Below are 56,467 nucleotides of genomic sequence, written 5' to 3'. Positions count from 1 at the left end.
GATGCCAAGCCGGAAGATCGCCGTGACCTTGTCGGCGCGAATCATCTGCTGGGCCAGCATCAGGTAGCTCAGGTTCGCATCACGAATTTCAGCCATCATGTCGTTCGCAGTCATTTTCATCTCTCCGTTGGTCGCTTCCGGCCCGCAATGTGTTGCCGATGAGATAGATTCTGACCGTGAGGAAACTTTTCAGCTATCGGAGCATGTCTGTATTTTTCGTCCGCCAAAGGCGATAGGACTCGTAGGAGTTTGTCTGACAAACTCGCTCGAATCAGGGGTGCTCCCCTATGACAAGGGGACGAAGGAAATTGTTTTGAACATGACACTTTCGACTTAGCAAATACTTTTATCGAAAGCATCTTGTGTTGGTTTACGTCAACCAAAACCGGAACTTTAGGGTCGTTCGAAAATATTTTTCACGTCTTCTGGGTCGCTCTGAATCCTTATCGGCACCGTTTCAACCGACTTTAGCGTTTCCGAAAACTTTTTTTCGACGCTTTTCCCCGTATCTGGATGGGTTATCGGACGCCGTCGCGGGAACTTTAGGGTTTTCCCAAAATATTTTCGAAAATTTTTCGTTGTCCCCCTGCTCGCGTTGCAACCGGCCGAGCAAATTGTCCGATCGACATCGAACGTCGGCGATGGCGTGTGCGCCGGATTGCTTGCTACACTGCGGCGGTCGGCCTTGCGCATCTGTCCGGGGCCGGCGCCGACTTCCCTGCAACCCAACCGATCCCGCACCGCACGATGGACATTGCCCCGACCGCCGACCGCCCTTCCCTGCCGACCACCCGCGCCGATTGCCTGGCGCTCGACGCCGCCGACCCGCTGGCGCCGCTGCGCGCGCGCTTCGACCTGCCCGAGGGCGTGATCTACCTGGACGGCAATTCGCTCGGCGCGCGTCCGCGCAGCGCCCTGGCGCGCGCCCAGGACGTGGTGGCGCGCGAATGGGGCCGCGACCTGATCCGCAGCTGGAACGACGCCGGCTGGTTCGAGCTGCCCAAGCGCCTGGGCGATCGCCTGGCGCCGCTGATCGGCGCGCATGCCGGCGAAGTCGTGGTCACCGACACCACCTCGCTCAACCTGTTCAAGGCGCTGGCGGCAGCGCTGGCAATCCAGGAGGAACGCGCACCGGCGCGCAAGACCATCGTCACCGAGCGCGCCAACTTCCCGACCGACATCTACATGGCCGACGGCCTGGCGCGCTGGCTCGACCGCGGCTACGGCGTGCGCCTGGTCGACACCCCGGAGGAGCTGGAAGCGGCGGTGGACGCCGATTGTGCCGTGCTGATGCTCACCCACGTGAACTACCGCGACGGGCGCCAGCACGACATGGCCGCCCTCACCGCCCACGCCCACGCCAACGGCGCCTTGACGGTATGGGACCTGGCCCACTCGGCCGGCGCGGTGCCGATCGACCTGCACGGCGCCGGGGCCGACTTCGCGGTCGGCTGCACCTATAAATACCTGAATGGCGGACCGGGCGCGCCGGCCTTTATCTGGGTGCCGCAGCGCCACCAGGCCGCGTTCAGCCACCCGCTTACCGGCTGGTGGAGCCACGCGGCGCCGTTCGCGATGGCGCATGGCTTCGCCGCAGCCGACGGCATCGGGCGCGCGCTGTGCGGCACCCAGCCGGTGGTGTCGCTGGCGCTGGTCGAGTGCGGCCTGGACGTGTTCGACGCCACCGACATGACTGCGCTGCGCGAAAAATCGCTGGCGCTGACCGACCTGTTCATCGGCCTGGTCGAACGCCGCTGCGCCGGGCACCGGTTGACACTGGTCACGCCGCGCGAGCATGCACGGCGCGGCAGCCACGTCAGCTTCACCCATCCGCACGGCTACGCGGTGATGGCGGCGCTGATCGGGCGCGGCGTGATCGGCGACTACCGCGAGCCGGACATCATGCGCTTCGGCTTCACCCCGCTGTACACCGGCTTCACCGACGTCTGGGACGCGGTCGAGACCCTGCGCGATATCCTCGACGGCGAAGGCTACGATATCCACGCCGCGCGCGCGGCGGTGACCTAGGGAGACGCCATGGACCCCATGGACGAAGGCGAGCAGCCGCCGGCGCCGTCGCCGGAAAACGCGCAATGGCACGGCGCACGCATGGACTTCAGCCAGGCCATGCGCTACGGCGACTACCTGGGCCTGGAGCAGATCCTGTCGGCCCAGCACCCGCTGTCGCCGGACCACAACGAGATGCTGTTCATCGTCCAGCACCAGACGGGCGAACTGTGGATCAAGCTGATGCTGCACGAACTGCAGGCGGTGCGCACGCTGGTGGCCGGCGGCGACCTGCCGCCCGCCTTCAAGATGTTGGCGCGGGTGGCGCGCATCATGGACCAGCTGGTGCACGCCTGGGACGTGCTGGCCACCATGACCCCGCCCGAGTACAGCGCCATCCGGCCCTACCTGGCCGCGTCCTCCGGCTTCCAGTCGTTCCAGTACCGGGAACTCGAATTCATCCTCGGGAACAAGAACCCGGCCATGCTGGCGGTGCACCGGGATGCGCCCGGGCAGCACGCGCGCCTGGAACGCGAACTGCACGCGCCCTCGATCTACGACGAGGCGGTGCGGCTGCTGGCGCGTTCCGGACTGGCAGTGTCGCCCGAACGGCTGGCGCGCGACCCCGGCCTGCCCACGGCGCACGACGATTCGGTGATGGCGGCCTGGCTCGCCGTCTACCGCGACCCCGGGCATCACTGGGCGCTGTACGAGCTGGCCGAGAAGCTGGTCGACCTGGAGACCGCGTTCCGCTTCTGGCGCTTCCGCCACGTGTCGACGGTGGAGCGCATCATCGGCTTCAAGGCCGGCACCGGCGGCACCGCCGGCGTCAGCTACCTGCGCAAGATGCTGGACGTGGTGCTGTTTCCGGAACTGTTCGCGCTGCGCACGAAGCTGTAGACGCGCCGCGCCGCCACCCGGCGTGCAATAATGGCAAGCGTCATATCAACATTGCTGTGGAGGCTCCATGAAGTGCGACATCCTGATCCTGGCCGGCCTGTGGAACTCCGGTCCGCAGCACTGGCAATCGCACTGGGAGCGCAAGTACCCGGCCTGGACCCGCGCCGCGCACCGCGACTGGAACAACCCCGAGCGCGACGAATGGGTGGCCGAGCTGGACGCGGCGATTGCCGCCTGCCAGGGCAAGCCGATCCTGGTCGCGCACAGCCTGGGCTGCATGCTGGTGAACCAGTGGGCGCAGTCCGGCTCGCGCCTGGAAGTGGCCGGCGCCTTCCTGGTGGCGCCGAGCGACACCGACGCCGACTCCTACCCGGTCGGCAGCAACGGTTTTTCTCCGGTGCCGATGGAGGCGCTGCCCTTCCCCTCGCTGGTGGTGGCCAGCAGCGACGACCCGTACGTGACGCCCGAGCGCGCGCGCGCCTTTGCCGCCGCCTGGGGCAGCCGCCTGGTCGAGATCGGCAACGCCGGCCACGTGAATGCCGACAGCGGCTACGGCGCGTGGCCCGAGGGCGAGCGCCTGCTGGAAGACTTCTGCCGCGACCTGAACCCGTGATGCCCGGGACATCACGTGCCGGGCGTCGCGTGCCGGACATGTGATCCCCGTCCTGCCTGATCACATGCCGCCGACGAGGTGCCTTCGAGATGAACAGCCGCCCCAGCATGCGCCCGCCGGCCGGACTGGACCAGCCTTTCTCCCTGTATCTCGACCTGGTGCGCACGCTCGCGGCGCTGGCCGTGGTGGCGGCGCACTTCGGCTATTTCGGCATCTTCAGCGCGCGCCAGGTCGCCGCCATCCCCGATTTCGGGCGCGAGGCGGTAATCGCCTTCTTCGTGCTGTCCGGCTTCGTGATCGCCTACAGCGCCGAGCACAAGAACCATACGCTGGGCGAATACGCCGCCGCCCGCTGCGCGCGCCTGTATTCGGTGGCGCTGCCGGTGCTGCTGTTCGCGTTCTTGCTGGCGGCGCTCGCGGCCGGCCCCCTGCACGGCCGCGTCGACGACGCCTACCAGCTGCAGCGCCCCTGGCTGTACGTCCCCTTCCACCTGCTGTTCCTGGGCGACGTCTGGCGCTTCGCCGAGCGTCCGCCCTGGCTGCTGCCCTACTGGTCGCTGGATTACGAAGCCTGGTACTACGTGCTGTTCGGCGTGGCCTGCTACCTGCGCGGCCGGCGCCGCCTGCTGGCGCTGGCGTGCGTGCTGGCCCTGATCGGCCCGCGCCTGTGGCTGCTGCTGCCGGTGTGGCTGAGCGGGGTCGCGCTGTACCGCTGGCAGCGGCGCCCGCACGCCATCGGGCGCGGCGCGGCGCGCGCCGGCTGGCTGCTCAGCGTGCTGCTGATGGCGCTGTGGGGCTGGCTGGACCCCGAACCGGCCTTGCGCCAGGTGGCCAACGGCGCCTGGCCGTTCACGGCGATCCGGCTGGGCAGCGCCGACCGCGTGCTGGCCGACTATGCCGTCATGCTGATCGTGCTGGCCAACTTCGCCTGCGCGCGCCATGCCGGCTTCGGTCTGCTGGAACGGCTGCGCAGCCCGGTGCGGCGGATGTCGGCGCACACCTTTACCCTGTACCTGTCGCACGGCGTGGTGATCGGCGCCTGGCAGACCCTGGTACCGATCGAGCGCGGCCAGCCGGGCACCATCCTGGCGCTGGCCGCAGCGATCGCGCTGGTGACGGTGGCGCTGCAGCCGCTCACGGTGGCGCTGCAGCGGGCGCTGCATGCGGGGGTGATGGCGTTTGCCGGGGTCCTGGGGCGGGTGCCGCGGGTGGTGCAGTGAGCATCGGCCAGCCGATCAGTGCAGATGGCTTGATGGCAGCATAAATCACGTCGTCCCCGCGCAGGGTAAAGAATGCCACTGGCATTCTTTACCCCATGCTGAGCCAAAGATAGACACGGTGTATGGGTCCCCGCCTGCGCGGGGACGACGGTCTCCAAGTAGACTGTATCAATTTCGGCCGCAGTGTGCGAGCGCCGCAACCACGATAAAAAAATGGCCAGCGCACCAACGCGCCGGCCATTATCAAGATCTGCCGAATAGCGGGTTTACTTGCCCGCAGTCGCCAGCAGCATCTCGTTCAAACGCTTCACGAACGCCGCCGGATCGCTCAGGCTGCCGCCTTCGGCCAGCATGGCCTGGTCGAACAGGATGTGCGACCAGTCGGCGAAGCGCGGGCTGGCAGCATCTTCGTACTTCAGGCGCGTCACCAGCGGGTGCTGCGGGTTGATCTCGAGGATCGGCTTGCTGTCCGGCGCGTTCTGGCCGGCCTGCTTCAGCATGCGCACCAGGTTGGCCGACAGTTCGTGCTCGTCCGCCACCAGGCAGGCCGGCGAGTCGGTCAGGCGGAAGGTCACGCGCACGTCCTTGGCCTTGTCCGCCAGCGCGCCCTTCATCTTCTCGACCAGCTCTTTGTACTGGCCTTCGGTTTCCTCGTGCTCCTTCTTCTCGGCCTCGTCTTCCAGCTTGCCCAGGTCCAGGCCGCCCTTGGCCACCGACACCAGTTCCTTGCCGTCGAAGTCGTTCAGGAAGGACAGCATCCACTCGTCCACGCGGTCGGTCAGCAGCAGCACTTCCACGCCCTTCTTGCGGAAGATTTCCAGGTGCGGGCTGTTCTTGGCGGCGGTGTAGCTGTCGGCGGTGACGTAATAGATCTTGTCCTGGCCTTCCTTCATGCGGCCGACGTAGTCCTCGAACGAGGTCGACTGGTCGGCATTCTCGTTGTGGGTCGAGGCGAAGCGCAGCAGCTTGGCGATGCGGTCCTTGTTGGTCGCATCCTCGCCGATGCCTTCCTTGAGCACCTGGCCGAATTCCTTCCAGAAGGTGACGTACTTCTCCTTGCCTTCCTGCTCGTCCGAGTTCGCCATCTCTTCCAGCATGCCCAGCACGCGCTTGGTCGAACCTTCGCGGATCACGCGCACGTCGCGCGATTCCTGCAGGATCTCGCGCGAGACGTTCAGCGGCAGGTCGGCGGAATCGATCACGCCCTTCACAAAGCGCAGGTAGACCGGCATCAGCTGCTCGGCATCGTCCATGATGAACACGCGCTTGACGTACAGCTTGATGCCGCCGCGCTTGTTGCGGTCCCACAGGTCGAACGGCGCGTGCGCCGGCACGTACAGCAGCTGGGTGTACTCGCTGCGGCCTTCCACGCGGTTGTGGGTATGGGCCAGCGGTTCCTGGAAGTCGTGCGAAACGTGTTTATAGAACTCGTCGTACTGTTCCTTGGTGATGTCCGACTTGGAACGGGCCCACAGCGCGCTGGCCTGGTTCACGGTTTCCAGCTCGTCGGTCACGACGTTTTCCTTCTTCTCCTCGTCCCACTCTTCCTTCTGCATGGCGATCGGCAGCGAGATGTGGTCGGAGTACTTGCGGATGATCGACTTCAGCTTCCAGGCCGACAGCAGCTCGTCCTCGCCTTCGCGCAGGTGCAGGGTGATGTCGGTGCCGCGGCCGGGCTTGTCGACCTGCTCGATGGTGTAGTCGCCCTCGCCGGTCGATTCCCAGCGCACGCCATCCGACGCATCGGCGCCGGCGCGGCGGGTCACGACGGTGACGCGGTCGGCCACGATGAAGGCCGAGTAGAAGCCCACGCCGAACTGGCCGATCAGCGCGGCGTCGGCCTGCTGGTCGCCCGAGAGCTTGCCGAAGAATTCCTTGGTGCCCGACTTGGCGATGGTGCCCAGGTGCGAGATGACTTCGTCGCGGCTCATGCCGATGCCGTTGTCGGAAATGGTGACGGTCTTGGCGTCCTTGTCGAACGCCACCTTGATCTTCAGTTCGTGGTCGTTGCCGTACAGGGCGTCGTTGTTGATGGCTTCGAAGCGCAGCTTGTCGGCGGCGTCGGACGCGTTCGAGATCAGTTCGCGCAGGAAGATTTCCTTGTTGGAATACAAGGAGTGGATCATCAGTTGCAGCAGCTGTTTGACTTCAGCTTGAAAGCCAAGGGTTTCTTTTTCGGCGACAGCCATGTTGGTCCTCGTGGTGATCGTTGGTTGAACAGACCGGGCCAACATAAGGATGGCGCGCGGGATTTCAAGAGATTTTTTTGACAAGCAATATTGCAGCGCGAACAAACGCGCGCGGATGCGATGACGAAACGACATCCTTGCCGCGTCGGCGACGTTGTACCCGCGCTCGTCATGCACGGCGGGTCGGGGCGCCGATTTCGCTCGACTCGGGGCGCCGGCCGGCTTACCGTAAGGCCGGGCGAAAAATATTTTCGCCCGGCGCCGCGCCGTATGTCGAAAAGCGCGGGCGCCGTTCGTCGTCATGATGGCAGCACCACGATCAACCACCGACAGGAGATCCATCATGCAGGAAAACGCAAGGCCCATCCCCGAGGGTTACCACAGCGTCACGCCGCACCTGGTATGCGCCGACGCGGCCGCGGCGCTCGATTTCTACAAGCAGGCGTTCGGCGCGGTCGAGCTCGGCCGCATGGCGGGGCCGGACGGCAAGCTGATGCACGCCGAGCTGCGCATCGGCGACTCGCGCATCATGCTGGCCGACGAGTTTCCCGAGTACGGCAGCGTCGGGCCGCTGGCATTGAAGGGATCGCCGGTCGTCCTCCACCTGTACGTGGAGGACGTCGACGCGTCCTGGCAACAGGCCGCGGCCGCCGGCGCCAGGCCGATCATGCCGCCCGCCGACATGTTCTGGGGCGACCGCTACGGCCAGTTGCAAGACCCGTTCGGCCACCGCTGGGCGCTCGCCACCCACCGGCGCGACCTCACGCCCGAACAGATGCAGGAAGAAATGCAGGCCATGTTCGCAACGATGCAAGACTGCACGCAAGGAGAACGGCAATGAAATTCATGGTCATCGTCAAGGCCAACGCGGCCTCGGAAGCCGGCGTCATGCCCAGCGAAAAGCTGATCGCCGCCATGCAGGACTTCAACGAAGAGATGGTCAAGGCCGGCATCCTGCTGGCCGGGGAAGGCTTGCACCCGAGCAGCAAGGGCGCGCGCATCCGCATCCAGGGCGAGCGCCGCACCGTCATCGACGGCCCCTTCGCCGAAACCAAGGAACTGGTCGCGGGCTTCTGGCTGCTCGACGTCGGCTCGCGCGAAGAAGTCATCGAATGGATGAAGAAATGCCCCAGCCCGCACGAAGACGGCGAGGGCGAACTCGAGATCCGCCAGTTGTATGGCCCGGAAGACTTCGGGCCCGAGCTCACGCCCGAACTGCGCGCGCAGATGGCGCGCATGGAAGCGCAGGTCGCGGCGCGCTAGGAGGACGCCGGCCATGCAATTCATGATCATCCGCAAGGCGGACGCCGCCACCGAAGCCGGCCTGCCGCCCTCGCCCGCACTGGCCGCGGACAGGGCGCGCTTCCACGCGGCCCTGCGCGCGGCCGGCGCGCTGGGGCCGGCGCTGGACCTGCACCCGAGCGCCGCCGGGGTGCGCCTGCGGATGGGGCCGGACGGCGAAACCATCGATGCCAGCCCCTTCCCCGAGGTTGCGGAACTGGTGGCCGGCTTCACCATCGTCCGGGCGCCGTCGAAGGAAGCCGCCATGCGCCTGCTGGAACGCTGGCCGGCGCGCGATTGCGAAGGCAGCGGCGAGGTCGTGCTGGAACTGCGCGAGACCGGCTGTCCCGGCGGCTGCGCCGAGGTGCCGGCCGCCGCCGGCGCCGGCGGCAAGCGCTATGTCATCCTGCTGCGCGCCACCGCGGACACCGAGCGCGACGCCATCCCGGCGCAGGCGCGGCTCGACGCGCTGAACGCCTTCAACGCCGCCCAGGTAACGCTGGGCGTGCTGCTGGCCGGCGACGGCCTGAAATCGAGCGCGCGCGGCGCCCGCCTGCAGCGCAAGGGCGGCCGCACCACGCTGGTCGACGGGCCCTTCGCCGAAGCCAAGGAACTCATCGCCGGCTTCTGGATGATCGGCGCCGCCTCGCTGCGGGACGCCGTCGACTGGGCGCGCAGCCTGCCCTACCCGACCGGGCCGGACGTCGAGGTCGAGATCCGCGAGGTGGCAGCGCCGGACGGCCCGGCGCTGGAGCCTTGAATGGCGCACGCCGACGTCGGCCGCGTGGTGGAGGCGGTGTGGCGCATGGAGTCGGCGCGCATCGTCGGCGCGCTGGCGCGCATGCTGCGCGAGCTCGGCCAGGCCGAGGAACTGGCGCAGGACGCCATGCTGGAAGCGCTGGAACGCTGGCCGCGCGACGGCATCCCGGACCGTCCCGGCGCGTGGCTGATGCAGGTGGCCAAGCGCCGCGCGCTGGACCAGCTGCGGCGCCTGGCCCTGCACGCCGGCAAGCAGGACGCCATCGCCTGGGAAGCCGACGCGCTGCTGCACGACCGCTCCTTGCAGCGCCGGCCGGACGAGCTGGCCGAACTGGCGCAGGAGCGTGCAAGCGCCATCGACGACGACGTGCTGCGCCTGATGTTCGTGGCCTGCCACCCGGTGCTGTCGCCGGAGGCGCGCGCGGCGCTGACGCTGAAGGTGGTGGGCGGCCTGTCGAGCGCCGAGATCGCGCACGCCTTCCTGGTACCGGAAGCCACCATGGCGCAGCGCATCGTGCGCGCCAAGCGCACCCTGTCCGAGGCCAGGGTGCCGTTCGCCGTGCCGCAGGGCGAGGAGCGCCGGCCGCGCCTGGCCTCGGTGCTGCAGGTGCTGTACCTGATCTACAACGAGGGATACACGGCCAGCGCCGGCGCCGACTGGCTGCGCCCGGCGCTGTGCCGCGAAGCGCTGCGCCTGGGGCGCGTGCTGGCCGAATTGATGCCGCAGGAAGGCGAAGTGCACGGCCTGGTGGCGCTGATGGAAATCCAGTCCTCGCGCGAACGCGCCCGCTCCGGGCCGGGCGGCGAACCGGTACTGCTGCTGGAACAGGACCGCGCGCGCTGGGACCGCCTGCTGATCCGGCGCGGCCTGGCGGCGCTGGCGCGCGCCGGCCGGCACGGCAGCCTGGGACCGTATGCCTTGCAGGCCGCCATCGCCGCTTGCCATGCGGTGGCGCCCGCGCCCGACGCCACCGACTGGGTGCGCATCGCCGCGCTGTACGACGCGCTGGCGCAATTGCTGCCGTCGCCGGTCGTCGAACTCAACCGCGCGGTGGCGCTGGGCATGGCCTACGGGCCGGCGGAGGGGCTGGCGCTGGCGGACCGGTTGCTCGATGAACCGGCGCTGCGCAACTACCACCTGCTGCCGAGCGTGCGCGGCGACCTGCTGGTGAAACTGGGACGCCATGGCGAAGCGCGCGCCGAGTTCGAACGGGCGGCGGCGCTGACGCGCAACCGGCGCGAAGCCACGCTGCTGCTGGCGCGCGCCGCGGCCTGCGCCGGCGCCTGACGGCAAGGCGCGGCGCTGCCCGCTGCCCCGCCCCGCGCAGCCGTCATGCCGGCCGGCGCGCCATCTCGCGTTCCAGGAAGCGCCACAGGGCATCGTCTTCCATGGCGGCGACGTTGACCCGCATCCTGGTGGACGGCAGCTGGCTCGGCGAGAACAGGCTGCCCGGCGCCAGCAGCAAGCCTTGCGCCATGGCGCGCGCCGCCAGCACGTTGGTGTCGCGGCCGGTGTCGACCCAGGCGAACATGCCGGCCGGCGGCAACGGGTCGGGCCTGAAGCCGAGCGCTTCGATGCGGCGCATGGCCGCCGGCCGCACCGCATCCAGGCGCGTGCGGATGCGCTCCAGGTGCTTGCGGTACAGGCCTTCGCTCAGGATCTTGTAGACCACCCGTTCGCCCAGGTCGCTGGTGGTGAGGGTGGCCAGCATCTTGCGGTCGGCCAGGCGCTGCGCCAGCTCGGCCGGCGCCGCGATGAAGCCGACGCGCAGGTTGGCGGCCAGCGACTTCGAGAAGCCGGACAGGTAGATCACGCGGCGCAGCTGGTCGAGCGCGGCCAGGCGCGTGGCCGTCTGGCCGCCGGCGCCGGGATGCAGGTCGCAATAGATGTCGTCTTCCACCACGGTCACGTCGTGCCGCTCGGCGATGCGCAGCACCTGGAACGCCTTGGCGGCGGAGAGCGTGGTCGAGGTCGGGTTGTGCAGCACCGAATTGATGACGTACAGGCGCGGCTTGTGCAGCGCCGCCAGCTCGGCCAGTTGCGCCAGGTCGGGGCCGTCCGGCAGGCGCCGGATGCCGACCACCTTCAGGCCCATCGCCGCGAACGAGCCGAACATCAGGAACCAGGCCGGGTCGTCGACGAACACGGTGTCGCCGGGACGGCAGCACTCGCGCGCCACCAGGTCCAGCGCCTGCGTCACGCCGAGCGTGGTGACGATCTGGTCGGGCGCGGCCTCGATCTCGAGCGCGGCCAGCTTGCGCTGCAATTGCTGGCGCAGCGGGCCGTAGCCGTGCGGCGCGCCATAGTTCAGCAGCAGGCTGGCGTGCTGGCGGCCCACCGCGCGCAGGGCGTTGGCGACAGCGGCGCCGTCGAGCCAGTCGGCCGGCAGCACGCCGGCCGCGCTGGAGGGCCGGCCCGGCGACTGGCGGAACATGTTGCGGATCAGCCAGACCACGTCCAGCGCCGGCGGCTCGGCGCCGTCGACGCCGTGCGCCGGCGCCTGCGCAGCACGCACATCGGTATTCAGGACGGAGCGCTCGCGCACGAAGAAGCCGGCGCCGCGGCGCGACTCCAGGTAACCCTGGGCCGCCAGCTTGTCGTAGCTGGCCACCACCGTGAACGGCGACACGCCGTGGCTGGCGGCGAAGCGGCGGATCGAGGGCATGCGCGCGCCGGCGCGCAGCTGCCGGTCGTCGATGCGGGCGGCGATGGCGCGCACGATCTGGTCCGGCAGCGATTCGCCCGAGTCGCGCGACAACAGGCCGAGGAGCGGCGGTGTATCGGTCATTTCGCCATCACAGTGTATGAAGCAAGGAGGAAAGTGTATCGGGACTGTACCGCCCGACAGGTCTAGCATACGTGTCATCGATCATCGCCGCAACCCTCCGAGGAGCCGCCCCATGCCCGCTGCCGCACCTGCCGTCCTGCCTGCTTCACCCACTCCCACCCGCACGCGCGACGAAACCCGCGGCATGCTGCTCGGCCTGGCCGGCGTCGCCGTCTTCAGCCTGACGCTGCCGTTCACGCGCATGGCGCTGGCCGGCCTCGATCCGCTGTTCGTGACGCTGGGACGGGCGCTCGGCGCGGCGCTGCTGGCGGCGTGCTGGCTGCGCATCCAGCGTGCGCCGCGCCCGGCGCGCGCCGACCTGCCGGCGCTGGCGATCGTGGCGGGCGGGTGTGTGATCGGCTTTCCGTTGCTGACCTCATTGGCGCTGCGCACGCTGCCGGCCGCGCACGGGGCGGTGCTGTGCGGCGTCCTGCCGCTGGCCACCGCCCTGTATGCGGCGCTGCGCGGCTTCGAGCGGCCGTCGGCCGGATTCTGGCTGGCGGCGCTGCTCGGCGCCGGGCTGGTCGCCGGCTTTGCCTTGTTCCAGGGCGGCGGCGGCCTGCAGCGCGCTGACCTGCTGATGTTCGGCGCGGTGGCCGTGGCCGCCGCCGGCTATGCCGAAGGCGGACGCCTGGCGCGCTCCCTGGGCGGCCCGCAGGTGATCTGCTGGGCGCTGGTGCTGGCCGCCATGCCGGCCGCGGCGGCGCTGCTGCTGCTTGGCGGCGTCCAGCCGGCGCAACTGGCGCGCGCCGGGCTTCGCGCCTGGCTCGGCTTCGGCTACGTGACCGTGTTCTCGATGTTCGTCGGCTTCTTTTTCTGGTACCGCGGCCTGGCGCTGGGGGGCGTGGCGCGGGTCGGCCAGGTGCAGTTGCTGCAGCCTTTCCTCAGCATGGCCGGCGCCGCCCTGCTGCTGGGCGAACCTTTGACCTTGCTCAATTGCGGCTTCGCGCTGGCGGTGGTCGCCACCGTGGCGCTCGGCCGGCGTGCACGGGTCGAGCGCGCGCCGCCGCGATGAGCGCCGCGATGAGCGCCGCGGCAGCGCCAGCGGCAGTGGGCAGCGCGACTGGCAAGTCGTACAATGATGGCTCTTTTCAAGCACCGGGAAATCCCATGTCCGTCCAAGACAAACTCAATGAACTGAACATCACCCTGGCCGCGCCGGCCACCCCGGCCGCCGCCTACGTCATGTACGTGCAGACCGGCAACCTCGTGTTCCTGTCCGGCCACATCGCCAAGAACGCCGACGGCTCGGTGAACACCGGCATCGTCGGCAAGGACAAGACCACCGCCGAGGCCCAGGCCGCGGCGCGCGCGGTCGCGATCGACCTGATCGGCACGCTGCAGGAAGCCTGCGGCGGCAATCTGGACCGTGTAAAACGCATCGTCAAGGTGCTCAGCCTGGTCGCCTCGACGCCGGACTACAATGAACAGCACCTGGTCACCAACGGCTGCTCGGAACTGCTGGGCGAGGTGTTCGGCGACGCCGGCAAGCACGCGCGTTCGGCGTTCGGCGTGGCTTCCCTGCCGCGCGGCGCCTGCGTCGAGATCGAAATGATCGTCGAACTCGCATAAGCCAGCCGTCCGGCAACGTATGCAAGGCCCGCCCACAAGGCAGGCTTGTTGAGAGAAGCAGCCCATCCGGCGTGCTTTATAATGGCCAGCTACCCCATGGCCGACCACCCGCGGTCTTTCCTGTGAGATCAGTATGAAAATCGACAACCCGAACCCCATCGAGTGGACTTTCTCGGAGCGCGCCCAGCAGCTGCAAAGCTCGGCCATCCGCGAGATCCTGAAAATCACCCAGCGTCCGGAAATCACTTCCTTCGCCGGCGGCCTGCCCTCGCCCGCCACCTTTCCGGTGGAGCGCATGAAGGCGGCCTACGACAAGGTGCTGTCCGAAACCGGCAAGCAGGCGCTGCAGTACGGTCCGACCGATGGCTACGCGCCGCTGCGCGAATGGGTGGCGAACTACCTGTCCACCGAGGATTGCCGCATCCAGCCGGAACAGATCCTGATGGTGTCCGGTTCGCAGCAGGCGCTCGACCTGCTGGGCAAGGTGCTGATCGACGAAGGCAGCCGCGTGCTGGTCGAGACCCCGAGCTACCTGGGCGCGCTGCAGGCGTTCTCGGTGTACCGTCCGGAATTCAAGTCGGTCGAGACCGACGAGCACGGCCTGGTGCCGTCCTCGCTGGAAGGCGTGGCCGAGGGCGCGCGCCTGCTGTACTCGCTGCCCAACTTCCAGAACCCGACCGGCCGCTCGCTGTCGCTCGAGCGCCGCCGCGAACTGGTGGAAACCTGCGCGCGCCTGCGCCTGCCGCTGATCGAGGACGATCCGTACGGCGCGCTGTCGTACAAGGGCGAGCCGATGCCGCGCATGCTGAACATGAATCCGGACGGCGTGATCTACATGGGGTCGTTCTCCAAGGTGCTGACCCCGGGCATCCGCCTGGGCTACGTGTGCGCCCCGCTGCCGCTGGTGCGCCGCCTGGAACTGGCCAAGCAGGCCGCCGACCTGCACACCGCGCAATTGACGCAGATGGTGGTGCACGAAGTGGTCAAGGACGGCTTCCTCGACCAGCACATCCCGACCATCCGCACCCTGTACGCCAGCCAGTGCCAGGCGATGCTGGACGCGATGGACGAGCATTTCCCGAAGAGCGTCAGCTGGACCCGTCCGGAAGGCGGCATGTTCATCTGGGTCACGCTGCCGGAGAACATCGACTCGCGCAAGCTGCTCGACCAGGCCATCGCCGCGCGCGTCGCCTTCGTGCCGGGTGCGCCGTTCTACGCCAACGACGAAGTCGCCAACACGCTGCGCCTGTCGTTCGTGACGGTGCCGCCGGAACGCATCCGCGAAGGCATCGCGGTACTGGGCGCCCTGATCCGCGCACAGGTGTAAACCGACGGCGTGGATGGCCCCGCGCCGTCCGCGCCGGCACATCGCGGCGCGACTGTCGGTTTGATCAACCAACCGCAAGTTGCGCCAACGTGACGTAAATTTCTATCAAACAAGCAACATCTTTCCCGCTGGTGGCTTGTACGATGTATGATTTCAAACGATCATTTATCGTGCCTCAAGGCAAAGTATGTCCACTCCAGCTACCGCGCTGCTTGCCGAAGTGCGCAAGCCAGCCATCCTGATCGTCGACGATGCCGCGGAACACCTCGGCGTATTGCGTTCCATCCTGCTGCAGCAAGGCTACCAGACCTTTGTCGCGACCTCAGGTGAACGCGCGCTCGAGATCGCCCAGCGCATCCAGCCCGACCTGGTGCTGCTCGACGTCGTGATGGCCGGCATGGACGGGCTGGAGACCTGCCGCCGCATGAAGGCGCACCCGGCCACGGCGCGCATTCCGGTGATCTTCATGAGCGCGCGCGGCGAAACCGAGGACGTGGTCACCGGCTTCGACCTCGGCGCCGCCGACTACATCCGCAAGCCGCTGCGCATGGAAGAAGTGTGCGCGCGCGTGCGCGCCCAGCTGCGCCTGCGCAGCAACAGCGAAACCCAAAAGGCGCAGGCCGACCGGCTGCGCATGATCGTCAACAGCATGGACCAGGGCCTCTTGATCGTCGAGCGCTCCGGCCGCATCCAGTACGCCAACCCGGCCTGCGACCGCTACCTGGGCTTCGCGCCGGACGCGCTGGTGGGGCGCAGCCTGTGCGACCTGCTGGACGGCTGCACGCTGCGCGGCGGCGAGTGCATGGGCGTGCTCGAGCTGGGCGGGAACGGTACCCGCGAAGTGATGATCCGCCACCGCGACGGCGAGCTGCACGCGATGGACCTGACCATGACGCCGATGCACGCCGACGACGGCCTGTTCGTCGCCCTGCTGCACGACATCACCCACCACAAGCGTTCCGAGGACGCGCTGCAGCGCGCCGCCCTGCTCGACCCGCTGACCAAGATCGCCAACCGGCGCCGCTTCGACGCCTTCCTGGAACAGGAATGGCAGCGCGCGCTGCGCACCGGCCAGCCGCTGTCGCTGATCGTGCTCGACGTCGACCATTTCAAGCTGTACAACGACGCCCTCGGCCACGCCGCCGGCGACGCCTGCCTGCGCACCGTGGCGCAGACGCTGCAGGGCCACGCGGCGCGCCCGACCGACCTGGCGGCGCGCTACGGCGGCGAGGAATTCGTGCTGCTGTTCCCCGAGACCCCGGCCGACGGCGCCGCGCGCCTGGCCGAACTGGTGCGCGCCGCGGTGGAAGACCTGCAGCTGCCGAACCCGCACTCGCCGACCGCGCCCTGGCTGACCGTGTCGGTCGGCGTGGCCACCATCGTGCCGGGGCCGCTGGACGGGAGCGCGCAGCTGTTCGAGTGCGCCGACCGCGCCATGTACGCCGCCAAGGCGGGCGGGCGCAACCGGGTCGAGATCCAGGGAGCGGCGCCCGATGTTGCTCAGGGGTCAGAGCCCGGTTTTGCTTGCCTGGGCTCTGCCCCCGGTGCGCAGTCGAACAGCAGCCACGCCGCGGAAATCTGCCATTGCACGTAAGGTGGACGTGGCCGGCGAGGCGGGATTTCCGTCTACCCCACCGGCTTGCCACTGAGCACCGGGGTCAGAGCCCTTCGAAAAGCAACACCGGGCTCTGACCCCTCATCAAAACCGGGCTCTGACCCCTCTGCGCACATCATCCAGCGCCGGCACGATCGCCAGCGCCGTCAGCAGCAGCGCCAGCGGCAGCGTCGCCAGCCAGCCGGCGTGCTTGAAGCCGAGCGCGCCGCCGACGCCGCCGGCGAAGAAGCTCAGCAGCAGGCCGCACAGCAGCGCCAGGCGCTCGCGGTTGGCCAGCACCTTCGGCCGCAGTGCGCCGCCGTCGGCGTTCCAGTACAGCAGCTTGCCCAGCTCGATGCCGATGTCGGTGACGATGCCGGTCATGTGGGTGGTGCGGATCTCGGCGTGCGACAGCTTGGTCATCAGCGCGTTCTGCAGGCCCATCATGAAGCATAGCAGCATCACCGTGGCCGGCACGAACAGGCCCTGCACCTTGGACAGGCGCGCGCCCAGCATGCCGAACACCAGCATCAGCAGCGCCTCCAGCAGCAGCGGCAGCGCGTACTCGCTGGCCAGGCTGCGCCGGCGCGCGTAGTGCACCATCACCGCGGTGCAGGCCGCGCCCAGCAGGAAGGACAGCATGGCGCCGACCGCGTCCAGCACCAGCTCGCCGGCGCCGAGCGCCAGGTTGTCGGCCGCCGACGACACGATGCCGGTCATGTGCGAGGTGTACTGGTGCACCGCCAGGAAGCCGCCGGCGTTGGCGGCGCCGGCGACGAAGGCGAGCGCCAGGCCGAGGTGGCGGTTGGCGCGCCGGCTGCGATCGTGGCCGGTCAGGGCGCGGGCATACTGCATCGGCACGGCGGACTCCAGGCTGGATGGGCGATTGAATGAGTTAAATTCTTCTCGTCAATACTAATCCAGCAACGGCGCCGCCGGCAATCGCGGTGAAGCAGCATCCTTCCGGCATGGCTATAATTGACATTCTTTCGCCCACCAATCCGCCTCACTCTTTCCGGACCGCCGTGAATCCCTACCTCGACCGCCTGCACCCCTACCCGTTCGAAAAGCTGCGCCAGTTGTTCGCCGGCGTGACGCCGAATGCCGCCCACGCGCCCATCAGCCTGGGCATCGGCGAGCCCAAGCATCCGACGCCCGCCTTCATCCAGAAGGCGCTGACGCACGGCCTGGGCGGCCTGGCCGTGTACCCGAGCACGCACGGCGGCGAGCCGCTGCGCGCCGCGATCGCGGCCTGGATCGAGCGCCGCTACGGCGTGCCGCCGCTGGATGCGGCCACCATGGTGCTGCCGGTGAACGGCTCGCGCGAGGCGCTGTTCGGCATCGCCCACTGCGCGATCGACCCGACGAAATCGGACGCGCTGGTGATGTGCCCGAACCCGTTCTACCAGATCTACGAGGGCGCGGCCTACCTGGCCGGCGCCACGCCGTATTTCGTGAACTCGGAACCGGGCCGCAACTTCGGCTGCGACTACGGCAGCGTACCGGACGACGTGTGGGCGCGCGTGCAGCTGCTGTACGTGTGCTCGCCAGGCAACCCCGCCGGCGCCGTGCTGTCGCTGGAGGACTGGCGCGAGCTGTTCGCGCTGGCCGACCGCCACGGCTTCGTCATCGCGTCCGACGAGTGCTATTCCGAGATCTATACCGGCGCCACGCCGCCGCTGGGGGCGCTGGAAGCGGCGCACCAGCTCGGCCGCAGCGGCGGCGCGCGCCCGTACGCCAACCTGATCGTGTTCTCCAGCCTGTCCAAGCGCTCCAACGTGCCGGGCATGCGCTCCGGCTTCGTGGCCGGCGATCCGCAACTGCTGAAGGCCTTCCTGCTGTACCGGACTTACTCCGGCGGCGCCATGTCGCCGCCCGTGCAGGCGGCCTCGATCGCGGCCTGGAACGACGAGGCGCACGTGCAGGAAAACCGCGCGCTGTACAAGGAAAAGTTCAGCCTGATCACGCCCTTGCTCAAGGAAGTCATGGACGTCGAACTGCCCGATGCCGGTTTCTACCTGTGGGCCGACGTGCGCCGCAGCGGCCTGTCGGACACCGAGTTCGCCAAGCGCCTGTACGCCGCCTATAATGTCACGGTGTTGCCCGGCAGCTACCTTGCACGCGACGCCCACGGCAGCAACCCGGGCACCGGCCGCATCCGCATGGCGCTGGTCGCCGGCGTCGACGAGGGACTGGAAGCGGCCAACCGCATCGTCCGGTTCTGCAAGGACCTCAAGGCAGAGTCCAGCACCTCGTAAGCCGCATCACCGATACCGATTCAACCACACCACCATCCTGAAACGCAGACACATCATGACCCAACAGCTCCAGACCATCATCGACACCGCCTGGGAACAGCGCGCCGAGATCAGCCCGACCAGCGCCAACGCCGAAGTGCGCGACGCGGTGTCCCACGTCATCGCCGGCCTCGACGACGGCAGCCTGCGCGTCGCCCAGAAGGAGAACGGCGGCTGGAACGTCAACCAATGGATCAAGAAGGCGGTGCTGCTGTCGTTCCGCCTCGAGAACAACGTGCCGGTCGAAGGCGGCGGCATGCAGTTCTACGACAAGGTCCCGACCAAGTTCGCCGGCTACAGCGCCGACGACTTCGCCAAGGGCGGCTTTCGCGTGGTGCCGCCGGCGGTGGCGCGCCGCGGCTCGTTCATCGGCAAGAACGTGGTCTTGATGCCGTCCTACGTCAACATCGGCGCCTACGTCGACGAAGGCACCATGGTCGACACCTGGGCCACCGTCGGCTCCTGCGCCCAGATCGGCAAGAACGTGCACCTGTCCGGCGGCGTCGGCATCGGCGGCGTGCTGGAACCGATGCAGGCCAATCCGACCATCATCGAAGACAACTGCTTCATCGGCGCCCGCTCGGAAATCGTCGAAGGCGTGATCGTCGAAGAGAACTCGGTGATCTCGATGGGCGTGTACATCGGCCAGTCGACCAAGATCTTCAACCGCGAAACCGGCGAAGTCAGCTACGGCCGCGTGCCGGCGGGTTCGGTGGTGGTATCGGGCAGCCTGCCGTCGGCCGACGGCAGCTACAGCCTGTACTGCGCCGTGATCGTCAAGCAGGTGGATGCCAAGACGCGCGCCAAGACCGGCATCAACGAACTGTTGCGCGGGATTTGATTTCGTAATCCAGTAATTTCCGGCCAGCGGTATTTCAACCCGCGGCCATAAAACCGTCGTCCCCGCGCAGGCGGGGACCCATACTGAGCATCCGCAAGTCGATGGCGCGGATAAACCACTTCAGCTTGGGTCCCCACCTGCGCGGGGACGACGTTTTGGGGCTGTTGGTTTTAATGAACTTTTAGGGTATTTCTCTACATCAGCGCCTATTCTGGACCGCCGCAATCCTCTCCAGCACGTTAGAATCCCATCACAGAAATATTACTGCACAGCAAGGGAGAACCGCCATGGCCATGGAACGCCTGTTCCAACTGATGAAGGAAAAGAACGCGTCCGACATGTTCTTCGCGGTCAACTCCCCGGTTCACATCAAGATCAATGGCAACCTGATCCCGATCAACCAGAACAAGCTGGAACCCGAAAACATCGAGTCCCTGCTGTCGCAAGTCGCCTCACCCGAGCAGATGGCCGCGCTGGCGCGCGAGAACGAGCTGAACATGGGCATCTCGGTGCCGAATCTCGGCCGCTTCCGCCTGTCGGCGTTCCGCCAGCGCGGCACCATCTCGGCCGTGTTCCGCTTCGTGCCGGCCAGCATTCCGCCGCTGGGCGAGCTGGGCCTGCCGGCGGTGCTGTCCGAACTCATCATGGAAAAGCGCGGCCTGCTGCTGGTGGTGGGCGCCACCGGGTCCGGCAAGTCGACCACCATCGCGTCGATGCTGGACCACCGCAACGAGCGCCGGTCCGGCCACATCCTGACGCTGGAAGACCCGATCGAGTACCTGTTCAAGAACAGGAAGTCGATCGTCAACCAGCGCGAGATCGGCAGCGACGCCGCCAGCTTCGAGATCGCGCTGCGCAATTCGCTGCGCCAGGCGCCCGACTGCATCCTGATCGGCGAGATCCGCGACAAGGACACCATGGCCGCCGCCCTCGCCTACGCCCAGTCCGGCCACCTGGTGCTGGCCACACTGCACGCCAACAACAGCTACAACGCGCTGAACCGCATCATCAGCTTCTACCCGCTCGAGAACCGCCCGGCCCTGCTGCAGGACCTGGCATCCAGCGTCAAGGCGATCGTCTCGCAGCGCCTGGTGCGGGCCAAGGCCGGCGGCCGCCGCCACGCCGCCGCCGAGGTGATGGTCAATACGCGCTACGTCGCCGACCTGATCGAAAAGGGAGAAATCGGCCAGATCAGGGAAGCGATGGACAAGAGCCTGTCGCCCGGCTCGCAGTCGTTCGAGAAGGCGCTGCTGGAACTGGTGAACGCCGACCTGATCACGCGCGACGAGGCGCTGGCCAACGCCGACTCGGCCACCAACCTGCTGTGGCTGATCAATAACGGGCCGGACAGCGAGCTGGCCAAGGCCGAGGAAGCCCCCAAGCCGGCAGAGGCGCCGGCCGGGCCGTCGTTCACCGAGTTCACGCTCGACGGCTGAACCACGTTCGACCACCGAGCGCCAGCGCCGGCGCCGGCCCGGCCGCCATCAGCCGCGGCGGCAGGCGTTGCCGGCGGGCCGCGGCGCATCGATGCCGCTGATGGCGACGTCGGCATCCGGCCACTCGCGCTCGAACACCAGGTGCATGCGTCCGCCCTTTTCCACGAAATCGTTTTCGCCCAGCGGGATGAGTTCGACGCGCCCGGTCCTGCCCATCTCGGCGAAATAGCGGCTCGCCTGCCGGCTGACGCGCAGCTGGTCGCCGTTGGACAGCGCATACGCGCCCAGGATGGGGCGCGTATCCTCGGGCGCAATATAGCGGCGGCGCTCGCACACCGGCGCCGGCGTCACCGGCACGATGGTGGTGGCACGCGCGCCGGCGTCCATTCTTGCTTCCGCGCCGGCCGCCTGCGTCCGCGCCAGCGGCGGCGCGCAAGCCAGGACGGCGACGGCAAGCGCCGCAGCGGCGCGGCAGGTACGGGGATGTGCGCAAGCCTGCGCATGAGTGAGATGTCGCATGGTGCCTCCAGGATGCCGGTTTTCACTGCGTCAGACCCGATGGCGCCCGCTTGGTTCGCAGGCCGATGCGTACGGCGCCGTCGTCTCCCCGACCGCCGGCCCGCCGGGCGCCGATGCCGCCGCCGAAGCCGGCCTGTGCTATCCTTCGCGCCTTCCGGGCATCCCGAACATCCGCCGCCGGCGGCGAGCGGGATGCCGTTTGCACCGCAATTCCGCCGGCGCCGGCCGGCACAGCGATCCTGTCCATGAAAACGACCCTCTACGGTATTCCCAACTGTAGGGCGTAGTCCACAAGCATTGACGAGTTGCTTGTAAGCCATTGATAATTATTGGGTTTTCACTACTCCCGCGCACCACAATCCGGCGCATGTACGTGCTTTCAGCTCAAGCGTGTTACTGCCATGTGATTGCCACACGTGACGCATTCAATGGCCGACTATCTCATCAGACGCAACGGACGGTACAGCTACCGCCGCCGGTATCCTAACGAAGTGGCAGCAGTACTCAAGCGAGCGGAATTCGTCAAAGCACTTGGAACCGCAGACCCGAAGGAAGCGGCAAGGCTGGCGCGAGCGGTAAGTGTTCAATTTGACAACGAGTGCGAGAAGGCTCTCCGCGAACTCATGGAGACGCCCGCCACGGCTTCCGAGGTCGATTCTGCTGCCAATACCCGCCCATCAGATGCAGAGGTCGCCAAGGACGTTTTGGGCCGTTTGCCGGGCATCATTCGCCAGATGACAGAATTGGTCATTGCAGAGCAAGCACGAAACAAGGCTGGCTGGATGGATCAGATCGACTGGCGGCGTCGAGCATTAAAAGAGCACATTGCGGGACGTATGCCTACGGAAATCAACATGCACCCACTTGAGGCACGTGTGGCGCTTAAAGCGATGGAGGCTGCGGTACGAGGTGAACCGCTCAATTTTGCAGCAACGGACGAGCCTCGACCAACGGAAGAGAGCCGAGATACGTCCTCCCAACGAAATAATGGCACCTCGGATACGCTCGACCAAAAGAAACTGGACGCAGCGCTGGCAGAGTACGCCGCTGACAAATCACATCGCCGTAAAGAACTGGCCCGCCGAATAGCCCTACGTGCGCTGTCATTACCTTGCAAGCAAAGTAGCGCCGTTGCGGCGATAAGCGACTGGTGTAAGCGGGAGCTGGAAAGCGGCAAGCGGCCAAGTTCTGTTTGGACCGAAGCATCTTCGGTTATCGCTCTACTTAAGTGCGTGCCCGGCTGGCATGAATTCAGCGTTCCAAAGGTTGGCGAGCTGAAGCAACTCAAGGGCGCAGGCAAAGCCCGCAGAGACGCGAAGGCTCCTATGCCGGTGTCCGTTCTTCACAAGGTCTTACATGGTCTGCCGGCGTACCTGCCGCGGTAATCCCCCCACAAAAAGAGCGCGATCAGAAGTAGAATTTTCTACTTAAGACACAGAAAGCTCTACATGAAGACGTCCCGCTTTACCGACAGCCAGATTATCGCCATCCTCAAGCAAGCCGAAGCCGGCAGTCCTGTACCGGAGCTGTGCCGCGAGCACGGCATCAGCAACGCCACGTTCTACAAGTGGCGCTCCAAGTTCGGCGGCATGGACGCCTCGTTGATGGCGCGGATGAAGGAGCTGGAGGAGGAAAACCGGCGGCTCAAGAAGATGTATGTCGAGGAGCGTCTCAAGGCCGAGATCGTCGCGGAGGCGCTCACAAAAAAATGGTAGCGCCATCTCAGCGGCGAGAGATGGCGCAATGGGCCGTAACAGAACGGTCAGCCACGGTCAAACTGGCGTGCCAGGCGTTTGGCATCAGCCAGACCTGCTACCGGTACAAAGCCAAGCTGGATGCAGAAAATGGCCTCATTGCCGACTGGCTGGTGCGGCTGACCAACAACCAGCGTAACTGGGGCTTCGGGTTGTGCTTCCTGTACCTGCGCAACGTGAAAGGCTTCAAATGGAACCACAAGCGCGTCTACAGGATTTACCGTGAACTTGAATTGAACCTGCGGATCAAGCCGCGCCATCGCCTGGTGCGCGAGAAGCCGCTGCCGCTGGCAGTGCCGAGCGCGATCAACCAAAGCTGGTCGATGGACTTCATGCACGACCAGCTCGCCGATGGGCGCAGCATCCGTCTGTTCAATGTGATCGACGACTTCAACCGCGAAGGCCTAGGAATCGAGGTCGACTTCTCGCTGCCGTCTGAACGCGTGATACGTTCACTAGACCGGATCATCGAATGGCGCGGCAGGCCGGAGGCAATCCGATGCGACAATGGCCCTGAATACATCAGCGCCGTGACCTTGGCATGGGCCGCAAAGCGCGGCATCCGTATCGATTTCATTCAACCTGGCCAACCGCAACAGAACGCCTACGTCGAGCGCTACAACAGGACGGTTCGCTATGACTGGCTTGCCCACCACCTGTTCGAAACGCTCGACGAAATCCAGGAGTTTGCCACCAACTGGCTGTGGACCTACAATCACGACCGGCCCAACATGGCGCTCGGCGGTATTACGCCAAAACAGAAACTTGCCCTTGCCGCTTAACCTCTACTTTTAGCGTGCTCTAAAAATGGGGGGATTACCCCGCGAGACGGCGGGTATTGGCATGCTGCATTCCTGCTTTGTGCACTGTACGGCTTACGCCCGAGAGAAATTCTCCAGGCTGGGCCCGAGTCCTTGCAGTCGCAAACCGACGTATTCGGAAATGAACAGCTTGTATTCCGCGTTGGGCTCAACGGCGCGAAGAATGCATCGAGCGAACGTGACTTACCTGTTCCTGCTGAATTGAAGCCGCTCTTCGACCTAGCCGTAAGTCGAGGCTCGTGTAATTCGGAGACTGCCCGCACTCGGGTTGAACGGCTGAATAGATTCGTAAGCGCAGCACAAGGCTCAACGGAGACAAAGCACACGCTGTACAGCGTGCGGCATCTATTCGCCGACATAGCACGCGCATGTGGATACTCAGACTCTGACTTTGGGCCGCTCATGGGGCACAAATCAATGTCTGGAATCACTGCGGTGTACGGTGGTGCGGGATCACTGGACAACGAGCGCAGTATCTTCGACTCAGTGCAACAAAACTGTTTCCTGCCGGGTTCTCGCCCTTCCTGCCTGCCAGACTACTAGCACAGACGGATGAACCTAAAATTTGATTAGCTCACGCGAAGCCCTCTCTTACCGATAACGTCTGGTAGTGCCCCCGTAGGTACCACGTTGCGCCATCAAAAGCCCGCGTCAACCAATAAGTCTGACGGCTTACAAGACAGGGCATGTGCAAGTTTAGCGACGTTGAGTAACGTAACGTTGCGCTCTCCGCGCTCGATCTTACCCATGTGCGAGCGGTCGATTCCTGCTTGGTCAGCCAAGGCCTCCTGAGAGAGGTCCATAACCTTTCGACGTGCGCGTATAGCAGCGCCTAGCAGAGCTAGCAGCTGATCCTTGTCCGTCTTTCCCGATACCCTTGGCATAGCGCCAATGGTCGCGTTATGATGGACTTATGACCACGGCATTTACGACCCATTAACGGCGGGCAGCCGTGTTGCCTGCACTCAGCACTGATTAATAAACGGAGAGCTATGGAAGAAATATTGATAGGAACTACAGTTACCTTCATCGGCGATGCGCTGTTTCGTTGGCTAAGACACAGCATCTGGCGCGTCTCGACGTTCGCAATCATTTGGGTAGTCTTCGCTAGGCATTGTCTACAACTGGAGCCACTTCACCCCGAGAACGTCTGGCCAGTCCTAACCCTACCTATTGCCTGCTCACTTGCCGGGGCATGGCTGCTTGGGTTCATCTTACGTTCACGGATTATGCGCGCCGCGAAGGGCGGCATGCTGGTTCTCTCAAACCGAGTTGATGAACTAGCAGAAATCGCCGAACAGTACGACAACTCAACCCAGCGTAAGTGAACATAACAGATCAGAAGTTCTAAGTTATGAGCCACCCCTGCTATTGTGTCCCACAGTGGATCAAAAGATAGTTGACTCAACTTATAAGCCAGACCATAATTAACCTACTATCTTATGACTGAATCGCCCCGGCTTTCGTAGAGGCCGGTTTATGTGAGTCAGGCCGGAATGGCTTGACTGCTCAACTGCTCGTAATAGTTTGCCTCAGCTTCCGCCGGCGGTATATAGCCGAGTGGTTCCAGCAGACGGTGATGGTTGAACCAGGCAACCCATTCCAGGGTTGCCAGCTCGACGGCCTCGCGCGTCTTCCAGGGAGCGCGGCGATGGATCAGCTCAGCCTTGTACAAACCGTTGATGGTTTCGGCCAGGGCGTTGTCATAGCTGTCGCCCTTGCTGCCCACGGAAGGTTCTACACCAGCCTCTGCAAGGCGCTCGCTGTACCGAATGCTGACGTATTGCGAGCCCCTGTCGCTATGGTGGACCAAGGCATCGCTGCGTTCTGGCTGGCGGTCGTACAACGCCTGCTCCAGGGCTTCGAGCACGAAGTCGGTTCGCATCGAACTGCTGACGCGCCAGCCTACGATACGGCGCGCAAAGACATCAATAACGAAGGCTACGTAGACGAAACCCTGCCACGTCGACACGTACGTGAAATCGCTGACCCACAACTGATTCGGTCGCTGTGCCTTGAATTGACGGTTGACCCGGTCGAGTGGGCACGGCGCTTTCGCATCGGGGACGGTGGTGCGTACCACCTTGCCACGTATAACGCCACGCAGGCCGGCGCGACGCATCAGGCGCTCCACGGTACAGCGGGCTACGTCAGTACCTTCACGTTTCAGCTGGCGCCAAACCTTGTCGACCCCATAGACTTGCAAGTTCGCCTGCCAGACACGCTCGATCTCGGCGCTCAGGACTTCATCACGCTGCGCCCGTGGACACTGCAATGCCGGGTTACGCCGTCTCGCTGCGTAACGCCAGTAGCCCGACGGCGCGACCTGCATGACACTGCAAATCGGCTCGACGCCGTAGGCATGGCGGTGCTTGTCGATGAACGCTCTTACGATTTGAAGCGGCGGTCGAGCTCCGCCTGGGCGAAAAAAGCGCTCGCCAGGCGTAGGATCTCGTTCGCCTTGCGCAGCTCCCGATTCTCCCGCTCCAATGCCTTCATACGCTCCTGCTCGGCGGTAGTGACACCAGGACGCTGGCCGGTATCGGTTTCTTGCTGGCGTATCCAACGACGCAGCGTTTCAGGCGTACAGCCGATCTTGGCTGCGATGGATGTGATCGCTGCCCACTGCGACGGATACTCGCTGCCAGCTTCGCTGACCATGCGCACAGCGCGCTCGATAACTTCAGGTGAATACTTCGGTTGCTTCTTCATAGCTCCATTCTCTCAAACAATGGAGCCTCCTCAAAATCCGGGGCGATTCAAATTGCATCGCTCGGCTTCATGTCAACCAGTGAAGTTACCGAGATGCTTGGCCATACTTTCGAAAATTCTATCAATCTGCTCTGGCGATGTGTCAGGGGATATGTGTACCTGCACATCGATATGAACTGCTGGGAACTTTCCTAACGGGCGGTGCGGTGCATGTGCATGCGGTACCGGGGCGCTGTCTACGTGCGAGTTACCTAGTTCAATTGGGCGCGACGCTTCTGCTTTAGGTGCGGGCTTGCGAGTTGCGCGCTTATTTTCTGGGGGCGTGCCTGGTACCTGCTCGTCGAGTAGGGAAGCATCGGCCTGTGCAAGTATGCAATACATGTCAGCAAACATTCGAGCAGCGGCGTCGCCCACGTGTGCCGACTTCATAAACCACTTGATAATCCCCGGCCTCTCCTCAGCAGCTCCACTTGGGTAGGCATCTCTCAAATCGTCAGGATAGATACGTTCGCGAATCGCTTTACAGACAGCAGGATACTCATCGTCATGACGCCATTGATTAGCCAGCGGAGTGGGCTTACGCTGGTCATCGATCAGTCCAAGAACCTGGAGTGGTTTTATGACATTTGATACTGCTGACGCATCGGCCATCGTGACTACTGAACTTACGAAGGCTGGGCTTACGGCAACCGGAATCGATTTTGTGAACCTAGCACGTAGCTTTGTCCACATGTTTCGGCTGATCTTAGGGTAACTAGCGACAGTAGCCATGGAGGTTTTCGTCTCGTTCAGTAAGTGTTTTAGAGTAGCGTAACGTGAACCATCGTCTATAAGAACAACTTTGTGTTGACGTAAGCACAATTGCGATAAGGATACGTTAGTTCGTCCAAATTCGCCACTAACTGTTCTGCTGTTACGTAATTGTCGTTGCCTGTGCCCCTTGCAATAAGCTAACTAGCTTCCGCGCACTCAAGTAAAATGCTACCCCACCCGCTACCCGAAGCCAGAAAGCAAAAAGTCCACCCCATAAAGGCTAGGCTAAGTCCTTGATTCTATTGTGCCTGCTCATGTTGACGTTCGGAGAGTGCGCATCAAGTTATACGGCGGACCGCCAATTCGGCGTTTAGGTCAGCCTCAAATGGAAGTATCGAGTCTACATGGTATCCTCTCGCCTTTACTCCATCGTCAAATTTGTACCACATAGCGGCCACATGCGTCGCGATTACTCGGTGACGGAATCTCCTAACTAGCTGATTACATGACAGAAATTACGTTGTACGGTATTCCCAACTGCGACACCGTCAAAAAAGCGCGCACCTGGCTGGCCGACAACGGCCACGCCGTCGACTTCCACGATTTCAAGAAGCAGGGCCTGGAGCGCGCCCTGGCGGCATCCTGGCTCGACCAGCTCGACTGGGAAACCCTGGTCAACCGCAAGGGCACGACCTGGAGGAAGCTGTCCGACGAACGGCGCGCGCAAGTGGTCGACAAGGCCAGCGCGCTGGCGCTGATGCTGGAAAACCCGTCCGTGGTCAAGCGCCCGGTGCTGGCCGGCGCCGGCCCGCTGGCGGTCGGTTTTTCGAACGACCAATACGCTGCGATCTTCGGCAAGGAGCAGTCCGCATGAAGCCATCGCGCACCCAGCTGCTGACCGAAGAACTGATCGCGCTCGATTCCGTCACCCCGCACGACAAGGGCTGCCAGCAGCGCCTGATCGAGCTGCTGTCGCCGCTCGGCTTCACCTGCGAGACGATCGCGTCGAACGGCGTCACCAACCTGTGGGCACGCCGCGGCACCGAATCCCCGCTGTTCGTGTTCGCCGGCCACACCGACGTGGTGCCATCCGGCCCGGTCGACCAGTGGCAATCGCAGCCCTTCTCGCCGACCGTGCGCGACGGCAAGCTGTACGGCCGCGGCGCCTCCGACATGAAGACCTCGATCGCGGCGATGGTGGTGGCGATCGAGGAATTCGTCGCCGCCCACGCCGGCCACGCCGGCTCGATCGCCTTGCTGATCACCAGCGACGAGGAAGGCCCGGCGGTGGACGGCACCGTCATCGTGTGCGAGCTGCTGGAAGAGCGCGGCGAGACGCCGGATTACTGCCTGGTCGGCGAGCCGACTTCCAGCCACGTGCTGGGCGACATGATCAAGAACGGCCGCCGCGGCTCGCTGTCCGGCTGCCTGGTGGTGAAAGGCATCCAGGGCCACATCGCCTACCCGCACCTGGCGCGCAACCCGATCCACCAGGCCGCGCCGGCGCTGGCCGAGCTGGCCGCCGAGCGCTGGGACGAAGGCAACGAATACTTCCCGCCGACCAGCTGGCAGGTGTCGAACGTCGCTGCCGGCACCGGCGCCACCAACGTGATCCCGGGCCGGATGCGGGTCGACTTCAACTTCCGCTTTTCCACCGCCAGCACGGCCGAGAGCCTGCAGGCGCGCGTGCACGCGATCCTCGACCGCCACGGGCTGGACTACGACCTCGACTGGACCCTGTCCGGCCAGCCGTTCCTGACGCCGAAGGGCACGCTGTCGGACGCCATCTGCGGCGCCATCAAGGACGAGCTGGGCGTGGCCACCGAACTGTCGACCACCGGCGGCACCTCGGACGGCCGTTTCATCGCCCGCATCTGCCCCCAGGTGATAGAATTCGGGCCACCCAACGCCAGCATCCACAAGATCGACGAGCACATCGAGGTGCGCTACATCGACCCGCTCAAGAACATCTACCGGCGCACGCTGGAAACGCTGCTGGCGCCCCTGCCGCCCGCGGCATAATCATCACGACATGGCCATGACCACGACCACTTTCCGCACGCCGCGCGACCTGCTGCGCTACGCCGTCACCCGCTTCAACGCGGCCAAGCTGTTCTTCGGCCACGGCAGCGCCGAGGCCTTCGACGAAGCCGCCTACCTGATCCTGCACACGCTGAAACTCCCGCTCGACAAGCTGGATCCGTTCCTCGACGCGCAGTTGCTGCAGGACGAAGTGCTGCAGGTGCTGTCCGTGATCGAGCGCCGCGTGAACGAGCGCGTGCCGGCAGCGTACATCACCAACGAGGCCTGGCTGGGCAGCTACAACTTCTATGTCGACGAGCGCGTGCTGGTGCCGCGCTCCTTCATCGCCGAGCTGATCCCGAACACCTTCGCGCCCTGGATCGCCGATCCGGACAGCGTCGAAAACGTGCTCGAACTGTGCACCGGCTCCGGCTGCCTGGCGATCATGATGGCCGACGCCTTCCCGAATGCCGTCGTGGACGCGATCGACATCTCGAAGGATGCGCTGGCGGTGGCCGAGCGCAACATCCGCGACTACAAGCTGGAAGGCCGCGTGAATCCGATCGCGTCCGACCTGTACCAGAACGTGCCGTTCAAGAAGTACGACCTGATCGTCACCAACCCGCCGTACGTGAATGCCGACTCGATGGGCAAGCTGCCGCCGGAATACCTGCGCGAGCCGCAGATCGCCCTGGCCGGCGGCGAGGACGGCATGGACCTGGTGCGCAAGATCGTCGACGGCGCCGCCGAGCGCCTGACGCCGGAAGGCATCCTGGTGGTCGAGATCGGCAACGAGCGCGAATTCGCGGAAGCGGCGTTCGGCCAGCTGGGGCTGACCTGGCTGAGCACCAGCATCGGCGACGACGCGGTGTTCCTGCTCACGGCCGAGCAGCTGGCCAAGTAATTCCCAAGACAGCCTCAACACCGTCGTCCCCGCGCAGGCGGGGACCCATGCTGAAGATTTCGAAGCCCATCATGTAACGAGCCGGCCCAGTGTCGGCATCGCGATTTCTGTCATGCCGTATGGGTCCCCGCCTGCGCGGGGACGACGGCAATTTTCACCTATTGTTGCCATGATCCGATTCTCCAACGTCAGCCTGATGCGCGGCACCAAGCCGCTGCTGGAAGACGCCGACCTCACCCTCAATCCCGGCGACAAGATCGGCCTGATCGGCGCCAACGGCGCCGGCAAGTCCAGCCTGTTCGCCATGCTGCGCGGCGAGCTGCACCCCGACCAGGGCGCGATCGATTTCCCGCAGCGCTGGCGCATGGCCTACGTGGCCCAGGAAACCCCGGCGCTGGACCGTCCGGCGCTCGACTACGCCATCGACGGCGACGTCAACCTGCGCCGCCTGGAATCCGAGCTGGCGCGCCTGGAAGCGGCCCCGCACACGCAGGAAAACGGCCTCGCCATCGGCGAGCTGCACGGCCTGCTGGCGGACGCCGAGGCCTATACCGTGCAGTCGCGCGCCGAACAGCTGCTGCTGGGTCTGGGCTTTTCGCTCGACCAGATGCGCCAGCCGGTCGCCAGCTTCTCGGGCGGCTGGCGCATGCGCCTGAACCTGGCGCAGGCGCTGATGTGCCCGTCCGACCTGCTGCTGCTGGACGAGCCGACCAACCACCTGGACCTGGACGCCATCATCTGGCTGGAAGACTGGCTCAAGCGCTACGCCGGCACCTTGATCATCATCTCGCACGACCGCGACTTCCTCGACGAAGTCGTGAACGTGGTGGTGCACATCGACGAGCGCAAGCTGAAGCGCTACTCGGGCAACTACAGCGCCTTCGAACGCCAGCGCGCCGCCCACCTGGTGCTGGCCGCCGCCGCCTTCGACAAGCAGCAGCGCACACGCGCTCACTTGCAATCCTTCGTCGACCGCTTCAAGGCCAAGGCCACCAAGGCGCGCCAGGCGCAGAGCCGCATGAAGGCGCTGGCCAAGATGGAAGAACTGGCGCCGCTGCGCGCCGCCGCCGAGTTCTCGTTCGAGTTCCGCGATCCCGTCTCGGCGCCGAATCCGCTGCTGGTGATGGAAGACGTCGACGCCGGCTACCCGATCCTCGACGAGCACGGCGACCGGGTCGATGCGAAAACCATCGTCAAGCGCGTGAATTTTTCATTGCAGATCGGCCAGCGCATCGGCCTGCTGGGCGTGAACGGCGCCGGCAAGTCGACGCTGATCAAGACCATCGCCGGCGAGCTCGATCCGGTTACCGGCACCGCCACGCTCGGCAAGGGCCTGGCGATCGGCTACTTCGCCCAGCACCAGGTCGAGATGCTGCGCCACGACGAGTCGCCGCTGTGGCACTTGCTGAAGATCGCGCCCAACGTGCGCGAGCAGGAACTGCGCAACTTCCTGGGCGGCTTCAACTTCCCGGGCGACATGGTGACCAGCCCGATCGCGCCCTTCTCCGGCGGCGAAAAGGCGCGCCTGGCGCTGGCCCTGATCGTGTGGCAGCGCCCCAACCTGCTGCTGCTGGACGAACCGACCAACCACCTGGACCTGGAAACGCGCGAGGCGCTGACGCTGGCGCTGGCGCAGTTCGAGGGCACGCTGGTGGTGGTGTCGCACGACCGCCACCTGCTGCGCGCGACCACCGACCAGTTCATCATCGTCGCCGACGGCCGTTTGCAACCCTTCGACGGCGACCTGGACGACTACAAGGAATGGCTGTTCCAGACCAAGCTGGGCAAGGCCGGCGAACCTGCGCCTCAGGCGACGCCGGCCGCTGCCGCGAAGGCCACGGGCACGGCTGCATCCGCGCCGGCGGCTGCAGCGGCGGCGCCGGTCGACCGCAAGGAGCAAAAGAAGCAGCAGGCCGAGGAGCGCCAGCGCCTGGCGGCGCTGAAGAAGCCGATCGAGAACCGCATCAAGCGCCTCGAAGAGCAGATGGCCAAGCTGAACGCGAAGAAGGAAGCGGTCGATGCGCGCCTGCTGGACCCGGCCATCTACGAGGCCGCCAACAAGGATGCGCTGAAGACGGCGGTGGCCGACCAGGCTTTCCTCTCGCGCGACCTGGGGCAGCTGGAAACCGAGTGGCTGGAATTGCAGGAGCAGCTGGAAACCTTGGCGGCCTGAGTATCCGGCCGGACCGACCCGGGGCGGGCTGGCGCCGCCGCCGCGCGCACCGTTCGCGGTGCGCGGGCGCTGCCGCGTTCAGGCGACCTGCAGCGTGCCGTTCACGGCGCCGGCGCCCTGCACCGACATCAGGCGGTCGATGTCGACCAGGATCAGGCGCCGCTGGCCGGCATGGGCGATGCCGATCAGGTAGCCGGCGTCCACGCCCTCGGCGCCCGGCATCGGCGCCACCTGGTCCGCCTGCAACGTGACCACGCCGGTCACGCCATCGACCACCATCCCCATCACGCAGCTCGACAATTTCAGGATGATCACGTCGGTCATCGGATCGGGCGTACCGCTGACCGTGCCGAACGCGGCGCGCATGTCGACCAGCGGCATGATCACGCCGCGCGAGACGGCCACGCCGCCGATGATCTCGCCGCTCGATGCGAACCGCTCGAGCGCCTTCAGCACCCGCAACTCGTGCACCTTGGCGAAATCGATCGCGTACTCCAGGCCGCCGAGCGTGAAGCTCAGGAATTGCATGGCCGTCGTGCTGTCGATGCTGACGCTGTCGCTGGTCGTGTTGTACATGGCGAATCCTCTGTTGAGGCTGCAATCTTACGACGGTCATTCCTTAAGGATATTGATTACAGTCAACTTTTGCGGGATCATGTGGATGCCCGCATTCATTGGATACTCCCGTACAATGGATTCGGCATTCCTACAACCGGCCGCGAAGGAGGATGACGTGACGATCACCCGGTGGCTGCAGCGCCTGTTCTCCCGACCTGCCGCGGCGGCGCCCGCGCCCGCCGCCGCGACTGTGCCGGCGGCCCCAGCACCCGGCGCGTCCGTGCCGATGGCGGCACCCGCGCTCCCCGCGGACTTTGCGCCCGGGATGGCGGCACAACCGGCCGACGCTGCGCCGGCCATTGCGGGCATGGCGAGCGCACGCGCTGCCTGCGCAAGCGGCGCAGCGCCGGTCTCGTTCGAGCAGCTCGACCACGTCAACCGCGCCTGGAATGCCTGGCTGTTCGAACGCCCGCAACGGGACGGCCTGGAACTCGATCCCGCCGAGCAGGACGTGCTGGACGCCCTGCGCGCCATCCTGGCATCGCAGCAGTCGGGCGCGGCCCTGGTGAAACGCATGCCGGGCCTGGTGCCGCAGATCCTGCAAAGCCTGCGCAACGACAATTTTTCCGGCAACGCCCTGGCGCGCACCATCTCGTCCGACGTGGTGCTGGTGGCGGCCGTGATCCGCCTGGCCAACAACTGCTTCCTGGGCGCCGCCGCGCCGATCGCCAGCGTCGAGCACGCCGTGATCCTGATCGGCCAGGAAGGCTTGCGCCAGCTGGTGACCACGGTAGCCTTCCGTCCCATCATCGACGTGCACTCCGGGCTGTACACGCGGCGCCTGGCGCCGCGCCTGTGGCAGCATGCCGAGCGCTGCGCGATGGGCGCACGCGCCCTGGCCGCCGAGATGGGCGTCGAACCCTTCGACGCCTTCCTGGCCGGACTGCTGCAGAACGTCGGCATGATCGTGGCGCTGCGCTTCATGGATGGCGCGGCCGCGCATGCGCCGCTGCTCGGCACCGACCTGTTCCTGGCCCAGCTGGCCGCCGACGCGCGCGCGTTGGCGGCCGGCATCGCGCGCGAATGGCATTTCCCGGAGCCGGTGGCGCAGGCGCTGCTCGAACAGGGCGGGCTGCGCAAGGGCGCGTCCATGTCGCCGCTGGGACGCCTGCTGAAGCTGGCCGACTACCTCGGCAAGGTGCGCATGCTGGTCGAGGAAGGCGTGCTGGAAGAAGGCGATGCGGGGCTGTTCGGCGGCTTGCCGGCGCAGGCCGCGGGCTGCTATGCGGCGCTGGCGGCGAGCCGGGAACGGGTGGAATGACCGTCGTCCCCGCGCAGGGTAAAGAATGCCACTGGCATTCTTTACCCCATATTAAGCAACAGAATTCGGTACTTTAGAAGCAGTTCAGAGGCTTCAAAAAATGCCAACTTTGGACACTCGGCATGGGTCCCCGCCTGCGCGGGGACGACGATGCTGTGGCGATATCATTCGGCCGCGATATACGCAAGCAGCACCACCTCGTGCCTACCCTGGCGCCACTGCCGCCTCCGGCGCGCTGCTCCACGCTACGCTCCCCGCCGCGCCGCTGAACAGCAGCGCCCCGTGCTGCGGTCCGCGCAGGCGCGCCTTGGCGTCGCGCGGGTCCACCAGCCACGGGTGGCCGGCGCGCGGGTCGAAGCCGAGCACGCGCACCTGGGTATCGCCCTGCACCTGCTGCACCGTCACCGTCGCGATGCAGGCGGCATCGCGGCGCTGCGCTTCCAGTCCCGCCAGCATCGCGGCGCCGGCCTGGCGCTCGGCTGCGGCGGCCTTGACGGCGTTCGAGGCCGCGCCGATCGCGGTCAAGGCCGGGGCCACGTCCTGCCCCATCTTCTGGAACTGGCGCGCCTGTTCCGGGTTCAGGCCGATCTCGTGCTTGCGCACTTTCGAGGCCAGCAGCAGGTAGCGGCGCACGGCCGGTTCGGCGCCCAGGCGCTCCAGCGCCGCCTTGTGGCGCGCCACCAGGACGTCGAAGCCGGCGATACGCTCGCCCACCGCCGCGATCAGCCCGTCCAGCTCGCGCCCGTCCGGCTGCAGCGCGCACACCAGCATCTCGCTCTGCCGGCGCGGCGCCGTGCATGCCACGTCCACGCGGCGGCCGGCGACGGCGCTGCCTTCGGCCTGTCCCACCGTCACCTCGTCGCCGATGATCTCGCAGTTCACCGCATGCGCGATGTGCACGCGCGCGGCGGCCACGATGCAGTTCTCGGCGCGTTCCAGCAGCACCGCGCCCTCGGGCGCGAGCAAGACCGCGCCCGATGCCATGCCGCGCACGCGGATGTCGCCGCACCGGTTGTGCACCGCGCCGCCGACCAGGTTGGCGTGCAGCAGGACGGCGCCGCCGCGCGAGACCAGGCGCCCGAAGACGTCGCCGTGCACCGTGATGCCCGCGCCCTCGATCACGCGCTTTTCCTGCACCTCGCCGAATTCCTCGTAGTCGCCGCTCAGTTGCAGGTCGCCGGTGGTCTTGGCGCTGACGCCGTCGTGGCTGACGATCTTGGCGCCGACCGAGATGCGGCTGCTCTTGCCGTCCACCGACAGGAAGCCGGCCTGCTGCGACACCAGGAATTCGCCGTCCTTGCCGTGTTCCACGTTGGTGCCGGGTCCGGCGTAGGCGCCGAGGTCGGTGTCGCGTCCCGGCGCCGACGGAATCGGCGCGCCCGACATTTCCACGCCATGCATGCCGGCGGTGGCCGCCACCTTGCGCAGCAGGCGCACGCCCGGCCCGATCTGCGGAAAGCGGTTCTGGAAGCGGTGCAGGTCGAGGCGGCCGTTGGCCAGCTGGCGCGGCGCGTCGTTGCGGTGCAGGTCGTCCGCGACTTCGACGATGTGGGCGTCGATGCCCGGCTGCGCCTCCAGCCGCCGTGCGACCACGATGCGGTCGGCCTTGTTCGCTGCGATGGCGGCGCGCACCGTGTCGATCTCGATGCCGCAGCGGATGCCCTTGACCCACAGGTCGGCGACGAATTCGTCGGGGTCGAGGCGGGTCGGCGTGCCCGGCGCGTCCGGGTCGAGCGGATCGGCCAGCCAGACCGGCTCGAAATAGTATTCGGCGCGGCCGGCGCCGATCTTTAGCGGGCGGTACAGGGCGCGCCGCGCCGGGTCGAACGCTTCGATGGCGGCGGCGATGCGTACGGCGCCATCCGCGGCCGGCACGCCGCCGGCGGGCGCCGGATCGTGGCCGAACACGGCTTTCAGGAAGGCGGGATAATCGAGGCCTTGCAGCAGGTTGCCGCCGCGGTAGACGGCGTCGATGGCGGCGGCCAGCGCAGGGGTCGCGGCGCCGGCAACGCCGGCCTCGGCGTACAAGCCGTCGGCACGGATGGCGAGGCCGTCGGGGACGGCGATGCCGACGGGGGCCGCTGGGGCGGCGCCGTGGGTGGACATGATCGACTCCAGTCCGCAAGTGGGCACCACGGCGAGGCTCAGGCCGTGGCAAGAACCATGGAGCGTATCATGTTGCCGAAAGAAAATAAACGATCAGCAACAATATTGCGATGAAGAGTTTTCCGAAATGCGCATGCCGATAGCGCAGGCACTGCAGGGAACGGGCGCAAGACAAGACGGCCGTATCGCCTAAGGCCGTCGTTCCGGCAAGACGGCGATCCGGACTAGCGTCGCCGCTGCTGCATATCCATGTTGGCTTCGTTGATCTGGCGGCGCAGGTCGCGCCGCTCGTCCGGCGTCAGGCGGCTGCCGGCGCGCCGGGTGGCCTCGCGCTGCTCCTGCTGGTCCTGCTGCTGGGCGCGGCGCATGTCGTCGTTGGCACGTGCCTCGGACTGGCGTCCCTCGCGGTCCTGCTGGGGCAGCGAGAAACGCTCGCGCTGCTGCATGCCCTGGTCGTCGCGGCGATCCCCGTGCTGCTGGGCGCTCGCCCCTCCTGCGCCGAAGGCCAGAGCGCACGCCAGCGCAGTGCGAGCGGCAATGCGCGCGATGCGCGCTGCCTTCGTGCCTGCGTGGTTGTCGTTGAACGCGCTCTTCATGATGTCCTCTTCCGCGATGCCAAGTAAGTGATAAGCTTTGATTCGATGAGTCCAGTGTATGTGGATTCCCCAAGTGGTATAAGACCAAATGGGTAAAGTTTGTAACACAATGTAATGCCCTGCCCGTACCCCCTGTCCGCAGGGCGATAAGAAGTTACCATAGCGATATTAATCTGACAAATCTTGACAGACTCATGAATGCAACAAACCCGAATACCGGCGCCGCCCAGGGCAACAACGGCCACGCCGCCAAGATCATGGTGGTCGACGACGACGTGCGCCTGCGCGACCTGCTGCGCCGCTACCTGACCGAACAAGGCTTCCAGGTGGTCACTGCGGAAAGCGCGCCGGCCATGAACAAACTGTGGCTGCGCGAGCGCTACGACCTGCTGGTGCTGGACCTGATGCTGCCGGGCGAGGACGGCCTGTCGATCTGCCGCCGCCTGCGCGGCGCCGGCGACCAGACCCCGATCATCATGCTGACCGCCAAGGGCGAGGACGTGGACCGCATCGTCGGCCTGGAGATGGGCGCCGACGATTACCTGCCCAAGCCCTTCAACCCGCGCGAACTGGTGGCGCGCATCAACGCGGTGCTGCGCCGCAAGGGCCCGGACGAGATCCCGGGCGCCCCGAGCGAGACGCCGCAGACCTTCGAGTTCGGCGACTTCGTGCTCGACCTGGGCACGCGCACGCTGAAGAAGAACGGCGAGACGGTACCGCTGACCACCGGCGAATTCTCGGTGCTGAAGGTGTTCGCGCGCCACGCGCGCCAGCCGCTGTCGCGCGAAAAGCTGATGGAACTGGCGCGCGGCCGCGAATACGAGGTGTTCGACCGTTCGCTGGACGTGCAGATCTCGCGCCTGCGCAAGCTGATCGAGCCGGACCCGTCCAGCCCGCTGTACATCCAGACCGTATGGGGCCTGGGCTACGTGTTCATTCCTGAAGGCCAGCCGCGCTAGTGTTCACCACGTCTGCCGCGGCGCGCGGCGCGCCGCGCCCGGGGGGCTGGTTCAGGAGCGGCCTGTTCTGGCGCACCTTCTTCCTGCTGTCCCTGCTCACCACATTGTCGATGGCGTCCTGGATCGGCATGCTCAGCGTGTTCCAGCGCGGCCCGCAGGTCGAGCAGACCGCCGAGCTGCTGGTGTCGGTGGTCACCATCACCAAGGCGGCGCTGACCCACTCGGCGCCCGACATGCGGCGCGAGCTGCTGATCGAGCTGGTCTCCAACGAAGGCATCCGCGTGCTGACGCTGGAGCCGACCGACACCATCGAACCGCCGCCGGCGACGCCGATGATGCCGGAGATCGCCGCCATCGTGCGCGCCAAGCTGGGCCAGGATACGCGCTTCTCGCGCCGCGTCAACGACATGCCCGGCTTCTGGGTCAGCTTCGACATCGACGGCGACAAGTACTGGCTGATGCTGGAACGCGAGCGCCTGGCACTGACGCGCGTGCAATGGCTGGGCTGGGCCGCGCTGGTGGGCGGCCTGTCGCTGCTGGGCGCGGCATTGATCTCCAGCCTGGTCAACCTGCCGCTGGCGCGCCTGACCGCGGCGGCGCGCTCGATCGCCCAGGGCAAGCGCCCCGCTGCCCTGCCGGAACGGGGTTCGAAGGAGATCATCCAGGCCAACCGCAGCTTCAACCAGATGGTGGACGACCTGCAGCAGCTGGAAAACGACCGCGCCGTGATCCTGGCCGGCATCTCGCACGACCTGCGCACGCCGCTGGCGCGCATGCAGCTGGAACTGGAGATGGCCAACCTGTCGACCGAGGCGCGCGACGGCATGCAGTCGGACATCGCCCAGATGGACGCCATCATCGGCCAGTTCCTCGACTTCGCCCGCCCCACCGAGGCCGCCACCTTCGTGCCGGTCGACCTGTCCGGACTGCTCGACGATTGCGCGCGCGAGGCCGAGCGCCTGGCCGACGTGCGCACCAGCGTCGACATCGAGGATGGCGTGCTGGTGCCGGGCAACGCCACCGACCTGCGGCGCGTGATCAACAACGTCATCGAGAACGCGCGCCGCTACGGCAAGACGCCGGGGCTGGACGTAACCGAGATCGACATCGCCTGCCACGTCAAGCTGACCGGCCACGGCCGCCGCGCCATCGTCGAGATCAACGACCGCGGCGTGGGGGTGCCGGACGACCAGATCCAGCAGCTGCTGCGCCCGTTCACGCGGCTGGACAGCGCGCGCGGCCAGGCCAACGGCGCCGGTTTAGGCCTGGCGATCGTGGAACGCGTGATCACGCGCCACAATGCCGAGCTGGCGGTGCGCAACCGCGATGGCGGCGGCCTGCTGCTGCAGTTCTCGCTGCCGCTGGCGGCCTGACGCCGGCCGCGTTTCGACGAAACCGAAGGCGCTGGCGCATTCGCACTGGGTGAGACAGCGAACAGACCGGCGGCACCTGCGAGGCGCACGATGCAATTAAGATAACAAAGCATCGGAGTACGCCATGAAGCGTCCCACCAGCCTGCTGGCCATGATCGCCGCCGTGGTATTCACCGGACCGGCCGCCGTGGCCGGCACCGACATCGTCAAGTGCGTGGCCGCGGATGGCCACGTCACCCTCACCGACCAGCCCTGCCCGGCCGGCGACGCCGCCGTGACGCTGAGCCGCGACACCCAGGCCTCCGCCGGCGCGCAAACGCAGGAACAGCAAACCGCGCAGCAAACCGGGCAACCAGGCGCGCCGCCGGATACGGCGCGCGCCCAGCCGCCGGCGCAGCGCTACGTGCTGCCTGCCGCCGAGCTGCGCCACGCCGCCTGGCAGCGTCCGGCCGCTGCGCAACCGGCGCCGCTGGCCGGCGACATCGCCACCCTGAAGGCGGCGCGCCGCACCCTGATGCTGCAGGAAAGCACCCGCACCAGCCTGGCCGGCCTGAACTGAGCGTTCGTCAGCAGTGGATCAATGCAGGCCCCAGGGCTGTCCCCCGTCCGGGAACATCGGCGCGCCCCCCGCGGTGCCCAGCGTGCGCACCAGCTGCAGCACGTCGTCCGCCTTGATGAAGCTGGCCGCCGAGCTCGCCGCCAGCAGTTTTTCCGGCGGCTGCGAACGCGCGATCGCATAGCCCTGCACGTAGTCGACGCCGATCTCGGCTAGCGTGCGGATGGTGGCCGCGTCCTCGGCCCATTCGGCGATGGTCTTCATACCCAGGTTGGCGGCCAGGTTGACGATCGCCTCGACGATGGCGACGTTGGCCGGGTGGGCATTGATGTTGACGATGAAGTTGCCGTCGATTTTCAGCACGTCCGCCGGCAATTCCTTCAGGTACGAGAACGAGGTGTAGCCGGCACCGAAGTCGTCCAGCGCCACCTTGACGCCAAAGGCGCGCACCTGGTCGATGAAGCGGCGCGTGTTGTCCAGGTCGTGCAGCGCCACGCTCTCGGTGATCTCCATGCACAGGCGCCCGGCCACGTGCGCATGGCGCGCCAGGATGTCGAGCGCGTCCTGCACGAAGCGCTCGTCGTTGAGCGAGGCGCCGGACAGGTTCATGCACACGAAGCGGGTATTCGCCAGCGTGGCGCCGTGCTCCTCGATCCAGCCGAGCGTGGTGGACAGCACCCAGCGGTCGATCACGCCGGCGCGCCCGCTCTTCTCGGCCGCGCCGATCAGCGGGCCGGCCGGCAGCGTGCGGCCGTCGGCGTCGCGCATGCGCAGCAGCACCTCGAAATTCAGCGATTCGTAGGGTGAATGCAGCGACATGATCGGCTGCATCTCCAGGAACATGCCCTCGGTGGCGTCGGGGCCGGACAGGCGCGCCACCATGTCCAGTTCGTTCTCGCGCTCCTGGAACGCCTTCGATCCGCTCTCGTAGACCACCAGCCCGTCGTTGTGGCCGTCCTTGGCTTCGCGGCAGGCGCGGTCGGCGGTCGACACGGCGTCCTTCATCGCCATGCCCGGCGCCACTTCGATCAGGCCGATCGAGCCGCGCACGTGGAAGGCCTTGTCGCCGACCCGGTACGGGGTGCCGCCGATGCGGTCGACGATGCCGCGGCAGACCAGCGTCGCCATCGGGATCGCGGTGTCCGGCATGACGATGACGAATTCGTCGCCGCCGACGCGGCCGACGCGCTGGCCGCCGCCCAGCATCGACCCGATGCGCTCGCACACCTGCCTGAGCACTTCGTCGCCGGCGGCGTGGCCGAACAGGTCGTTGATCAGCTTGAAGCGGTCGAGGTCGATGTAGGCCAGCGACAGCGGCCGCCGGTCGGCTTGCGGGCGCGTGGTGTCCTCGAACATCTTTTCGATGCCGCGCCGGTTGAACACCTTGGTCAGCGGATCGTTGTCGGCCAGGAAGCGCAGCTGCTGCGTGGCCTTGTGCCTTTCCGTGACGTCCTGCAGCACCGCCTCGATGCGGCCGCGCGCCAGCGTGGCGCTGACCATGAAGCGCTGGGTGTCGTCGCGGCTGGCGACTTCCAGTTCGGCGTCGCTCTGGGAATGCACGCGTTCCACCAGTTCCTGCCAGGCGCTCCCGGCGAAGAACTGCTTCCAAGCGGTGCGTTGCGGCAGGATCTGCTCGATGCGCAGCATCTTGAGCATGGCCGGGTTGGCGCTGAGGAAGCGGCCCTGCATGTCCAGCGTGAAGAGGCCGACCGGCATCGCCTCGTAGGCGTGCTCCAGCTTTTGCTGGGCTTCGAGGCGCTTCTCGGTTTCCATGCGCATCTGCTCGGCCACCGCCAGCGCCGCCAGCAGGCTCGACGCCAGCGCGGCGGTGACGCTGTTGATCACGCCGAGCACCTGGTGCATGCCGAACGCCGCCGAGATCACCTCGGCCAGCGAGGCCACGTAGGTCATGGCGAACGAGGCCGCGAACCAAGCCGCCACCCGCGTGCGCGAGCGCACGATGATGGCGACCAGGCCGACCGTCATCAGCGAAAAGCCGAAGATCATGATGGCCCACAGCAGCGGCAGGAACACGCCGTAGGGCAGCACCACGGCGCCGGCCAGCAGCGGCACGCAGCACCACTGGGTGATGCGCATCGGCACCAGGAAGCGGGTCCTGGCCAGCTCTTCGCGGAACAGCGCCTGGTACAGCGTCAGCGTCGAGATACCGTACAGGGCGATGGTCAGCGGACGCCCCTTGAGCAGCCACTGCGGCGGCACCACCATGCCCAGCCACTGGATGTCCCAGCCGGTCGACAGGCCGCCGATGCGCAGGTTCAGGATCAGCCAGCCGGCGAACAGCACGTACAGCGGCTGGCGGTTGATGGCCGCGGTGAGCAGCACGAACAGCGCCAGCACGATCATGCCGCCGTCGAGCAGGCCGGACTTGCGATGGTAATCCTGCAGCGACAGTTCGAACTGGCTCTTCTGCCACTGCACCACGCTCAGGCGCGCCGGACCGGCAAAGCGGCCGCGGCACAGCACGCGCGCCGGCCAGGCATTCGGGGTCAGGGCAAATCCGGCCTTGGCGATGGCGATGGCGCCGTCGGCACGCGAGCGGCTGGCGGATCCGAGCGGCTGCAGCGAGGCCGCGTCCCAGCAGGCGATATCCAGCGCATGGCGCGAGGGAAATTCGATCAGGCTGTCCCCCTGGGCGGCGCCGGCGTCCGCTTGCGGCGCGCGCGTGGCGAAGCTGAACCACACCGGCGCCTCGGACAGGTGGGTATCGAACCAGTCGACGGTCGCACCCTCGCGCAGCCGGGCCGCCGCCAGCGCCGGGGTCATGGGCGTGGCCGGCGTGGCCGGCTCCTGGAACACGCGCACCGCCAGCGGGTCGCTGGGGCGCGCCATGTACTGGTTGTCCCAGCAAGACAGGGCGATCAACGACACCACGCCGATCGCCAGCGGAATCAGGTAATAGGCAAAGGACCGGAACACCAGGTCGACGGCCGACTGCACGAACGCGGGCAGTTTCCGGTTGCCGGTCGGGTTATGAAGCATGTGCATCCATGGCGAAACTCGGGTGTTGCGACCGCGCAGGCAGCCGCAAATTTATTTCCGCAAGGATACATGGTTAGCGTCATGCAGTCATCGTAATTATTCGTTCAAGCAACTCTCAGGCAACTAATTGGTACATTTCGGACACGTCCGCCGCGCCCGCCACGCCCATCGCGGCACTGCCGGCCGCCACCGGCCGCGACACGCCCGCCTTGCCGCCGACGTCGATGTCGGGATGCCGGATGTGGCAGAAGAAGTTCAGCAGCGGATGCGCGGCCGCGGTCCAGCGCTGTTCGATGGTGGTGATGTCGAAGGCCATGACCCGGTGCGGCATGTTGCCGACGTGACGCAGCGGCACGAAGCCCAGTTCCGGAAAGACGTCGACGAAGGTCAGCTGCTCGTACTGGCGGTCGATCGGCGCGCGCCCGGTCGCCAGCGCCCAATCGATGCCGTTGTCCTGGCAATACAGCACGCCGGCCTTGAGCAGCGCGGTCTTGACCATCCGCCCGATGCGGCTGTTGTCCACGCCCAGGCGGCTCATCTCGGCCAGCGGACGGCCGCGCAGCCAGTCCGGCAGCGTCACCGATTCCTCGACGTGCAGCGGGCCGTACAGGTTGGTTTCCATGCGCGCGGTGCCCAGGGTCGAACCGTCCAGCTTGGATTCGGCGATGAATACCACGCTGTTGTCGCCATAGTCGGAGGACTCCGGTTCCGTCAGTTGCGACGCGAACTGCGGCACGTGGCGGTCGTAGGCGGCATGGCGCATGCGCACGGCTTTCCACAGGTCGGCCTGGTTGTCCACGCGGCGGATCGTGAATGGCAGGCGCTCCGTCGTGCGGTAAGGCATGACGCGCGCAGGTGCCTGATTATTTGGAGAAATAGAGCTGGGAAAAACGATTGCGTTGTGGGGCAGCATGGGACAACTCCTAGATTGGTTTTTTATAAGAAAAATTTCATTTTGATTATTATCAATCTTTGAAAAAGTTCTTATATGCCAAACAGGAAGGCTTTTCCCCTTCTATTTCTCACAATAAATTACGGCTCAAAATATTCCAATTAAGATAATGAACGAGCGCTGCCGCCGACCCGGATCGACGTACCCTGGACGGCGCCGATATCGGCATGCAGCAGCGAGCGCATGCCCATGTCCTCGCCCTGGATCACATCGATGGCGCCGCCGTGCGGCCAGCCGATGTCGCGCAGGTAGCCGGCCAATGCGGCGGTGCCGGCGCCGGTGGCCGGGTCTTCCAGCACGCCGCCCACGGCGAACGGATTGCGGGTGTGGAAGGTGCGTTCGTCCTCGGCCCAGGCCAGCACGATGGTGGTGAGGCCGTGCGCCAGCATCAGCGCCCGTCCCGCCGCCAGTTCGTAGCGCATGGCGGCCAGCGTGTCGCGGCGCGCCAGCGCCAGCACCAGGTGGTCGGCGCCCGCATGCGCCAGGCCGGGCGGGATGCGCGCATCGAGGTCGTCGGGCGCGTAGCCGAACAGCGCCAGCGCCTGTTGCACCAGCGCCGCGTCGGCCGGCCGGCTCCAGGTGGGCGGCGACTGCAGCGCCGCCGTCACCAGGCCATCGTCCGCGCGCCGCCCTTCGACCGTGATCGCCGCCGCGTTCAGCGTCAGCGCATACACGCCGTCGCCGTGCGCCGCCGCCAGCGCGGCGCCCAGCGCGATGGTGGCGTGGCCGCAGAACGGCACTTCGCACTCCGGCGAAAAGTAGCGCACGCGCCAGCCGCCGTCCACCCCTTGCGCGCCCGGCAGCGGCGCCGCGAACGCGGTTTCCGAGTAACCGATGTCGTGCGCCAGGCGCTGCATGTCGGCTGCCGGCGGCAAGGCGGCGCCGATCCAGACGCCGGCCGGATTGCCGCCGCGCGCGCCGTCGGAAAAGGCGGCGATGCGCAGGATCGAGGAAGCGTCCGGCGCGCCGGCGGGCGGGCAGGCGGACGGGTCGGCGTGGGTTGGATCGGGACGGGTCAAGGCAGGCTCCGGAATCGGTGATAGGAAACGCCATCATAGAGTCTTGCACAGCGCGCCGCTGCATTTCGCGCCGCCAGGCGGCATTTCGCGCCGCACGTGCGCCGTTCGTCGCACGGCCGCCGCGCCGCGCCGGTCCGCTGGCATAGTGGCGTCCAACCCAACCCACTTGCGGAGCCCGCCATGCTGATCCAGATCCTGACCCACACGCCCCTCTACGTCTGGGCGATCCTCGCCTTTTTGCTCCAGCGCGGGCTGGCCGCCCTGCGCGAGCGCGAGATCGCGACCCGCAAGCTGTTCATCCTGCCGCTGGCGATGCTGGCGCTGTCGCTGCAGGACATCGCGGCGAAATTCGGCCTGGACGGGATCGCGCTGGCCGCCTGGGCCTGCGGCGCGGCGGCCACCGCTGCGGCGGTGTGGAAAGGCAGCGCCGGGCGCATCGGCGCCGGCGCCCTGCCCGGCACCGTGCGCGTGCGCGGCAGCCGCCTGCCGCTGGCGATGATGATGGCGGTGTTCTTCACCAAGTACCTGACCTCGGTGGCCTGCGCCGTGCTGCCGCAACTGCGCCACGACGTCGCGTTCACTGCGGCGGTGTGCGTGTTGCTCGGCGCCTGCAGCGGCTGGTTCCTGGGCCGCATGGCGCGCGATGCGCAATCCTGCCTGGCGCTGCAGGCGGGCTGCGCCGCCGCCGCGACGCCGGTGCTATAGTCCGGCAAAAGGCACCTCGAAAAACCGTAGCGAGCGGCAGCCGGGGTGGTCGAGAAGCGCAGCTGCACGAGCAGTACAGCCGGTGCGCCGGTGCGCCGATGCGCCGGTGCGGCGCATCGCAGACCGCCACGGCAACGCGCAGCAGGTTTTCCGACGTGCCGTCAAAGGAGAAACCGATGGTCCGACATGTTCTCATCACCGGCGCCAGCATCGCCGGCAATGCCCTGGCCTGGTGGCTGGGCCGCAACGGCTTCGACGTGACGGTGGTGGAGCGCGCCCCGGCGTTCCGCGACGGCGGCCAGAACGTCGACGTGCGCGGCGCGGCGCGCACCGTGCTGGAGCGCATGGGCCTGCTGCAGGCGGTACAGGATAACGGCACCGGCGAAAGCGGCGTGCGCTTCGTCGACCAGGACGGCGCCACGGTGGCGGAATTCCCGCTCGAGGAACTCGGCGGCGACGCCTTCACGGCGGAACTGGAAATCCTGCGCGGCGACCTGGCGCGCCTGCTGTACGACGGCGCCCGCGCCCACGCGCGCTACCGTTTCGGCGATGCGATCGACGGCGTCGAGACCACCGATGCCGGCGCGCGCGTGCGCTTCGACAGCGGCGCGCAGGCAGACTACGACCTGGTGCTGGTGGCCGAAGGCGTCGGCTCCAGCACGCGCGAACGCGTGTTCCCCGGCGAGAACGCGCCGCGCTGGCTGGACGTCACCATGGGTTACTTCACGATCCCGAAAGGCGCCGGCGACGGCGACATGGCGCGCTGGTACACCGCGCCGGGCGGGCGCAGCGTGTTCCTGCGTCCGGACCGCAAGGGCAGCACGCGCGCCGTGCTGACCCTGCAGGGACCGGCGCAGGGCAACGAAGGGCTGGAACCGGCGCGGCAGAAGGCCTTTTTACGCGAGCATTTTACTGGCGCCGGCTGGGAAACCGCGCGCGTGCTCGAGGGCATGGAACGGGCCGACGACTTCTATTTCGACGTGCTCCGGCAGGTCAAGATGGAGCGCTGGTCGAACGGGCGCGTCGCCCTGGCCGGCGACGCCGCCTGGTGCACCACGCCGCTGGGCGGCGTGGGCGCAAGCCTGTCGCTCATCGGCGCCTACGTGCTGGCCGGCGAACTGTGCGGCCGCGACGGCGGCGGCGATGCCGATATCGGGGCGGCGCTGGCCGCCTACGAGCGCATCATGCGCCCGTTTGCCGAAAAGGGGCAGGACGTGCCCAAGTTCGGACCGCGCCTGGCGCAGCCGCACAGCCGGCTGGGCGTGCACCTGCAGTCGGCGCTGCTGCACCTGGCCAGCCTGCCCGGCCTGCGCACCCTGGTCGCCAAAGCGGTGGCCGGCCGGGCCGACGAGGTCGACCTGCCCGCCTACCCTGCCCTGCGCAGCGCGCCCGCCTGACCAGTGCGCCGGCGCCGCCGTACGGTGCGCGCCGCAGCCTCAAAAGCCGGGAGGACGCTCCGCCGCCACCCCGGCCGCGCGTTCCAGCGCCATGCCGACCGCGCCCAGCGTGCCTTCGTCGAACAGGCGCCCGATCAGGGTCACGCCGTGCGGCACGCGGCGCGGCGGCGCGAACGTCGGCAGCGGCCGCGCCGGATCGGGCGCCCAGTCGCTGCGCGCCTGCGCCACCTCGACCGAACCGGTGCGCAGCGTCAGCGACGGATGGCCGGTGTGGTTCGAAATGGTCAGCATCTCGTCGCGCAGCGACGGCACCAGCAGCAGGTCGACCGAGCGGAAGATGCGCGCCATCTCCAGCGCCACCTTGCGCCGCAGGCGGTCGGCCTGCACGAAGTCCACCGCCGACAGGAAGCGCGCCTCGCGGAACAGGTTGGGCCAGGCGTCCGGCACCTGTTCCCTGAGCTGGTCGACGCGGCCGTCCAGCGTGATGTCCTCGAAGGCGGCGGCAGCCTCGGCGAACAGCACCGTGTTCAGCGACTGGTAGGGCCAGTCCGGCAGCGTCACCGGCACCGGCTGCAAGCCCAGCTTCTGCAATGTGGCCAGCGCCGCGCGGTCGACCTCGGTGGCCGGCGCCTCGCCCATCCAGCCGGCGAAGTAGCCGACCTTCAATCCCGCCACCCCGGCGCCGGCGTCGAACCCGAGCGGCGCCGCCACGCTGGCGGCGTCGCCCGCGTCCGGCCCGGAGATCGCCTGCAGCACCAGCATCGCATCTTCCACCGTGCGCGTCATCGGCCCCAGCTTGTCGAGCGACCAGCACAGCGTCATGGCGCCGGTGCGCGGCACCCGGCCATAGGTCGGGCGCAGGCCGGTCACGCCGCAGCGCATGGCCGGGCTGACGATGCTGCCGCCGGTCTCGCTGCCGATCGAGAACGCCACCAGCGCCGCCGCCGTGGCCGCGCCCGGGCCGGCGCTGGAACCCGAGGCGCCTTCCTGCGGCAGCCACGGATTCATGGTCTGGCCGCCGAACCAGATGTCGTTCAGCGCCAGCGCGCCCAGGCTCAGCTTGGCGACCAGCACCGCGCCGGCGGCATCCAGCCTGGCCACCACCGCAGCATCCGCCGCCGGCACCCGGTCGCGGTAGAACTCCGCGCCCCAGGTGGTGCGGATGCCGGCGGTGTCGAGCAGGTCCTTCACGCCGTACGGGATGCCGTGCAGCGGGCCGCGGTACCGGCCGGCGGCGATCTCGCGGTCGGCCTGGCGCGCGCGTTGCAGCGCATGCGCTTCGGTCAGCGTGATCACGCTGCGCAGCGCGCCGTCCAAACGCTTGATGCGCTCGATATAGATGCGCGCCAGGCGCTCGGCGCCGAGGACGCGCGTCTCGATCCAGCGCGCCAGCTGCGTCACCGGCGCGTGGGCGATGTCCTCGTCGCGCGCCGGCAGCGGCCGGCCGGGCGCGCGGCTGCGCACGAAGCGCTCGCGCGGGCGCGCGGCCGCTTGCCGGTCTTGCGCCGCCGGCGGGATCGAGGCCGGGCGCCACACCGTGGCCGGCGCCACGTCCGGCGCCAGCGCCACCTTGCGCGGGCCGCTGCGCCGCTCCATGGTCGAGGACAGCGACACGCGCCAGGAAGCGGCCATCATCGCGCGCTGCGCCGGGGTGTGGGTCACCTGCATCAGCCGTTCGGCTGCGGCGAAGGTGGCCGGCGATACGGCCGGGCCGAAGCCCTCGGTGGCGCCGAAGGTGGGCGGGGCGCCGGGCGTCGCTACGCCGGGCGTCGCCACGCCGGGCGGGGGTGTGCCCTCTTGCGGCAGGAGGCGGCGGGCATGGGCGGCGCCGGCGGCGGCAAGCATGCCGAGCGGCGCGGTGATCAGGAACTGGCGGCGTCGTTTCATGGACCCTCTGGCGGTGGTTGACGAACGATGCTACCGCAGCGGGGTGGACAAGACAACGAGCCATCCGCGGCGCCACGGCATGCCGCCAGGGGGTAGGGTCAGCCGCCTTTGCCGACGGCGTGGCCGGCCTGCTCGTCCAGCTCCGGGTAGCGGCGGAAGATGCCTTCCTCGTTGAAGGGCAGGCGCCGTGTCGAGGCCAGGTAGGCCGCGATGCGCGGGCGCGCGGCGACGCGGTCGCGCAGCGCCGTCACCAGCGGATAAGCGCCGTCGATGCGTGCCAGCGCATTGGGGAAGGCGTAGCGCAAGCCTTCGACCAGCTGGAACAGCGACAGGTCGGCGTAGCTCACCCGGTCGCCGGTGAGGTAGTCCTTCGGTGCCGGGCGTCCGAGCAAGCCTTCGAACCAGTCGAAGAACTTGGGAATGCGCGTCTCGATGAAATCCGCCGCGCGCCGCTTGGCTTCCGGCCGCTGGTCTTCGTAGTACAACCCGCTGGCGATCGGGTGGTGGGTATCGTGCGCTTCCGCCACCAGGTCGGCGATGGTGAGCTGGATCTGGTGCACCCACAGTTGCCCCTGCTCGTCGGCCGGCGCCAGCCCGTGCCGGCGGCCCAGGTACAGCAGGATGTTGGCGGTCTGCCCGACCAGCAGGTCGCCGGCCTTCAGGAACGGCGGCGCGAACGACGGATGATCGGCGCCGTCCATCAGCGCCGTCATGCGCGCCATGCCGCCAGGCGTGCGCGCCACGTCCACGTAGTGCGCCCCGGCTTCTTCCAGCGCCAGGCGCACGAATTCGCCGCGGCCCTGGATCGTGGGCCAGTAAAAAAGTTCGTACTCCATGCCTTGCTCCTCGTCTCGTTCGGTCTGACGCAATTATTCATCAGGAAGCCGGATGTTCGGCGCGGCAATCGTGCTAGTCTTGCATCTGGCAACGAGTCCTGACAAAGCGTCAACAACAAGAGACATGCTCACAACAAAACCCGCGTTTCGAGGGCCGTGTCGATGGCGAAAGTCTTGATCGAGCGGATGCATTGTTCCCGTTGAGGAAACTCACCGTACCGTGCGGAACGGTGGCACAAGATCACGCTGTCGATAACGAACCTTCGGAGCATCCATGATTTTCGCCCATCTCGCCAGGCACGCCGTGGCCATGCGCCGCCAGGTCGGCCTTGCGTCCTGGCTGCTGTGCATGGCGCGCAGCCTGCGGGTCCTGGCCCATTACCGCGACCACCAGGCGCTGTGCCGGCTCGGCGTCCACCGCGAGCACGTGGTACCGGCATGCGGCGGCGACCCGTTCCACCATCTCAGCCACCGCGACTACCTGATCAAGGGCCTGTCGCCGCGCCTGCGCGTGCAGGCGGCGCTGGGCCATTACCGCTTCGAGGAAAGCACCTTCGACGGCGCCTACCGGCGGGCCGTGTACGGCGCGTGCCGGCTGCCGCTGTGGCGCCACGACGCCGATGGCAGCAGCTTCCTGATCCAGCTGGAAATGGCGTCGCGCGGCAACGCCGAGGGCGACCTCACCATCGCCCTGGTCGCCGACGGCAAGTGCCTGCACCGCCTGTCCTTCAGCTGGCTGGAAGGCCGCATGCTGGGACTGGAGACGCCGGTGGTGCCCTTCATCGCCCGCAACCAGGGCCGCTGGACCGATTCCGGCGCCGCCTTCGACGCCTTCGAACGGGTATTTCCCAACAACTCGCCCAGCTTCTTCTGCTTCGCCGCGATGCAGGGCATGGCTCAGGCGCTGGACATGGAACAGGTGGTGGCGATCCGCAGCAGCGCCCACATCGCCTACGATCCCGATCCGCAAAAACATTTTGCCAATGCCTACGACGGCTTCTGGAAGATCCTCGGCGGCATCGAGATGAAAGGCGGCGAAGGGTGGCTGATCGGCCTGCCCTTCTATGTCAAGCCCTTGTCCGAGATGCCGTCCAAGCACCGCAAGCGCGCCGCCCAACGGCGCGAGCACTGGCGCGCGATCGGCGAGTCGGCGCGCACGGTGCTGCAGCGCCACCTGCTGCATGCGCGCGTACGGGCCGGGCAAGCCGCGCCGGCCTTGGAACCGGCCTGAGAACCGGCGCTCGTTGACGAAACTGCCACGCCGGCGCGTGCACGTGCTACACTCGCGCTTTCGCTAGGGGTCCTGGAAGCTTGCTTCCGGGTGAGAGATACCCTTCGTACCTGATCTGGATAATGCCAGCGAAGGAAAGCGCAACGCAGTTCCCGCCTTGTTTGCCCTTCCCCGTTGGCTCAGCCGCGCCCGACCGCCCCCGTCGGCGCCGATAACGAGCAAACACATGACACCACACCTGAAGTATTCGATCCTGGCCTGCGCGCTGATGCAGGCGTTTTCCGCACAAGCGCAAACGGCGCAATCCGCTGCGGACGGCCAGCCCGTCAACGAAGTCGTCGTCACCGGCAACCGCGCCGCCACCGAGCGCGCCGCCGTCGGCGGCTTTTCCGAGACGGCGCTGGTCGACACGCCGGCCTCGATCAGCGTGTTCGACCGCACCCGCCTGCAAGACCTGTCGATCCGCTCGACCACCGAAGCGCTGCGCTACGACGCCTCGGTGAGCGACGCCTACAACGCGGTCGGCTATGCCGAGCAATTCTCGATCCGCGGCTTTGCGCTCGACAACAACTACAGCTACCGCAAGGATGGCTTCGCGATTCCCGGCGACACCCAGATCCCGCTGGAAAACAAGGAACGCATCGAAGTGCTGAAGGGCCTGGCCGGCCTCACCGCCGGCATCGCCACCCCGGGCGGCATCGTCAACTACGTCACCAAGCGCCCGACCGCGGCGCCGCTGCGCTCGGCCACGGTCGAGGTCAGCGAGCGCGGCACCCTGTACGGCACGGTCGACCTGGGCGGGCGCTTCGACGACCGCCGCTTCGGCTACCGCATCAACGCCGCCGCCGCCGACCTGCACTCGTACGTGCGCGGCGCCAACGGCGAGCGCCAGTTCGTCTCCGGCGCGTTCGACTGGCAACTCACCCCGGACGCCCTGCTGCAGCTCGACCTCGACTACCAGCACAAGGCGCAGGTCACCGCGCCCGGCTTCCAGCTGATCCGCAACCAGGCGCTGCCGACCGGCGTGTCCGCCAAGATGCTGCTCAACGACCAGCCCTGGACGCGCCCGGTGGACACGCGCGACACCAACCTCGGCCTGCGCTTCGAATACCGCCTGGCGCCGGAGTGGAACGCGACCGTGGCCGCCAACAAGCACTGGTTCAAGCGCGACGACTTCACCGCCTTCCCCTACGGCTGCAGCAACGAGGGCGACGGTTACTACCCGGGCTACTGCGGCAACGGCGACTACGACGTCTACGATTACCAGAGCACCGGCGAGCGCAAGTCGCCGTGGGGCGCGCAAGCCATGTTGCAGGGCAAGTTCGGCACCGGCGCGCTGCGCCACGCGCTGACGCTCGGCGTCTCCTACGCCGAACGCCACGACAGCTTCGGCGAGTACGTATACGACCTGGTCGGCTACAGCAATATCTGGCATCCCTTGACCACGCCACCGGCCAAGCCCGACCGCGTCACCGGTCCGGTGTTCGAGCGCCGCAGCGACCAGGAAAGCGCCCTGTTCGCGCAGGACATCGTCACCCTGTCGCAGCGCCTGACGCTGCACGGCGGCCTGCGCTACGTGCAGATCAAGCGCAGCGAGTACGACGACGACATCGCGGCCTACGTCAAGGCCGACGACAGCTTCGCGCTGCCGAGCCTGGCGCTCGTGATTGCGCTGGACCGCGACTGGAATGTGTACGGTTCTTTCAGCCACGGCCTGCAGCATGGCGGCATCGCGCCGATGGGCACCAGCAACGAGGCGCAGGTATTGGCGCCGGGACGCTCGCGCCAGGTCGAGCTCGGCGCCAAGGGCGTGCTGGCCGGCGTCAATTTGTCGGCGGCGCTGTTCCAGATCCGCCAGGGCCTCGAATACGAAGACCCGAACCAGGACGTCGGCGTGCTGGTGAACGGCGTGCTCGAGCAGCGCCACCCGTTCGTGCGCAACGGCCGCCAGACCCACCGCGGCCTGGAATTCTCGGCCGACGGCCGCTTCGGCGAGGCGCTGCGCTACGGCGCCTCGCTGATGGCGCTGAACACGCGCCAGCAGGGCACTGGCCAGGAAAGCATCGACGGCAAGCGCGTCACCGACGTGCCCGCCTTCAAGTCGAGCGCCTGGGCGGAATACGCGGTGCCCGCCGTGCCCGGCCTGAAGGTGGACGGCGTGTGGCAGTACGCGGGCAAGAAGGCGTTCGATGTCGAGAACCGCGTGTTCGTCCCCGACTACCACGTGTTCGGCGCCGGCGCCGCCTACGCCATGAAACTGGGCGCGACGGGCGTGACCGTGCGCGCGCGCGTGGACAACCTGTTCGACAAGTTCTACTGGCGCGACGTCACGCCGGCGCTGGGCGGCTACCTGCTGCCGGGCGCGCCGCGCACGTTCCGGTTGTCGGCGCAGTTCGACCTGTAGGCGGCTGTGCTTCAGCCAGTACGTTGCTTCGGCCTGCGCGTACTGTGGTCAGGAATAGTATCGGTGACCTGAAAACCGCCGTTTCCGGCATTGCCGGAAACGACTCCCCGCGCAGGCGGGGACCCATGCTAAGCAAAACATGTCGATATGTTAAAAGCACCGCGAATGCTTTGAAAATACCAATTTCGGATATTCGGTATGGGTCCCCGCCTTCGCGGGGACGACGTCACGCCGCCGCCAGCAACGCCTCCACCCGCTCCATCCGCTGCGCCAGCTCCCCGGTCAGCAACACGTAGGCAATCCCGCGCTCCTGCAGCACCGCCAGCAGCTGCGCATGCACGCGCCGGCGTACCGCTTCCGAGTCGCGCTGCAGGCCGTCCGCCACCCACGGCAGGTCGGGGGCGGCCACCAGCGTCAGCGCATAGTCGTGCGCCGCCTCCAGCGCCAATAAGTCGTCCGGCAACCGGCCCCAGTAGATGCGGCTGTACACCGCCGTCATCAGCGGCGTGGTGTCGCAGAACAGCAGGCGCCGCGCCGGCGCGGCTTGCTCCACCGGCGCGGCAACCGGCCACGTCCCGGCGGGCGCCTGCGCCAAGCGCAACGCCAGCGCATCCTCGCGCGCCAGCTGCGTGCGCGCGATGCCGGGCTGGTCGTCCTCGTGCGGCACGCGTCCCATGACGTCGACGAATTCGCGCAGGTATTCCGGCACCCACAGGCTGCCGTGGCGCCGGGCCAGGGCGGCGGCCAGGGTCGACTTGCCGGTCGATTCGGCGCCCAGGATGGCGATGCGCATCGGCGCCGCGCCCGCCGCGGCAGCGTCCTGCGCCGCGGCGCCGCCCGCTGCCGCCTGCTCGGTCGCCATATCCATCCTCACTCGGCCCCGGCGCCGCGCGCCAGGTCGGCCGTGTGCGGCGTCGCGGGCGCAGCGCCGTCCGCCGCCGCGCGCCACGCACGCAGGCCGACCACTGCCAGCGCCACGAACAGCGCGTACAGCAGCGCGGTCAGGTGCAAACCCTTATACAGATACAGCCCGACGTACAGCACGTCCACCGCGATCCAGGTATGCCAGTTCTCGACCTTCTTGCGCGCCAAGAGGACCTGGCCGAGCAGGCTGCCGGCGGTCAGGAAGCCGTCCATGTAGGGCACGTCGGTGTCGGTGTAGCGTTTCAGGAAGGCCGACAGCAGCACGAAGCCGAGCGCCCAGCCGGCCAGCGACCAGGCCCAGCCCGCCCGGCGCAGGCGCGTGACGACCAGCGGCCGATTGCCGGCGCCGCGCAGCCACAGCTGCCAGCCCCACACCGAGGCGGCGATGAACACCGCCTGCAGGCCGGCGTCGCCGTACAGGCGCGCGTTGAAGAACACCAGGCCGTAGGCGGCCGACGAGATGATCGCGAACAGCCAGGCCCAGTGGTTGCGGCGGATGTTCAGCAGCACGGTGGCGATCGAGAGGAAGAAGGAAAGCAGTTCCAGCGGCGTGGTGCCGAAACCGGCGAGGACGATGGTGTCGTTCATGCCCGGGATTATCCGGACTGCGCCGTCTTTATGCAAGCCGGGCAGCGGCGAAGATGGGGTGTCCGGATGCGGACAGTATTGCCCGCCGGCGGGCAGCGCGGCGGCGTCCACGCCATGGCCTTCCCAGGGAAATGCCACTGGCACGGGGCTTGCAACAGGGATGGCATTCCAACCAACTCGTCATCGCCTTGCGCACCATGGACCACGCCATCGGCATCGACATCCTGCAGCGCCGCCGCCGGCGCCACCTGGCCGGCGCGCTGGCCCTCGCGGTCCTCTTCGGCGCCGTGCTGTGGGGCGCCAACCGCGCGCTGCGGCCCGGCGTCGGCGCCGCCGACATCGTCGTGGCCGAAGTCCGGCGCGGCGACGTCGACAACACGATCAACGCCGCCGGCGTGATCATTCCCGTGCACGAGGAAGTGGTGTCCAGTCCCGGCGCCAGCCGCGTGGCGCGCGTGCATGCCAAGCCGGGCCAGCAGGTCGGGGCCGGCGAGCTGCTGCTGGAACTGGACGACCGCGAGATCCGCCTGGCACTGGAAGCGTTCAAGGAACAGCTGGCGCAGCAGGACAACCGCGTCGACGTCCTGGCGCTGGAGATGGCGCAGAAGATCAAGCAGACCAGGAGCAGCATCGAGCTGCTGGAAATCGATCTGCAGTCGGCGCGCGCGCGCCACGAGCGCAACCAGAAGCTGCGCAGCAGCGGCCTGGTGTCCGGCGAAGACCTGCTGACGGCGCAGCTGAACGTGCAGCGCAACGAGATCCAGCTGCGCCAGCAGCGCGAGCTGGTCGAGGACACGCGTCGCGCCACCGCCGGCGCCATCGCCGCCGCCCGGCTGCAGCAGGCGATCCTGCACAAGCAGATCGCACGCCAGGAAGGCTTGCTGGCGCAGACGCGCGTGTGCGCGCCCTTTTCCGGCATGCTGACTTCGCTGGTCGAGGAAGAAGGCGCCAGCGTGGCGGCCGGGCAGCTGGTGGCGCGCGTGTCCGAACTGAACAACTACCGGGTCGAGGCCAGCCTGTCCGACTTCCACGCGCGCCAGCTGGCGCCGGGCCAGCCGGTCCGCGTGGCGCAGAACGGCGCGGTGCTGGCCGGCACGGTGCGCACCATCCTGCCCGAAATCCAGAACGGCAGCATCAAGCTGCTGGTCGACCTGGCCCAGCCGCACAATCCGCAGCTGCGCAACAAGATGCGCGTCGACGTCGACGTGGTCACCGCGCGCCGCGCCGGCGTGCTGGTAATCGACAAGGGCGCTGCCTTCAACGGCCGCGGCCGCCAGCCGGCCTTCCGGGTGGACGGCGGCATGGCGCGCAAGACCGTGCTGGAACTGGGCGCGGGCGACGGCAAGGTGGTCGAGGTGGCGGCCGGCGCGCGTGCCGGGGACCGCTTCATCGTGTCCGACACCGCCGCCTTCAAGGAACTGGACACCATCCGCATCACGAATTGAAACCACAAGGAGCAGAACACATGATCAGGCTGCACAAGGTCAGCAAGACCTACCGGACCGACAAGGTCGAGACGCTGGCGCTCAAGGA

At 67.1% G+C, this 56,467-nt stretch carries 50 protein-coding genes, 1 riboswitch and 1 other annotated feature (2 of these 52 cut by a window edge); of the genes, 32 read left to right on the top strand and 18 right to left on the bottom strand.

Features of this window, described 5'->3' with window-relative positions; genetic code table 11:
• On the bottom strand, nucleotides 1–114 hold the 5' portion of the coding sequence (gene flhD / locus HH212_RS16505) for a flagellar transcriptional regulator FlhD (protein WP_170203467.1). It extends 204 nt beyond the left edge of the window; only the first 114 of its 318 coding nucleotides appear in the window; the start codon lies at nucleotides 112–114; the stop codon falls past the left edge of the window.
• A gap of 633 nt (nucleotides 115–747) precedes the next feature.
• On the opposite strand from flhD, the gene kynU reads away from it, so the two are divergent.
• From kynU to HH212_RS16485, 4 genes are all read left to right on the top strand, one after another.
• Nucleotides 748–2,028 (top strand): kynureninase, encoded by a 1,281-nt coding sequence (gene kynU, locus HH212_RS16500; protein WP_170203466.1) that lies wholly within the window; start codon nucleotides 748–750, stop codon nucleotides 2,026–2,028.
• Nucleotides 2,029–2,037: 9 nt separating this feature from the next.
• Entirely contained in the window at nucleotides 2,038–2,907 is an 870-nt protein-coding gene (gene kynA / locus HH212_RS16495) for a tryptophan 2,3-dioxygenase (protein ID WP_170203465.1), read from the top strand.
• 67 nt (nucleotides 2,908–2,974) lie between these two features.
• Nucleotides 2,975–3,520, top strand: coding sequence for an RBBP9/YdeN family alpha/beta hydrolase (locus HH212_RS16490; protein WP_170203464.1), 546 nt, complete (start codon nucleotides 2,975–2,977; stop codon nucleotides 3,518–3,520).
• 89 nt (nucleotides 3,521–3,609) lie between these two features.
• Nucleotides 3,610–4,740: an acyltransferase family protein gene (locus tag HH212_RS16485; RefSeq protein WP_170203463.1), complete on the top strand. Its 1,131-nt coding sequence runs from the start codon at nucleotides 3,610–3,612 to the stop codon at nucleotides 4,738–4,740.
• 266 nt (nucleotides 4,741–5,006) lie between these two features.
• On the opposite strand, the gene htpG is transcribed toward HH212_RS16485, so the two are convergent.
• Nucleotides 5,007–6,929 carry a molecular chaperone HtpG gene (gene htpG / locus HH212_RS16480; protein ID WP_170203462.1) on the bottom strand — a complete coding sequence of 641 codons (1,923 nt, stop codon included), beginning with the start codon at nucleotides 6,927–6,929 and terminating at the stop codon, nucleotides 5,007–5,009.
• 343 nt (nucleotides 6,930–7,272) lie between these two features.
• On the opposite strand from htpG, the gene HH212_RS16475 reads away from it, so the two are divergent.
• The 4 genes from HH212_RS16475 to HH212_RS16460 are packed head-to-tail and all read left to right on the top strand — an operon-like array spanning nucleotide 7,273 to nucleotide 10,257.
• Nucleotides 7,273–7,770 carry a VOC family protein gene (locus HH212_RS16475; protein WP_170203461.1) on the top strand — a complete coding sequence of 166 codons (498 nt, stop codon included), beginning with the start codon at nucleotides 7,273–7,275 and terminating at the stop codon, nucleotides 7,768–7,770.
• A complete protein-coding gene (locus HH212_RS16470; RefSeq protein WP_170203460.1) occupies nucleotides 7,767–8,192 on the top strand; it encodes a YciI family protein in 426 nt (141 codons plus the stop codon). The genes HH212_RS16475 and HH212_RS16470 overlap by 4 nt, the downstream gene beginning before the upstream one ends.
• 13 nt (nucleotides 8,193–8,205) lie before the next feature.
• Complete coding sequence (locus HH212_RS16465) at nucleotides 8,206–8,970, top strand: YciI family protein (RefSeq protein WP_170203459.1); 765 nt, start codon at nucleotides 8,206–8,208, stop codon at nucleotides 8,968–8,970.
• Nucleotides 8,971–10,257 (top strand): RNA polymerase sigma factor, encoded by a 1,287-nt coding sequence (locus HH212_RS16460; RefSeq protein WP_211172351.1) that lies wholly within the window; start codon nucleotides 8,971–8,973, stop codon nucleotides 10,255–10,257.
• A 43-nt stretch (nucleotides 10,258–10,300) separates the two neighbouring features.
• Here the strand turns inward: HH212_RS16460 and HH212_RS16455 are convergent, their stop codons facing one another.
• Nucleotides 10,301–11,758 (bottom strand): aminotransferase-like domain-containing protein, encoded by a 1,458-nt coding sequence (locus HH212_RS16455; RefSeq protein WP_170203458.1) that lies wholly within the window; start codon nucleotides 11,756–11,758, stop codon nucleotides 10,301–10,303.
• A gap of 112 nt (nucleotides 11,759–11,870) precedes the next feature.
• Between HH212_RS16455 and HH212_RS16450 the strand changes: the two genes are divergently transcribed.
• The 4 genes from HH212_RS16450 to HH212_RS16435 all read left to right on the top strand — a co-directional run bounded on the left by HH212_RS16450 (nucleotide 11,871) and on the right by HH212_RS16435 (nucleotide 16,290).
• Nucleotides 11,871–12,812 (top strand): DMT family transporter, encoded by a 942-nt coding sequence (locus tag HH212_RS16450; protein ID WP_170203457.1) that lies wholly within the window; start codon nucleotides 11,871–11,873, stop codon nucleotides 12,810–12,812.
• Between the two features lie 95 nt (nucleotides 12,813–12,907).
• Complete coding sequence (locus HH212_RS16445; protein ID WP_170203456.1) at nucleotides 12,908–13,369, top strand: RidA family protein; 462 nt, start codon at nucleotides 12,908–12,910, stop codon at nucleotides 13,367–13,369.
• 133 nt (nucleotides 13,370–13,502) lie between these two features.
• Nucleotides 13,503–14,696 carry an aminotransferase-like domain-containing protein gene (locus HH212_RS16440; RefSeq protein WP_170203455.1) on the top strand — a complete coding sequence of 398 codons (1,194 nt, stop codon included), beginning with the start codon at nucleotides 13,503–13,505 and terminating at the stop codon, nucleotides 14,694–14,696.
• Between the two features lie 187 nt (nucleotides 14,697–14,883).
• Nucleotides 14,884–16,290 carry a diguanylate cyclase domain-containing protein gene (locus HH212_RS16435; RefSeq protein WP_170203454.1) on the top strand — a complete coding sequence of 469 codons (1,407 nt, stop codon included), beginning with the start codon at nucleotides 14,884–14,886 and terminating at the stop codon, nucleotides 16,288–16,290.
• 105 nt (nucleotides 16,291–16,395) lie between these two features.
• Here the strand turns inward: HH212_RS16435 and HH212_RS16430 are convergent, their stop codons facing one another.
• Nucleotides 16,396–17,151, bottom strand: a complete 756-nt coding sequence (locus tag HH212_RS16430; protein WP_170203453.1) for a YoaK family protein — start codon at nucleotides 17,149–17,151, stop codon at nucleotides 16,396–16,398.
• Between the two features lie 164 nt (nucleotides 17,152–17,315).
• Between HH212_RS16430 and dapC the strand changes: the two genes are divergently transcribed.
• From dapC to HH212_RS16415, 3 genes are all read left to right on the top strand, one after another.
• A complete protein-coding gene (gene dapC, locus HH212_RS16425; RefSeq protein WP_170203452.1) occupies nucleotides 17,316–18,548 on the top strand; it encodes a succinyldiaminopimelate transaminase in 1,233 nt (410 codons plus the stop codon).
• A gap of 55 nt (nucleotides 18,549–18,603) precedes the next feature.
• Nucleotides 18,604–19,428 (top strand): 2,3,4,5-tetrahydropyridine-2,6-dicarboxylate N-succinyltransferase, encoded by an 825-nt coding sequence (dapD, locus tag HH212_RS16420; RefSeq protein ID WP_170203451.1) that lies wholly within the window; start codon nucleotides 18,604–18,606, stop codon nucleotides 19,426–19,428.
• A 287-nt stretch (nucleotides 19,429–19,715) separates the two neighbouring features.
• Entirely contained in the window at nucleotides 19,716–20,864 is a 1,149-nt protein-coding gene (locus tag HH212_RS16415; RefSeq protein WP_170203450.1) for a PilT/PilU family type 4a pilus ATPase, read from the top strand.
• 48 nt (nucleotides 20,865–20,912) lie between these two features.
• Here HH212_RS16415 and HH212_RS16410 read toward each other — a convergent pair whose 3' ends face one another.
• On the bottom strand, nucleotides 20,913–21,383 hold the full coding sequence (locus HH212_RS16410) for a hypothetical protein (protein WP_170203449.1): 471 nt from the start codon (nucleotides 21,381–21,383) through the stop codon (nucleotides 20,913–20,915).
• Nucleotides 21,384–21,811: 428 nt separating this feature from the next.
• Between HH212_RS16410 and HH212_RS16405 the strand changes: the two genes are divergently transcribed.
• The gene (locus HH212_RS16405) at nucleotides 21,812–22,768 is read left to right on the top strand and encodes a DUF6538 domain-containing protein (protein WP_170203448.1); all 957 of its coding nucleotides are present in this window, start codon (nucleotides 21,812–21,814) and stop codon (nucleotides 22,766–22,768) included.
• Nucleotides 22,769–22,831: 63 nt separating this feature from the next.
• Nucleotides 22,832–23,919 (top strand): IS3 family transposase gene (locus tag HH212_RS16400; protein WP_170202515.1). Its coding sequence is split into 2 segments (ribosomal slippage): nucleotides 22,832–23,084 and nucleotides 23,084–23,919, totalling 1,089 coding nucleotides; the frame shifts between segments, so codons are not numbered across the junction.
• Between the two features lie 677 nt (nucleotides 23,920–24,596).
• Here the strand turns inward: HH212_RS16400 and HH212_RS16395 are convergent.
• A complete protein-coding gene (locus HH212_RS16395; protein WP_170203447.1) occupies nucleotides 24,597–24,842 on the bottom strand; it encodes a helix-turn-helix domain-containing protein in 246 nt (81 codons plus the stop codon).
• 108 nt (nucleotides 24,843–24,950) lie between these two features.
• Between HH212_RS16395 and HH212_RS16390 the strand changes: the two genes are divergently transcribed.
• Entirely contained in the window at nucleotides 24,951–25,286 is a 336-nt protein-coding gene (locus HH212_RS16390; RefSeq protein WP_170203446.1) for a hypothetical protein, read from the top strand.
• Nucleotides 25,287–25,444: 158 nt separating this feature from the next.
• Here the strand turns inward: HH212_RS16390 and HH212_RS16385 are convergent.
• Both HH212_RS16385 and HH212_RS16380 read right to left on the bottom strand, forming a co-directional pair.
• Nucleotides 25,445–26,670, bottom strand: a protein-coding gene (locus HH212_RS16385; protein WP_169434306.1) for an IS3 family transposase whose coding sequence is annotated in 2 segments (ribosomal slippage) — nucleotides 25,445–26,391 and nucleotides 26,391–26,670 — 1,227 coding nt in all. Because the reading frame shifts where the segments join, the coding sequence is not laid out codon by codon here.
• Nucleotides 26,276–26,392: a sequence feature (AL1L pseudoknot), on the bottom strand. (Overlaps the previous gene by 117 nt.)
• Before the next feature lie 72 nt (nucleotides 26,671–26,742).
• Nucleotides 26,743–27,441: a hypothetical protein gene (locus HH212_RS16380; RefSeq protein ID WP_170203445.1), complete on the bottom strand. Its 699-nt coding sequence runs from the start codon at nucleotides 27,439–27,441 to the stop codon at nucleotides 26,743–26,745.
• 487 nt (nucleotides 27,442–27,928) lie between these two features.
• Between HH212_RS16380 and HH212_RS16375 the strand changes: the two genes are divergently transcribed.
• The 4 genes from HH212_RS16375 (at nucleotide 27,929) to HH212_RS16360 (ending at nucleotide 32,522) form a co-directional block, all read left to right on the top strand.
• Nucleotides 27,929–28,297, top strand: coding sequence for an ArsC family reductase (locus HH212_RS16375; protein WP_170203444.1), 369 nt, complete (start codon nucleotides 27,929–27,931; stop codon nucleotides 28,295–28,297).
• Nucleotides 28,294–29,445, top strand: coding sequence for a succinyl-diaminopimelate desuccinylase (gene dapE, locus HH212_RS16370; RefSeq protein ID WP_170203443.1), 1,152 nt, complete (start codon nucleotides 28,294–28,296; stop codon nucleotides 29,443–29,445). The genes HH212_RS16375 and dapE overlap by 4 nt, the downstream gene beginning before the upstream one ends.
• Before the next feature lie 16 nt (nucleotides 29,446–29,461).
• Nucleotides 29,462–30,349 (top strand): 50S ribosomal protein L3 N(5)-glutamine methyltransferase, encoded by an 888-nt coding sequence (gene prmB, locus HH212_RS16365; protein ID WP_170203442.1) that lies wholly within the window; start codon nucleotides 29,462–29,464, stop codon nucleotides 30,347–30,349.
• A 169-nt stretch (nucleotides 30,350–30,518) separates the two neighbouring features.
• On the top strand, nucleotides 30,519–32,522 hold the full coding sequence (locus tag HH212_RS16360; protein ID WP_170203441.1) for an ATP-binding cassette domain-containing protein: 2,004 nt from the start codon (nucleotides 30,519–30,521) through the stop codon (nucleotides 32,520–32,522).
• Between the two features lie 78 nt (nucleotides 32,523–32,600).
• Here the strand turns inward: HH212_RS16360 and HH212_RS16355 are convergent, their stop codons facing one another.
• The gene (locus HH212_RS16355) at nucleotides 32,601–33,098 is read right to left on the bottom strand and encodes a chemotaxis protein CheW (protein ID WP_170203440.1); all 498 of its coding nucleotides are present in this window, start codon (nucleotides 33,096–33,098) and stop codon (nucleotides 32,601–32,603) included.
• A 157-nt stretch (nucleotides 33,099–33,255) separates the two neighbouring features.
• On the opposite strand from HH212_RS16355, the gene HH212_RS16350 reads away from it, so the two are divergent.
• A complete protein-coding gene (locus HH212_RS16350; protein ID WP_170203439.1) occupies nucleotides 33,256–34,401 on the top strand; it encodes an HDOD domain-containing protein in 1,146 nt (381 codons plus the stop codon).
• A gap of 204 nt (nucleotides 34,402–34,605) precedes the next feature.
• Here HH212_RS16350 and HH212_RS16345 read toward each other — a convergent pair whose 3' ends face one another.
• Nucleotides 34,606–36,507 carry a flagellar assembly protein A gene (locus HH212_RS16345; protein ID WP_170203438.1) on the bottom strand — a complete coding sequence of 634 codons (1,902 nt, stop codon included), beginning with the start codon at nucleotides 36,505–36,507 and terminating at the stop codon, nucleotides 34,606–34,608.
• A gap of 224 nt (nucleotides 36,508–36,731) precedes the next feature.
• Complete coding sequence (locus HH212_RS16340) at nucleotides 36,732–37,103, bottom strand: hypothetical protein (protein WP_170203437.1); 372 nt, start codon at nucleotides 37,101–37,103, stop codon at nucleotides 36,732–36,734.
• 194 nt (nucleotides 37,104–37,297) lie between these two features.
• On the opposite strand from HH212_RS16340, the gene ompR reads away from it, so the two are divergent.
• The 3 genes from ompR (at nucleotide 37,298) to HH212_RS16325 (ending at nucleotide 39,994) form a co-directional block, all read left to right on the top strand.
• Complete coding sequence (ompR, locus tag HH212_RS16335) at nucleotides 37,298–38,062, top strand: osmolarity response regulator transcription factor OmpR (protein ID WP_170203436.1); 765 nt, start codon at nucleotides 37,298–37,300, stop codon at nucleotides 38,060–38,062.
• The gene (locus tag HH212_RS16330; RefSeq protein ID WP_370663879.1) at nucleotides 38,062–39,435 is read left to right on the top strand and encodes a sensor histidine kinase family protein; all 1,374 of its coding nucleotides are present in this window, start codon (nucleotides 38,062–38,064) and stop codon (nucleotides 39,433–39,435) included. Before ompR ends, HH212_RS16330 begins: the two co-directional genes overlap by 1 nt.
• Before the next feature lie 124 nt (nucleotides 39,436–39,559).
• Nucleotides 39,560–39,994, top strand: a complete 435-nt coding sequence (locus HH212_RS16325; protein WP_170203435.1) for a DUF4124 domain-containing protein — start codon at nucleotides 39,560–39,562, stop codon at nucleotides 39,992–39,994.
• A gap of 18 nt (nucleotides 39,995–40,012) precedes the next feature.
• Here the strand turns inward: HH212_RS16325 and HH212_RS16320 are convergent, their stop codons facing one another.
• The 3 genes from HH212_RS16320 to HH212_RS16310 form a co-directional block, all read right to left on the bottom strand.
• Nucleotides 40,013–42,991: a putative bifunctional diguanylate cyclase/phosphodiesterase gene (locus HH212_RS16320; protein ID WP_170203434.1), complete on the bottom strand. Its 2,979-nt coding sequence runs from the start codon at nucleotides 42,989–42,991 to the stop codon at nucleotides 40,013–40,015.
• Nucleotides 42,992–43,106: 115 nt separating this feature from the next.
• Nucleotides 43,107–43,835, bottom strand: a complete 729-nt coding sequence (locus HH212_RS16315; protein ID WP_170203433.1) for a hypothetical protein — start codon at nucleotides 43,833–43,835, stop codon at nucleotides 43,107–43,109.
• 209 nt (nucleotides 43,836–44,044) lie between these two features.
• Nucleotides 44,045–44,890 carry a PhzF family phenazine biosynthesis protein gene (locus HH212_RS16310; protein ID WP_229217746.1) on the bottom strand — a complete coding sequence of 282 codons (846 nt, stop codon included), beginning with the start codon at nucleotides 44,888–44,890 and terminating at the stop codon, nucleotides 44,045–44,047.
• Nucleotides 44,891–45,142: 252 nt separating this feature from the next.
• Here HH212_RS16310 and HH212_RS16305 point away from each other — a divergent pair, with 252 nt between their 5' ends.
• Together HH212_RS16305 and HH212_RS16300 are read left to right on the top strand one after the other, a co-directional pair.
• Complete coding sequence (locus HH212_RS16305; protein ID WP_170203431.1) at nucleotides 45,143–45,667, top strand: DUF6622 family protein; 525 nt, start codon at nucleotides 45,143–45,145, stop codon at nucleotides 45,665–45,667.
• Between the two features lie 176 nt (nucleotides 45,668–45,843).
• Nucleotides 45,844–47,064 (top strand): FAD-dependent monooxygenase, encoded by a 1,221-nt coding sequence (locus HH212_RS16300; RefSeq protein WP_170203430.1) that lies wholly within the window; start codon nucleotides 45,844–45,846, stop codon nucleotides 47,062–47,064.
• Nucleotides 47,065–47,103: 39 nt separating this feature from the next.
• Here HH212_RS16300 and HH212_RS16295 read toward each other — a convergent pair whose 3' ends face one another.
• Complete coding sequence (locus tag HH212_RS16295) at nucleotides 47,104–48,951, bottom strand: amidase (RefSeq protein WP_170203429.1); 1,848 nt, start codon at nucleotides 48,949–48,951, stop codon at nucleotides 47,104–47,106.
• Between the two features lie 98 nt (nucleotides 48,952–49,049).
• A complete protein-coding gene (locus tag HH212_RS16290) occupies nucleotides 49,050–49,787 on the bottom strand; it encodes a glutathione S-transferase (RefSeq protein ID WP_170203428.1) in 738 nt (245 codons plus the stop codon).
• A 274-nt stretch (nucleotides 49,788–50,061) separates the two neighbouring features.
• Between HH212_RS16290 and HH212_RS16285 the strand changes: the two genes are divergently transcribed.
• Both HH212_RS16285 and HH212_RS16280 read left to right on the top strand, forming a co-directional pair.
• The gene (locus HH212_RS16285; RefSeq protein ID WP_170203427.1) at nucleotides 50,062–51,018 is read left to right on the top strand and encodes a DUF535 family protein; all 957 of its coding nucleotides are present in this window, start codon (nucleotides 50,062–50,064) and stop codon (nucleotides 51,016–51,018) included.
• 55 nt (nucleotides 51,019–51,073) lie between these two features.
• Nucleotides 51,074–51,172: riboswitch (TPP riboswitch) on the top strand.
• A 72-nt stretch (nucleotides 51,173–51,244) separates the two neighbouring features.
• Nucleotides 51,245–53,422 (top strand): TonB-dependent siderophore receptor, encoded by a 2,178-nt coding sequence (locus HH212_RS16280; RefSeq protein WP_170203426.1) that lies wholly within the window; start codon nucleotides 51,245–51,247, stop codon nucleotides 53,420–53,422.
• 226 nt (nucleotides 53,423–53,648) lie between these two features.
• Here HH212_RS16280 and HH212_RS16275 read toward each other — a convergent pair whose 3' ends face one another.
• Entirely contained in the window at nucleotides 53,649–54,215 is a 567-nt protein-coding gene (locus HH212_RS16275) for an AAA family ATPase (protein ID WP_170205481.1), read from the bottom strand.
• 77 nt (nucleotides 54,216–54,292) lie between these two features.
• A complete protein-coding gene (pnuC, locus tag HH212_RS16270; RefSeq protein ID WP_170203425.1) occupies nucleotides 54,293–54,934 on the bottom strand; it encodes a nicotinamide riboside transporter PnuC in 642 nt (213 codons plus the stop codon).
• Nucleotides 54,935–55,131: 197 nt separating this feature from the next.
• Here pnuC and HH212_RS16265 point away from each other — a divergent pair, with 197 nt between their 5' ends.
• Entirely contained in the window at nucleotides 55,132–56,379 is a 1,248-nt protein-coding gene (locus HH212_RS16265; protein WP_170203424.1) for an efflux RND transporter periplasmic adaptor subunit, read from the top strand.
• A 20-nt stretch (nucleotides 56,380–56,399) separates the two neighbouring features.
• Nucleotides 56,400–56,467, top strand: partial view of an ABC transporter ATP-binding protein gene (locus HH212_RS16260; protein WP_170203423.1) — the beginning only. 622 nt of this gene lie beyond the right edge of the window; only the first 68 of its 690 coding nucleotides appear in the window; its start codon is at nucleotides 56,400–56,402; its stop codon lies beyond the right edge, outside the window.

Source organism: Massilia forsythiae, assembly GCF_012849555.1.
GTDB lineage: Bacteria > Pseudomonadota > Gammaproteobacteria > Burkholderiales > Burkholderiaceae_D > Telluria > Telluria forsythiae.
This window is presented reverse-complemented; position numbering and strand designations above follow the sequence as displayed.

Excerpts from the sequence above, each read along its gene's own strand:
- HH212_RS16305 (WP_170203431.1), top strand. The coding sequence starts at position 45,143 with ATGCTGATCCAGATCCTGACCCACACGCCCCTCTACGTCTGGGCGATC.
- HH212_RS16405 (WP_170203448.1), top strand. The coding sequence starts at position 21,812 with ATGGCCGACTATCTCATCAGACGCAACGGACGGTACAGCTACCGCCGC.
- HH212_RS16485 (WP_170203463.1), top strand. The coding sequence starts at position 3,610 with ATGAACAGCCGCCCCAGCATGCGCCCGCCGGCCGGACTGGACCAGCCT.
- HH212_RS16475 (WP_170203461.1), top strand. The coding sequence starts at position 7,273 with ATGCAGGAAAACGCAAGGCCCATCCCCGAGGGTTACCACAGCGTCACG.
- HH212_RS16415 (WP_170203450.1), top strand. The coding sequence starts at position 19,716 with ATGGCCATGGAACGCCTGTTCCAACTGATGAAGGAAAAGAACGCGTCC.
- HH212_RS16300 (WP_170203430.1), top strand. The coding sequence starts at position 45,844 with ATGGTCCGACATGTTCTCATCACCGGCGCCAGCATCGCCGGCAATGCC.
- HH212_RS16465 (WP_170203459.1), top strand. The coding sequence starts at position 8,206 with ATGCAATTCATGATCATCCGCAAGGCGGACGCCGCCACCGAAGCCGGC.
- HH212_RS16280 (WP_170203426.1), top strand. The coding sequence starts at position 51,245 with ATGACACCACACCTGAAGTATTCGATCCTGGCCTGCGCGCTGATGCAG.
- kynA (WP_170203465.1), top strand. The coding sequence starts at position 2,038 with ATGGACCCCATGGACGAAGGCGAGCAGCCGCCGGCGCCGTCGCCGGAA.
- HH212_RS16395 (WP_170203447.1), bottom strand. The coding sequence starts at position 24,842 with ATGCCAAGGGTATCGGGAAAGACGGACAAGGATCAGCTGCTAGCTCTG.
- HH212_RS16290 (WP_170203428.1), bottom strand. The coding sequence starts at position 49,787 with ATGGAGTACGAACTTTTTTACTGGCCCACGATCCAGGGCCGCGGCGAA.
- HH212_RS16390 (WP_170203446.1), top strand. The coding sequence starts at position 24,951 with ATGGAAGAAATATTGATAGGAACTACAGTTACCTTCATCGGCGATGCG.
- HH212_RS16490 (WP_170203464.1), top strand. The coding sequence starts at position 2,975 with ATGAAGTGCGACATCCTGATCCTGGCCGGCCTGTGGAACTCCGGTCCG.
- HH212_RS16315 (WP_170203433.1), bottom strand. The coding sequence starts at position 43,835 with ATGCCTTACCGCACGACGGAGCGCCTGCCATTCACGATCCGCCGCGTG.
- HH212_RS16445 (WP_170203456.1), top strand. The coding sequence starts at position 12,908 with ATGTCCGTCCAAGACAAACTCAATGAACTGAACATCACCCTGGCCGCG.
- htpG (WP_170203462.1), bottom strand. The coding sequence starts at position 6,929 with ATGGCTGTCGCCGAAAAAGAAACCCTTGGCTTTCAAGCTGAAGTCAAA.
- HH212_RS16285 (WP_170203427.1), top strand. The coding sequence starts at position 50,062 with ATGATTTTCGCCCATCTCGCCAGGCACGCCGTGGCCATGCGCCGCCAG.
- HH212_RS16320 (WP_170203434.1), bottom strand. The coding sequence starts at position 42,991 with ATGCTTCATAACCCGACCGGCAACCGGAAACTGCCCGCGTTCGTGCAG.
- HH212_RS16450 (WP_170203457.1), top strand. The coding sequence starts at position 11,871 with ATGCCCGCTGCCGCACCTGCCGTCCTGCCTGCTTCACCCACTCCCACC.
- HH212_RS16275 (WP_170205481.1), bottom strand. The coding sequence starts at position 54,215 with ATGCGCATCGCCATCCTGGGCGCCGAATCGACCGGCAAGTCGACCCTG.
- HH212_RS16325 (WP_170203435.1), top strand. The coding sequence starts at position 39,560 with ATGAAGCGTCCCACCAGCCTGCTGGCCATGATCGCCGCCGTGGTATTC.
- dapD (WP_170203451.1), top strand. The coding sequence starts at position 18,604 with ATGACCCAACAGCTCCAGACCATCATCGACACCGCCTGGGAACAGCGC.
- HH212_RS16265 (WP_170203424.1), top strand. The coding sequence starts at position 55,132 with ATGGACCACGCCATCGGCATCGACATCCTGCAGCGCCGCCGCCGGCGC.
- HH212_RS16470 (WP_170203460.1), top strand. The coding sequence starts at position 7,767 with ATGAAATTCATGGTCATCGTCAAGGCCAACGCGGCCTCGGAAGCCGGC.
- HH212_RS16375 (WP_170203444.1), top strand. The coding sequence starts at position 27,929 with ATGACAGAAATTACGTTGTACGGTATTCCCAACTGCGACACCGTCAAA.
- kynU (WP_170203466.1), top strand. The coding sequence starts at position 748 with ATGGACATTGCCCCGACCGCCGACCGCCCTTCCCTGCCGACCACCCGC.
- HH212_RS16455 (WP_170203458.1), bottom strand. The coding sequence starts at position 11,758 with ATGACCGATACACCGCCGCTCCTCGGCCTGTTGTCGCGCGACTCGGGC.
- HH212_RS16440 (WP_170203455.1), top strand. The coding sequence starts at position 13,503 with ATGAAAATCGACAACCCGAACCCCATCGAGTGGACTTTCTCGGAGCGC.
- HH212_RS16345 (WP_170203438.1), bottom strand. The coding sequence starts at position 36,507 with ATGTCCACCCACGGCGCCGCCCCAGCGGCCCCCGTCGGCATCGCCGTC.
- HH212_RS16410 (WP_170203449.1), bottom strand. The coding sequence starts at position 21,383 with ATGCGACATCTCACTCATGCGCAGGCTTGCGCACATCCCCGTACCTGC.
- ompR (WP_170203436.1), top strand. The coding sequence starts at position 37,298 with ATGAATGCAACAAACCCGAATACCGGCGCCGCCCAGGGCAACAACGGC.
- HH212_RS16380 (WP_170203445.1), bottom strand. The coding sequence starts at position 27,441 with ATGGCTACTGTCGCTAGTTACCCTAAGATCAGCCGAAACATGTGGACA.
- HH212_RS16355 (WP_170203440.1), bottom strand. The coding sequence starts at position 33,098 with ATGTACAACACGACCAGCGACAGCGTCAGCATCGACAGCACGACGGCC.
- HH212_RS16295 (WP_170203429.1), bottom strand. The coding sequence starts at position 48,951 with ATGAAACGACGCCGCCAGTTCCTGATCACCGCGCCGCTCGGCATGCTT.
- HH212_RS16360 (WP_170203441.1), top strand. The coding sequence starts at position 30,519 with ATGATCCGATTCTCCAACGTCAGCCTGATGCGCGGCACCAAGCCGCTG.
- HH212_RS16435 (WP_170203454.1), top strand. The coding sequence starts at position 14,884 with ATGTCCACTCCAGCTACCGCGCTGCTTGCCGAAGTGCGCAAGCCAGCC.
- HH212_RS16340 (WP_170203437.1), bottom strand. The coding sequence starts at position 37,103 with ATGAAGAGCGCGTTCAACGACAACCACGCAGGCACGAAGGCAGCGCGC.
- HH212_RS16460 (WP_211172351.1), top strand. The coding sequence starts at position 8,971 with ATGGCGCACGCCGACGTCGGCCGCGTGGTGGAGGCGGTGTGGCGCATG.
- prmB (WP_170203442.1), top strand. The coding sequence starts at position 29,462 with ATGACCACGACCACTTTCCGCACGCCGCGCGACCTGCTGCGCTACGCC.
- dapE (WP_170203443.1), top strand. The coding sequence starts at position 28,294 with ATGAAGCCATCGCGCACCCAGCTGCTGACCGAAGAACTGATCGCGCTC.
- pnuC (WP_170203425.1), bottom strand. The coding sequence starts at position 54,934 with ATGAACGACACCATCGTCCTCGCCGGTTTCGGCACCACGCCGCTGGAA.